The sequence below is a fragment of the Pseudomonas caricapapayae genome, from assembly GCF_001400735.1.
GTDB classification, from domain to species: Bacteria; Pseudomonadota; Gammaproteobacteria; order Pseudomonadales; family Pseudomonadaceae; genus Aquipseudomonas; species Aquipseudomonas caricapapayae.
In genome coordinates, this window is sequence record NZ_LJPW01000104.1 from 1 (window position 1) to 57,496 (window position 57,496).

The following is a 57,496-nucleotide window of genomic DNA, read 5'->3' on the forward strand; positions in this document are numbered from 1 at the left end:
CGAAGGCATCGATGCCTTCGAGTTCGACGATGAAGTTCAGGCTCTTGTTGACCAGCAACGGGAACGGGTGAGTCGGGTCGAGACCGATCGGAGTGATGATCGGCGCGATCTCATCACGGAAGTAGCGCCGTACCCAGGCCTTGAGCTTGGCCGTCCAGTGCCGACGGCGAATGAAGCGGACCTGATGCTTTTCCAGCTCCGGGAGCAGAATGTCGTTAAGGATCGCGTACTGGCGATCAACATGGCCATGCACCAGCTCGCTGATTCTGGCCAGCGCCTGATGCGGCTGCAAACCGTCGGCACCGGCCTGTTCACGGGCAAAGGTGATCTGCTTCTTCAGGCCGGCAACACGAATCTCGAAGAACTCATCGAGGTTGCTGGAGAAGATCAGCAGAAACTTCAATCGCTCCAGCAATGGGTAGGACTCATCGAGCGCCTGTTCCAGTACCCGGATATTGAACTGCAATTGCGACAGCTCACGGTGGATATACAGGCTGCTGTCGTCCAGGTTCGGAGCGACGATAGCGGGCACCGCAGCAGCGGGTGCCTCAATGGCCGGGATTACTTCGATGTCAGGTTCAACCACGGGCGTAGCCTCCGGGACATCGACTTCAACAGCGGCTTCGATGAGTGCTTCGGTATTCATGAATGTTCCTGTGAGGCTATTGCCCCTTCAACAGTTGAGCGGCGCGGACAGCAAAGTAGGTAAGAATGCCGTCGGCACCGGCGCGTTTGAAGGCAGTGAGGGATTCGAGAATCACCCCTTCACTCAGCCAACCATTCTGGATTGCTGCCATGTGCATCGCATATTCGCCACTGACCTGATAGACAAAGGTCGGCACTTTGAATTCGTCCTTGACCCTGTACAGGATGTCCAGATAAGGCATGCCAGGCTTGACCATCACCATGTCGGCGCCTTCAGCAAGATCAGCCGCCACTTCGTGCAGGGCCTCATTGCTGTTGGCCGGATCCATCTGATAGGACGCTTTGTTGGCCTTGCCCAGATTCAATGAAGAACCCACCGCATCGCGGAACGGGCCGTAGTAGGCACTGGCGTATTTGGCCGAATAGGCCATGATCCGGACATTGACATGCCCGGCCAGTTCGAGCGATTCACGGATGGCCTGAATGCGGCCGTCCATCATGTCCGATGGCGCGATCACCTGAGCACCTGCATCGGCGTGCGACAAAGCCTGTTTTACCAGTGCGTCGACAGTAATGTCGTTCTGCACGTAGCCCTCTTCGTCGAGGATGCCGTCCTGACCGTGGGTCGTGAACGGGTCCAGCGCCACATCAGTGATGACGCCCAGCTCCGGGAAGCGTTCCCGCAGGGCACGGGTTGCGCGCTGGGCAATGCCGTCCGGGTTCCAGGCTTCGGCACCGTCCAGGGATTTCTTTTCCGGTGGTGTCACCGGGAACAGCGCCAGCGCAGGAATGCCCAGCGCAACCCAGTGCGCAGCTTCTTCAAGCAACAAATCGACGCTGAGACGCTCGACGCCGGGCATCGAGGCAATGGATTCGCGACGGTTTTCACCATCGAGCACAAATACGGGAAGAATCAGATCATCGACAGTAACAACGTTTTCACGCACCAGACGACGGGAAAAGTCGTCGCGGCGATTACGGCGCAGACGAGTGAGAGGAAACAGGCGGTTAGCGGGGGTAAAGCTCACGGCGAGACTCCTGAGCCCGCTTACGCGGGCAAGCGCGACAGTTATAAGCCGCCATTATGACCAATGTGTGACAGTCATGGTTCGACCTGCGACTGCACGTCGCGGTCATGGCCCTTATGAGGATCCGACCATTGTGGTTGCAAGAATCTTTAACGTCGAGACACATATCGACACTTTCATCCTTGCCTTGGGCGAGTTAGGCTGCGCGTTCATTTCGCCAGCATCCAGACAATGCTCCAGAATTTCTTGAACGAATTCGGCTACTTTGCCCTTTTCCTCGGCACCTTTTTCGAAGGCGAGACCATTCTGGTCCTTGCCGGATTTCTGGCGTTCCGCGGATACATGGACCTCAATATCGTCATCCTCGTCGCCTTCTGCGGCAGTTATGCGGGTGACCAGTTGTGGTATTTCATGGGGCGCAAACACGGCCGCAAGCTCCTGGCGCGCAAGCCTCGCTGGCAACTCATGGGCGACAAGGCACTCCGGCTGGTGCGCAAGCACCCGGACATCTGGGTACTGAGCTTCCGCTTCGTGTACGGCCTGCGCACGGTCATGCCCGTGGCCATCGGCCTGTCGGGCTACCCACCGGGGCGTTACCTGCTGCTGAACGGTATCGGTGCAGCGGTCTGGGCTGCGGCGCTGGGTTCGGCGGCTTACCATTTCGGCGCGGTTCTCGAGGGTTTGCTGGGTAACGTCAAGAAATACGAACTCTGGGTGCTCGGCGCGCTGATACTGCTCGGCCTTGGCCTGTGGCTACGGCGGCGCATCAAGAACGCCCGCATCGCCCGTGAAGAGCGGGCGGAAAAGAGCCGCTTCTGTGCGTCGGCAGCAGCCTCCGATCTGGACACGCCTGTTACCGTGCCCGTCGATCTGAAAAAAAAATCCGACGAGTGATCATCGCTCCATTTCCTTCCCCGAGTGCAGGTTGACAGGCCTCGCTCGGTAGCAGCGTGCTGCGGCTGCCTGACCTTGTAATCCCCCTCCTTCCCCACGCAGTTGCGCAGCCGCTGAAGCGCCGAATGAACACTCGGCCCATAACGCGATCAATTAAAGGACGAATTAAAAGAAGCCCTGGGTCGCTCAAGTACAAGGAGCCGAATCGATGCAGAAAAAAGTGGCTGTAATCCTGTCCGGCTGTGGCGTCTACGACGGTGCCGAAATTCATGAAAGTGTCCTCACCCTGCTCCGCCTGGATCAACGCGGTGCGCAGGTGCAGTGCTTTGCGCCTGACATCGCCCAGCACCATGTCATCAATCACCTGACTGGCGAGGAAATGCCCGAGTCGCGCAATGTGCTGATCGAGTCCGCACGAATTGCACGGGGCGAGGTGAAGAATATCCGCGAGGCAAATGCCGAGGACTTCGATGCTCTGATCATCCCGGGCGGGTTCGGCTCGGCAAAGAACCTTTCTGACCTTGCCCTTCAAGGTCCTGCCTGCCAGATTGAGGCCGGGCTGCTGGAACTGGCCGAGGCGTTTGCCGAAGCAGGCAAACCGGTCGGGCTGATCTGTATCACTCCGGCACTGGCGGCGAAAATCTATGGCCCCGGAGTTACCTGTACGATCGGCAACGATCCCGACACGGCCGCGGCCATTACCAAAATGGGTGGTAGCCATGCGCAATGTGCCGTGGATGACATCGTCGAGGACGAAGCACGAAAACTGGTCAGCACGCCCGCCTACATGGTTGCCAAAAGCATCAGCGAGGCCGCTTCGGGCATCAACAAGCTGGTCGACCGCGTGCTGGAGCTGACTCACGTGGGCGATAGCTGAGTAACCTGTTCAAATGCCGCTCGTCAGACGAGCGGTGTTTTACCAGTCTGCGATAGTGAAACATACAGGCCCATGCCTATACTGTACATATAAACAGTATACGAGTAATGCCAGATGTCCAGCCCCTCTCCGGTCCGTGGCCGCGGTACTGCCAGCAACCCGCATAACCGTTTTGCGCCCAGCCAATCCGTGGCTGAAGATGACGGCTGGTATCAGGAGGTGCCGCTCACACAAGGCACGCAGGTGACCAGCGAGACCGCCAAAAGCATCATCACCCGTAACAGCTCGCCGGATATTCCCTTTGATCGCTCGATCAACCCTTATCGGGGCTGCGAACACGGCTGCATCTACTGTTTCGCCAGACCCAGCCATGCTTATTGGGACATGTCCCCAGGGCTGGATTTTGAAACCAGGCTGATCGCCAAGACCAATGCGGCCGCGCTGCTGGAGCAGCAGCTCTCGAAACCGGGCTACCGTTGCGCACCCATCACGCTGGGGGCCAACACCGACCCGTATCAGCCTATCGAACGCGAATACCGCATCACTCGGGCAACGCTTGAGGTATTGCTGCGCTATCGGCATCCGGTCAGCATCATTACCAAAGGCTCGCTGATCCTGCGGGACCTGGATCTGCTGGCAGAAATGGCCAGACTGCGGCTGGTATCGGTTTTCATCAGCCTGACGACACTCGACGACGAACTCAAATGCATTCTCGAACCGCGGGCCGCAGCGCCCAAGGCTCGCTTGCGGGCCATTAGGGTATTGCGGCAGGCGGGGGTTCCCGTCGGGGTGTTGTGTGCGCCCATGATTCCGATGATCAACGACAGCGAACTGGAGGCCTTACTGAGCGAGGCGAAAGCTGCGGGCGCGTTGAGCGCAAGTTACGTCATGCTGCGCTTGCCACTGGAAGTTGCCCCGCTGTTCGACGAGTGGCTGAAGACGCATTACCCGCAACGAGCAGAACATGTGATGAGCCTGATTCGCCAAAGCCGCGGCGGAGCACTCTATGACAGTCAGTTTGGCTCGCGGATGCGCGGTGAAGGGCCCTTCGCCGATCTGCTGGCGCAACGCTATGCTTTGGCAATCAAGCGCCTGGGATTGAACAAACGTGACGGCTTTGCACTCGATTGCAATGCGTTTTGTCCTCCGGGCGGGCAAATGTCGTTGCTGTGACGAACTTGGTACCATCGTGCAAACCCGCGTCCCAGAGCCATCGCATTCAGTTTCGCTTAAGCTTGGGCAATTAGTCTGTAACTCGGAGTATCACCAGCGATAGCGCTCAATGGATTTGTTCGTGACGCCCATCACAGGGATCACATCCGGCTCTGGTCAAACAGGCATGAAGAATCCACATCAATCCGTCAGAGAGGATGAAGACATGAGAGACATGGATAAACAGCATTCGGCTACGTCGCCCAGCACAACCAGCCATTCGGACAGCGCCGACGTAGCGTTGAAACACATCGTCGATGGCTTTGTACATTTTCGTAACGAGGTCTTCCCCCAGCAGGAAGAACTGTTCAAGAAGCTGGCTACGGCCCAGTCGCCTCGAGCCATGTTTATTACCTGCGCCGACTCGCGCATCGTTCCCGAACTGATTACCCAAAGCTCGCCAGGTGACCTGTTCGTGACACGTAACGTGGGCAATGTTGTACCACCCTATGGCCAGATGAACGGTGGCGTATCCACCGCGCTGGAATATGCGGTCGTCGCCCTGGGCGTGCAGCACATTATTGTATGCGGACATTCCGACTGCGGTGCCATGCGCGCAGTGCTCAATCCTGACAGCCTGGACAAGATGCCTACGGTAAAGGCCTGGCTGCGCCATGCCGAGGTTGCCCGCACCGTGGTCGAGCAGAACTGCAGCTGCAGCGGCGAGCTGGAAACCATGCAGGTCCTGACCCAGGAAAACGTGATTTCCCAGTTGCAACATTTGCGTACCCATCCTTCGGTCGCAGCGAAGATGGCCAGCGGTCAGCTGTTCATTCACGGCTGGGTCTACAGCATTGAAACCAGCGAAATTCTGGCTTATGACGCCGAGCGTGATCGTTTCATACCGCTCGACGGTTCGGGGCCGACACCAATGGCTTCCCCGAAAGCACGCTTTTCAGCCGACTGATCACCAGTCCGACTGACGGCAAGCCCTTCTTTATCAGCTGATGGCGGCTGCGCAGGATGCGCGTCGCCCGTCTTGCCTCGTCTGAAGAATCCCGGAGAAGCGTCATGGGTATTACACAATTGAAATCCGCTTTACCACGGGAGCTGCTGGCTTCCGTGGTCGTGTTTCTGGTCGCTCTGCCGCTGTGCATGGGGATTGCGATTGCATCTGGCATGCCTCCGGCCAAAGGCCTGATTACCGGCATCATCGGTGGCCTGGTGGTCGGCTGGATAGCCGGCTCGCCGTTACAGGTCAGTGGTCCGGCAGCGGGCCTGGCGGTACTGGTTTTCGAGGTGGTGCGCGAGCACGGGATGGCCATGCTGGGGCCTATTCTGCTGTTGGCGGGTCTGCTCCAGTTGCTGGCCGGTCGATTCAAGCTCGGCTGCTGGTTCCGGGTAACAGCACCGGCGGTGGTCTATGGCATGCTGGCCGGTATTGGCGTTCTGATTGTGCTGTCACAGGCACATGTCATGTTCGACAGCGGTCCCAAACCCTCCGGGCTGGATAACCTGATCGGCTTCCCTGCCACATTGATCCAGGCCATCGGGCCAGGCACCGGCATGCAGGCCGGTATGCTCGGTCTGGGCACCATGCTGATCATGTGGGGCTGGGAAAAACTTCGTCCTCAGTCGCTGCGCTTCGTCCCCGGCGCGCTGCTGGGTGTCGGTATCGCAACCGGCATCAGCCTGTTCATGGCCTTGCAGGTCAAGCGTGTCCAGGTGCCGGACAACCTGGCTGACGCCATCGACTGGCTGCGTCCGGCAGACCTTATGAACCTGGCCGACCCGGCCATTCTGGTTGCCGCGATCGTTGTGGCGTTCATTGCCAGTGCCGAAACACTGCTGTCTGCGTCGGCGGTCGATCGCATGCACAGCGGCCAGCGTTCGGACTTTGACAAAGAGCTGAGCGCTCAAGGCGTGGGCAACATGCTCTGTGGCCTGCTGGGTGCACTGCCGATGACTGGCGTTATCGTGCGCAGTTCGGCCAACGTCCAGGCCGGTGCTACAACTCGATTCTCGACGATCTTCCACGGCCTGTGGCTGCTGGCTTTCGTGTTGCTGCTGTCGAGCGTGCTGCAGAGCATTCCGGTCGCGAGTCTGGCAGGCGTGCTGGTCTATACCGGCCTGAAGCTCGTCGATCTCAAAGCCTTTCGTGGCCTGGGCCGCTATGGCCGGATGCCGATGTTCACCTACGCAGCAACGGCTGTGGCGATCATCTTCACCGACCTGCTGACCGGCGTACTGGTCGGTTTCGGCCTGACCCTGGTCAAGCTGGCTCTCAAGGCTTCGCGCCTGAAGATCAACGTGGTCGAACTGGCAGGCGAGAAAGCGTTCGAATTGCGTCTGGTCGGTGCCGCGACATTCCTCAAGGTGCCAGCGCTGACACAGGCCCTGGGCACCATTCCGCAGGGCAGCACCGTGCATGTGCCATTGGGCAACCTGTCCTACATCGATCACTCGTGTCTGGAACTGCTGGAAGAGTGGGGACGTTCCAACGCCGCTCACGGCACGCGACTGCTCATCGAGCCACGCGGCTTGAAGCGTCGTCTTGAAGGGCGGGTCTACACCACAACGGGAATCGGCTCGGGCGCAGCCTGATCGTCGCCGTGCGGGAATGAAGTGAGCCGGATGGGTCTTCGCGTAGCAGCGGAGCGATATCCGGCTCCTTCCATTGCGGGCGAAGACATTGGCTGGGCCTCTGAATCAGATGGCGGAGCGCTCCAGCTCCAGGCCGATGCCCAATTGTCGTGACAGGCTTGGCCAGCGCTTCCAGGCCGCACCGGTGTCAGGACTGGTCAGTTTCTCGCGGTAGGCCTCAACGGAGTCCAGCGCAAAACTTTCATCATCAAGCAGCGTGTCGACGGCATGATGAACCGCCTCGTCCAGCTGGTTTGCAAATTGCTCGCCGATCAACTGGTGGGCAATCACACTGGCAACCGTTGTATTTGACGGTATCAGCGGCTGACCGAAATGCTTGATGTACAGGTCATTCACTTCCTCGACCAGCCGATGAGCCAGATAAGCCTCATCCAACAGGCTTTCCAGACCTTCATGTCCATCCATGATGGAAGGTGGGGCCGCGAAAAAATGCTCGGCGATTTTCAGCACTGGCTTTATCTGCCCTTCGATCCCGGCTTCCAGCGCAACCTCATGAGCAGCGTCCAGCAGATCGGGTACCAGATCGATGTAGGCGGTGACGAAGCGCGTCAGTACGTCTTTTGCGTCGACATCCGGCAAGTGGATGGCGGGATGGAGATGTGGGAGCTTTTGTTCCAGCTGTTGCAGCAGATGGCCGGTCCGGGCCTCATGTTGATGGGCTAGTTGTATCTGCTCGCGCAATGCGGCGGTGTTCATGGCGGTGGGGACTCCTGAGGGCATCAAACCCCGTGGTTCGGTTATTGAGAGTCATACGTTAGCTCGGTTAACTAAATGCCTAAGACATTTTTGCTATAAACCCCTGGCATTTATATGCATTGGCTATATCAGAGCGTTTTTTGCCGGATTTTTGATCATACAAGCACTTTGACGCCGGAATACGGGCACTTGCCTGGCTGTATGCAGGCTACTCTGAAGACGCCCGCAGCCGTTTAGACACGCTGTCTGACATAAAAAGTGAGCCCTGCATGACCCACCCTGTTCTGTCCAGACGGCTTGCCCTGCGTTTGATGTGTGTGCTGGTCATCATGTTCGCGTGCGGACTTGCATTACCTTGGCTTTATAGAATGCTGATCGGCAATGACAATAACGGCGACCCGGACTTTTCGCGTCAGATCGAGGTGCAGTTCAGCACGGCCAACTCTGCCGGGATGGCCTGGGCGTTCTACCCGCGTGCCCGTCAGTTGCAGGTCAATCCCGGTGCGGTCAACGAGATGATTTTCGTTGCGCAGAACCCGACCGACAGACCGATGAAAGCCCAGGCCGTACCGGGTATCTCACCGGGAAAGGCGGCGGCGTGGTTTCACAAGACCGAATGCTTCTGCTTTACCCAACAGACCCTGCAGCCAGGTGAGCGTATCGAGATGCCGGTGCGGTTCATCGTTGATCGGGATTTACCTGACGATGTGAAGCATCTGACCCTGGCCTATACCTTGTTCGATGTGACCGCACCCTAGGTTCTGTCAGCGATATGAGCGATCATCATCGGCCGCACGCCGATCTTTGCCTGTGTTGATGCCATGACCCGTACTCAGAAAACCGTTTTTATTGTCGCCGCCATCGTTGCCCTCGTCCTGGGCCTGGTCCTCGGTCAGCTGCTGCCGGGCCGCGGGTCGCAGGATCAGGCCGCTTTTAACGATGCAGGTATCGTCCTGTTACCGAAAAGCCGTCCCCTGCCAGCGCTGAGCATGAACGACCAGAACGGGGCGGAAGTGGCCCTTGATGGCTTGAAAGACACATGGACGCTGATGTTCTTCGGCTACACGTTCTGCCCGGACATTTGCCCGACGACGCTGGCGCAGATAAAACAGATTCGCAGTGAATTACCCAAAGCGGCGGTCGAGCGGATGCGCGTGGTACTGGTCAGCGTCGACCCTGACCGCGACACTCCGCAGCAGCTCAAGCAATACCTGGGCTATTTCGACCCTCAGTACATCGGCCTGACCGCGCCGGTGGCCGACATCCAGAAACTGGCCAACAGCGTGAGCATTCCGTTCATACCCGCCGATACCAGCAAAGCGAATTACTTCGTCGACCACAGCGGCAACCTGGCCCTGATCGGCCCCGACGGCACCCAGCGAGGCTTTATCCGCGCGCCGCTGAATAACCAGAAACTGGTGAAGCAATTGCCGGGACTGCTAGAGAAGGATTAGGTAGGGCATTGCAAGGGGCGGCATCGGGCTCTGGTTCCGCACAGCGGTGGACTGCGAAGCGGCCCTGAGACAGGTTACCTCGGCTGTGCCTGAGGTACCGCATGCACCGGTTTTGCTGCCGGTTCCCGGCAGTTCGCGGACAAGTCCGCTCCTACGCAATACACATCACACCGGGCTTCTGCCCGGAGGGCGTGGGAGCTTTCGGAGGTTACGACGGCTGCGATGGGCTGCGAAGCGGCCCCGAACCTGGCCACCTCGGTTGTGTCTGGCACTCCGAGGCGGCCGTTTTGCAGGTATGACGCAGCGCAATCAGATCAAAACGCCGGAACCACAGCACCTTTGTACTTCTCGGCCAGGAAAGTTTTCACTTCCGGGCTTTGCAGGGCCGCTACCAGCTTTTTCATCGCGTCCGAATCCTTGTTGTCCGGGCGGGCAACCAGAATGTTTGCGTAGGGCGAATCGGCACCTTCAATGATCAGCGCGTCCTTGGTCGGGTCCAGCTTGGCGCTCAAGGCGTAGTTGGTGTTGATCAACGCCAGATCGACCTGAGTCAGTACACGGGGCAGCGTAGCCGCTTCCAGCTCACGGAATTTCAGGTCTTTCGGGTTGTTCACGACATCCGAGGGCTTGGACAGGATATTGGCCGGGTCCTTCAACGTAATCAGACCTGCCTTGGCCAGCAGCAACAAGGCCCGGCCTTCGTTGGTGGCGTCGTTTGGCAGCGCGACGTTGGCACCGTTGGGCAGTTCTGCCAGGCTCTTGAACTTGTCCGAATACGCACCGAATGGCTCTACATGAACCTTGGCCACCGCCACCAGATTGGTGCCCTTGCCCTTGTTGAACTCATCCAGATACGGCTGGTGCTGGAAGAAGTTCGCGTCCATACGGTTCTGCGACACCTGCACGTTCGGCTGGATGTAGTCGTTGAACACCTTGATGTTCAGGTCCACGCCTTCTTTGGCGAGGGTCGGTTTGACGAACTCGAGGATCTCCGCGTGCGGCACTGCGGAGGCCGCGACGGTCAGGGTTTCGTTGGCCTGCGCGGACAACGCGGTGACAGCGGCAAATATGGCCAATAGTTTCTTCATGCAACAACTCCTTTGGGCCCGCGCAAGACGGGCCAATACCAACGGTTCGATCAACGATGTGTGAAATGCGCGACCAGTCTGTCGCCGATGGTCTGCAGAATCTGCACCAGCACCAGCAACAATACGACCGTCACGAACATCACATCGTTCTGGAAGCGTTGATAACCATAACGGATGGCCAGGTCGCCCAGCCCGCCAGCGCCTACGGCACCGGCCATGGCGGTAAACGACACCAGCGCAATGGCAGTCACCGTGATGGCTGCAAGAATGCCCGGGCGGGCCTCAGGCAACAGCGCCTTGACGATGATCTGCCGAGTGGTGGCCCCCATCGCCTGCGTGGCCTCGATGATGCCGCGATCCACTTCGCGCAAGGCTGTCTCTACCAGACGGGCAAAGAACGGCGTGGCGCCTGCTATCAGCGGGGGCAAAGTGCCGAGGATGCCCAGTGACGTGCCGGTAATGATTTCCGTCAACGGCATCATCACGATCAGCAGGATAATGAACGGCAGCGCACGCAACATGTTCACGATCAACCCGACCGTAGCGTAGAGCTGCTTGTGCTCCAGCAACTGACGCGGCGAGGTGAGGAACATCAGCACGCCCAGCGGCAGGCCGAACAGGATGGTGAAACCGAGCGACACACCCAGCATGATCAGCGTGTCACCAGTGGCAACCCAGATCTCGTACCAGTCGACGTTGGAAAACAGGTTCAGAAAAGCATCCATCAGCGCAGCACCTCCATGTGAACATCGGCGGCAGTGAAGCGCGCAAAAGCGGCGTCCATGTCGCCACCGGTGATGGCCAGCGTCAGCTGACCGTACGGGGTGTCCTTGATGCGGTCGATGCGGCCGGCAAGGATGCTGTAGTCGACGCCGGTTTCCCGCGCCACGGTGCCCAGCAGCGGCGCATAGGTCGCCTCACCCTGAAAGGTCAGACGCACGATACGGCCTTGAACGTGAGCGAAGTCGTCACGCTGTTCGTTTTCGTCGATCTGATCGTCTTCCTGCACAAAGCGCCTGGTCGTCGGGTGCTGCGGGTGCAGAAACACATCAGCGACCTTGCCTTGCTCGACAATCACCCCGGCGTCCATGACCGCCACCTGATCGCAGACGCGACGAATCACGTCCATTTCATGGGTGATGAGCACGATGGTCAGTTTCAGCTCGCGATTGATCTCGGCGAGTAACTGCAGAACCGACGCAGTGGTCTGTGGATCCAGCGCGCTGGTGGCCTCATCGCACAGCAGAATTTTTGGCTTGGTGGCCAGTGCGCGGGCGATACCGACACGCTGTTTCTGGCCGCCCGACAGTTGCGCCGGGTATTTTCTGGCGTGATCGGACAACCCGACCCGCTCGAGCAGCTCGGCCACACGCCGGTCAATCTGATTGCGGGGCATATCGCCTGCCAGGGTCAGCGGCATCGCAACGTTGTCGGCCACGGTCCTGGAGGCCAGCAGATTGAAATGCTGGAAGATCATCCCGACCTGCTGACGGAAGCGGCGCAGGCCGTTGGCATCAAGCGCAGTGACGTCTTCGCCATCAACCACGATCTGTCCACCGCTCGGGGTTTCCAGACGGTTGATCAGGCGCAGCAGGGTACTTTTGCCCGCGCCGGAATGGCCGATGATGCCGAACACCTGAGCATCGTCGACGCGCAGGCTGGTAGGGTGCAGGGCCGGTATTTCCTTGCCTGCCACCCGATAGGTTTTGTGGACGTTATGAAACTCGATCACGGAGCGAACCTTGTGGGGGCGCGTTAAAAAATCAGCGCAGTGGGTCAGGATCTGTTCCCGTTTCATCGCGGGCCGCGTTGCTGAAACGGGAACAGACCCTGAAGCCACCTGCTTCGTTACCTCGGCCAGGTAAAGCCGGGCGCGCATTTTAGCCTGTCCGGCCCACTGTGCTTAGCATTTATTTGCAGGCGGCCCTGCGCAACGGGCATAACACGACCGTTGGTGATCGCAGGCCACAAATAAAAGGAACGGCTGTTTTTAGACCCGGTCACTTCTTGGATACCGTGATTTCCCGCTTACGCCAGGGAAGTCGTATTCAGCGAACCCAACTCAACGATTGGGGCGAGATAAGGAGTCTCTGATGGCTAGCAAGAAAGCACCACCTGTAACCGAAACGCTCAAGAGCGAACTGGCAGGCACCGATACGCTGGACCGTGGCAACACCAACGACAAGCTGGACAGTCTCGAGCAGTTTCGCTCGGACGCCACCCGCCAGGCGCTGCGCACTAATCACGGCGTCAAGATTTCCGATAATCAGAACACCCTGAAAGTCGGTAGCCGCGGCCCGTCGCTGCTCGAAGACTTCATCATGCGTGAAAAGATCACGCACTTTGACCATGAGCGTATCCCGGAGCGTATCGTTCACGCCCGCGGTACTGCGGCACATGGCTATTTTCAGACCTACGAAGACCACGGCACCCTGAGTAAAGCGGGATTCCTGCGTGATCCGGGCAAGAAGACCCCGGTGTTCGTGCGCTTCTCCACCGTTCAGGGCCCACGCGGCTCGGGCGACACCGTGCGCGACGTGCGTGGCTTTGCCGTCAAGCTCTACACCGACGAGGGCAACTTCGACCTGGTGGGCAACAACATGCCGGTGTTCTTCATCCAGGACGCGATCAAGTTTCCTGATTTCGTGCATGCGGTAAAACCTGAGCCGCACAACGAAATCCCGACGGGCGGCTCGGCTCATGACGCCTTCTGGGACTTCGTCTCGCTGGTGCCGGAATCCGCGCACATGGTGCTGTGGACCATGTCCGACCGTGCAATCCCGAAAAGCCTGCGCACCATGCAGGGTTTTGGTATCCACACCTTCCGCTTCATCAACACCGAGGGTAAGTCGAGCTTCGTCAAGTTCCACTGGAAGCCCAAGTTCGGCGTGTGCTCGCTGGTCTGGGACGAAGCGCAAAAGCTGGCCGGCAAGGACACCGATTTCCACCGCCGCGACCTGTGGGAGTCCATCGAGATGGGCGACTACCCGGAATGGGAACTGGGCGTGCAGATCGTAGCCGAGGAAGACGAGCACAAGTTCGACTTCGACCTGCTCGATCCGACCAAGATCATCCCGGAAGAGCTGGTGCCGGTTACTCCGCTGGGCAAGATGGTCTTGAATCGTAACCCGGACAACTATTTCGCCGAGACCGAGCAGGTTGCCTTCTGCCCGGGCCACATCGTGCCGGGTATCGATTTCTCCAACGACCCGCTGCTGCAAGGTCGCCTGTTCTCCTACACCGACACGCAGATCAGTCGCCTTGGTGGACCGAACTTCCACGAAATCCCGATCAACCGTCCAATTGCGCCAAACCATAACGGCCAGCGCGACGCGCAGCATCGCACCACTATCGACAAGGGCCGTGCTTCCTACGAACCGAACTCGATTGATGGCGGCTGGCCGAAAGAAACCCCAGCCGGCCCGGTAGATGGCGGCTTCGAGACTTACCCTGAGCGTGTTGAAGCGCACAAGGTTCGTGAGCGCAGCGAATCGTTCAGCGACCACTTCTCGCAAGCGACTCTGTTCTTCCAGAGCATGAGCCATCACGAGAAAGAGCACATCATCGCGGCCTACAGCTTCGAGTTGGGCAAGGTCGAGCGCGAGTATATTCGTGCCCGTCAGGTCAACGAGATTCTGGCCAACATCGATCTGGAGCTGGCCAAGCGTGTAGCTGCCAATCTGGGCTTGCCCGCACCGACTGCCGGCACCGTACCTGCGCGCCAGACCTCGGTAAAAGAGTCGCCGGCGCTGAGCCAGGTCAACCTGCTGTCTGGCGATATCGTTTCGCGCAAGGTAGCGATTCTCGTGGCTGACGGCGTCGACAGCAAAGCGGTCGAAGCGATGAAAGCCGCGCTGACTGCCAAGGGCGCACATGCCAAGGTATTGGGCCCGACCTCTGCACCGGTCAAGACGGCCGACGGCAAGAGCCTGCCAGTGGACGCGTCGGCTGAGGGCCTGCCTTCGGTAGCCTTCGACGCAGTCTTCGTACCGGGCGGCAAGGCTTCGATCGAGGCGCTGAAAGGCGACGGCGTGGCTTTGCACTTCATCCTTGAAGCGTACAAGCACCTCAAGGCCATCTCCGTCGCCGGGGAAGCCAAGGAGCTGCTGACCCTGCTACGTCTGGAGGAAGATGCTGGCCTGCTGGTCGTGTCCGATAGCAAATCGTTCGAAGCGTTCTTCAAAGCGATTGCCCAGCATCGTGTATGGGATCGCGAAGTGAAGGCCAAGGCGGTTCCGGCTTGATCTAGACGCCAGTCTCGTTCCTACGCTCCCGCGCTCATCGTGATGCATAATCTCGATGAGCGTGCGAAATGGGGGCTTCTGCCCGCGGGGCGTGGGAGCGGACTTGTCCGCGAAAGCTCTATTCCGGGCGCTACATCATCAGCGGATGTAACGGCCCTTTCGCGAACAAGTTCGCTCCCACGGTCTTCGGCTAGAATCAAGAACGGACCTGTGTCTGGCGATGGGCACTGTGCATGGGCAAGCAGTTCTGGACGCTCTGCGTCCGCTTATGAAACAACAGTTCAGGACCTGGCGGGCGTCAAAACGATGTGCGCTTTTTCATTGCGCTCGATCTGGCGACGCAATTGCAGTTCAAAATCCGGATTGGCCTTTACCACCCGCTTGGTCAGCAATGTCGCCAGCCAGGGGTAATCTTCAGTGCGCGGCACCACCAGCAGCACTTCACAGTTGAACGCTACGGTATCCGCTGCGATATCGTCCAGTTGACGACGTAATGCATGCATATCACCGATTTTTAGATCAATCGTCGTACTTTCCGCTGACGGATCGATCAGCTTCGCAACCCTTCTGGCTTCTGCTGCCTTCAAGTCTGCTTCGGCTTTCTCCAGCTCGGCCTTGCGCGCGTGGGCAATAGCGCCGTTGACGCCACTGGTCAGCGCCGGTGCCTTGGGCATCAGTGCACGCGCGCGCGTCAACGCGTTGGCCGCCGCATTCATGTCACCCTTCTGCAGACTGATCTGGCTGCGGCTCAAATACGCTTCGGCCAGACGACGCTGAAAGGGCTCCAGGCGGATATCGGCAGGATTGGCGGCCTGCAAGGTTGCCAACTGATCCTCGGCCGTGGCCAGCTCATTGCTGACGATGTTCTGCTCAAGCTGAGCAAATGCATCAGGCTGGACCTCGGAGGCGGGAGACTCGACATCAGGCGCACTCTGGCAGGCACCCAACAGGATGGAAAATGCGACAAGCAGCAGATAGCGTGGGGCGAACGGCTTCATTCCTGCGATTCTCTAGTTTGCGCAAAAAACGAGCAAGTCTACACCGCTCGCCTGGGTAGAACAAAGCTGAGCAAGAACAACGCCGCAGCGGATACCACTATAGACGGTCCCGCAGGGGTGTCCTTGAACCATGACAATGATAGCCCGACACACACGGCTATCACGCCCAACAGGCTCGCACCCAACGCCATTTGCTCCGGCGAACGGGCGTGACGCTGTGCCGCAGCGGCGGGAATGATCAACAGCGACGTGATCAACAGAACGCCGACGATCTTCATCGCCACAGCGATCACCACGGCGATCAACAGCATCAGCGCCATGCGCAGCGCAGCGACGGGCAGGCCTTCGACCCGCGCCAGCTCTTCATGGACGGTCATTGCCAACAGCGGACGCCACAGAGCAACGATCAACACCAGCACGGTCGTGCTGCCACCCAGAATCCAGGCCAGATCGGTCGGGCTTATGGCCAGCAGGTCGCCGAACAGATAGGCCATCAGGTCGATTCGCACTTCATGCATGAAACTGAGCACGACCAGACCGAGCGATAGCGTGCTGGGCGCAAGGATCCCCAGCAGCGTATCGGAAGCCAGCGGCTGACGCTGCTGCAACGTGACCAGCAGTACCGCCAGCAGCAGGCAGCCGACCGTTACCGCAATCGTCGGACTGATATCCAGCAAAAAGCCCAGCGCCACACCGAGCAAGGCTGCGTGAGACAAGGTGTCACCGAAATACGCCATGCGCCGCCAGACCACAAATGATCCCAGTGGGCCAGCAACCACGGCCAGAGCAACGCCTGCGAGCAAGGCATACAGTAAAAAATCAGCCATGCTTGCAGTGGTCTCCGTGAACATGAGTGTGGGGGTGCGAAGCGCTCGCCGGGGCGTCACTCACGACAGCGCCATGCAAATCGTGGGCGTGGTCGTGATGGTGGTGGTAGATCGCCAGGCTCTGTGCGTTCTTGCCGAACAACTCGACAAACGCCGGATCATGACTGACCTGCTCGGGGTGCCCGGAGCAACAGACGTGGCGGTTCAGACATACCACCTGGTCGGTCGTACTCATGACCAGATGCAAATCATGAGACACCATCAGCACGCCGCACTGATGACGGTCACGCAAACGGGTAATGAGGCTGTATAACTCGGCCTGCCCCGCCACGTCGACACCCTGCACCGGCTCGTCGAGCACCAGCAGTTCGGGCTTGCGCAACAAGGCACGAGCCAGCAGAACACGCTGCATCTCGCCACCGGAAATACCTTGAATCGGGCTGTCGATGACCTTCTCGGCACCCACCTCCTCCAGAGCCGCCCCTGCAGCTTTGCGGTCGACACCGGGAACCAGACGCAGGAAGCGCAGCACCGACAGCGGCAGCGTCTGGTCCACATGCAGCTTTTGTGGCATATAGCCGACACGCAGCTTCGGCTTGCGCCAGACAGTTCCCGAGTCAGGCTTGAGCAGGCCCAGCACCGCACGCACCAGCGTGGTCTTGCCTGCGCCGTTAGGGCCGATCAACGTGACGATCTCGCCGGGGCTGACGCTTAGCTGGATGTTGTCCAGAACGCTTTGCCCGGACAGGGTGACGGCGACCTGCTCCAGACGTATCAATGCGTCTGTCATCAAGCGGCCTTGCAACCGGCGCAAACACCAACAATCTCGACCGTCTGGCCTTCGACCGCAAAGCCGACGCCTGCGGCGGCATCGACGACTGCGTTGCTGATAGCCGGGTGCTGAAGCTCGATTGCCGCGTGACACAGACGGCAGATCAGGAACTGCCCCTGATGCGCGTGAGTGGGATGGTTGCAACCGGTGAAAGCGTTGAGCGAGGCGATCCTGTGCACCAGACCGTTTTCCAGCAGGAAATCCAGTGCGCGGTAAACAGTCGGCGGTGCAGCACGGCGACCGTCCTCATCACTCAGCACCGCGAGGATGTCGTAGGCACCCAGCGGTTTGTGGCTTTGCCAGACCAGTTCCAGCACGCGGCGGCGTAAGGTGGTCAGGCGCAGCCCCTGTTTGGCACACAGCGCATCGGCTTCGGCGAGGGCCGAATGCACGCAGTGAGAGTGGTCGTGAGGGCGACTGGCCAGGGGAGTATTGGGCATGAGCAGCGACGATATTGGCTAGAGACGTTATTATGTTACCTGTTCCTGGCTGATATGAGTGATTCGAGTGCGCCGTCTTTTAAATCTTGTTGCTGTTTTGTGGGTCAGTCTGCTGGTCGTTTCCCCTGCTCATGCCGAGGTCAGAGTGCTGACCAGTATCAAGCCATTGCAGCTGATTGCGGCGGCTGTACAGGATGGCGTCGGTACACCGGAAGTGCTGCTGCCACCGGGTGCCTCACCGCATAACTACGCGCTGCGTCCATCCGACGTACGGCGCGTGCAGGAAGTCGAGTTGCTCTACTGGATCGGCCCGGACATGGAAACCTTCCTGCCGCGTGTCATCCAGGGCCGTAAATTGCCTGCAGTTGCCGTGCAATCGCTGCCCGGCATGCACTTACGCCACTTTGGCGAAGACAATGCCTCGCATGATGACCACGAGCATGATCACGACAACGACGCAGACGAACATGACCACGACCACCGTCCCGGCAGTCTGGACTCGCACCTGTGGCTGTCGACCGTCAACGCACGGGTGATCGCTGCAAAAATGGCCACCGACCTGAGCGCCGCCGATCCCGCCAACGCAGCCCGCTACGCCAGCAACGCCGAGGCTTTCAGCAAACGCCTCGATGCACTGGACGCCCGCATCAAGCAGCGGGTCAGCGCAGTGGCAGGCAAGCCGTACTTCGTATTCCATGAAGCCTTCGATTATTTCGAAGAGGCCTATGGGCTCAAGCATGCCGGGGTATTCGCCATCGCCGCCGAGATCCAGCCCGGCGCACAGCATGTCGCCGCCATGCGCGAGCGCCTGAAGGCGGCGGGAAAGACCTGCGTATTCAGCGAACCACCTCTGCGCCCGCGCCTGGCTGAAACCCTGAGCGCAGGCTTGCCGGTCAAGCTGGCAGAACTGGATGGACTGGGCGGCTACACCCCGGCGACCGCGCAGGGTTACGAGCAAGTCTTGCAAAAGCTCGCCGACGACCTGACCGGCTGCCTGAGCAGTCTCTGACTGCTACCCCACATAGCAGGGCTGCCGTGTGACGCAGAGCGTCACGAACTGCATTCCCACGCGGAGCGTGGGGACGATGGTCATCAGCTCACAAGCCGTGCCTTTAGCCAAATTGCTCTAAAGCGCTTTTCAACCGCGATGGCACTGACGACGTAGAGTGCGACGTCAGTGACGGCTGAGCTCTTGCGCTGATCTACCTGACATCGCAGGACCGCCGTGTGACGCAGAGCGTCACGAACTGCATTCCCACGCGAAGCGTGGGGACGATGGTCATCAGCGACTAAGCCATGCCTTTAAAGCGCGAACGGCAACGCAATGTGCGCTTCCTGGCGCTCGGCCAGACGGCGCTCGAATTCCGCAGGGTCGTGGATCAGCACGTCCTGACCGGCGAAGGTTTCGGCAGCGATCAGGCGTGACAGCCAGAAACGCACGCAGGCTATGCGCAGCATGGTCGTCCAGAGCTTCGACTCCGCCGCAGTAAACGGACGCAGCGCCGCATAAGCGCCCAGCAAAGCGCGGGCACGCACGGCGTCGAGCTGGCCGCTTTCACGCGAGCACCAGTCGTTGAGGGCAATCGCCAGGTCATACAGCATCGGGCCGGAGCAGGCGTTGTAAAAGTCGATCAGCCCGGTCAGGTGCGTGCCTTCGAACAGGACGTTGTCCCGAAACAGGTCGGCGTGCAGGTTGGCACGCGGCAGCGCCATGATCTGCGGCTTGAGGTCTTCAATCTCCTGAAGGCTCTTTTCCAACAGGGCTCGCTGAGTCTCGCCCAGGTGCGACAGAAAATTGCGCCCCTCGCTGAGCATCCAGTCCAGCCCCCGATCGGTTCTGCGCTCCAGCACCTGCTCGCGGGTCGCCAGGTGCAGGTTGGCCAACAGCTCGCCGATCTGCACGCAGTGCTGGGTATTGGGCTCGCTGATGTGTTTGCCCGGCAGGCGCGGCTGCAGCAGCGCCGGTTTTTCTGCCAGCTGGCGCAGTGCCTGGCCGTCGGTGGTGCGCAATGCGTAGGGGACCGGCAAATTGGCGTCGTGCAGTACGTCGAGCAGCTCGATGAAAAAAGGCATCTCCTGCACCGGGCCGCGCTCGACCAGCGTCAGGACAAATTCGCCCTGCTCCAGACTGATGAAGTAATTGGTGTTTTCACTGCCGGCGGCAATGCCCTGATAGTCAAGCAGACGGCCGAGCCCGTAAGGGGCGAGAAATGCTTCCAGCTCGGGCCGAGCCAGTGGAGTAAAAACGGACATGTCAGAACTGCCAACGATTAGAGTGAATGTAGGGTGCTACCAGCTGAATATTTCCCACTGAGGAATCAGCATGTCCGGTTGATCCGAACGGATAAAATTGGGACTTGTACCATCGGCGCGCACCAGAAAATAGGGCTTGCCGTGCTTAGGGGTAATCTTTACAGCATACAGAAAGCCGTTCTGGCGGTATTCCTGAATGGTTTTGTCGCCATCGGTACGGATAGTAACGTCCGGTGCCGGCGACGGTGGATCCTCTGCTGAAACTGCGAGCAAAGGACAAAGTGCCAACAGGCCGGTCAATATCAGTCGATTTACCTTGCACATGATAACCTTGTCCCTTTGTCGTCAATGGTCCGCGCATTCTAGCGCCGACCCCGCCGAAAAGGTTGATTCTGCTCATGACCCAAGCGCCGCTCGTCTTGATAGACGGTTCCTCTTACCTCTATCGAGCCTTCCATGCACTGCCACCACTGACCACGTCCAAAGGCTTGCCGACCGGTGCCGTCAAGGGCGTGCTCAACATGCTCAAAAGCCTGCGTCGCCAATACCCGGAAAGCCCGTTCGCGGTGGTCTTCGATGCCAAGGGCGGGACTTTCCGTGATGCGCTGTATACCGACTACAAGGCCAATCGGCCCAGCATGCCGGATGACCTGCGAGTGCAGGTAGATCTGCTGCATGCCTGCGTCAAGGGCATGGGCTATCCGCTGCTGTGCGTGGAAGGCGTCGAAGCGGATGACGTGATCGGCACCCTGGCGCGCAGCAGCGCGGCGGCGGACCGTCCGGTGATCATCTCGACCGGTGACAAGGACATGGCGCAACTGGTCGACGGACACATCACACTGGTCAACACCATGACCGGCAGTGTGCTGGACGTGGCTGGCGTCAAGGAGAAGTTCGGCGTCGGTCCGGAACATATCATCGACTACCTTGCCCTGATGGGTGACAAGGTCGACAACATTCCCGGCGTACCCGGCGTTGGTGAAAAGACGGCCGTTGGCCTGCTGGTTGGCGTTGGCGGAGGGCTCAAGGAGCTTTACGACAGCCTTGAAACGGTCGCGACCCTGCCGATTCGCGGGGCCAAGACCCTGGCGGCGAAGCTTGAAGAGCACCGTGCGATGGCCTTCCTGTCCTATGAACTGGCGACCATCAAGATCGACGTGCCGCTGGACATAGAGCTGGACCAGTTGCATTGCGGCGAGCCGGACCGCGACAAGCTGATGGAGCTGTACGCCGAGCTGGAATTCAAGAGCTGGATCGAAGACCTGCAACGCGACGCCAAACGCGCCGGGCAAGAACTAGCTGTCGAAGAACCGACCGTCGAGGCAAAGGAAGCCGCCTATGAAGTCATTCTCGAACAGGGCGGGTTCGATGCCTGGCTGAAAAAGCTCAAGGCCGCGCCGCTGTTCGCCTTCGTGACCCAGAGCAATGGCACCGATGCCCAGCGCGCACAGTTGGTGGGCCTGTCCTTCGCCATCCAGACCCACGAAGCAGCCTACATTCCGCTGACACACTCCTATATGGGCGTGCCGCAGCAACTGGACCGCGACACCGTGCTCAAGGCGCTCAAGCCGCTGCTTGAGGACCCGAAAAAAACCAAGGTCGGTCAGCATGCCAAGTTCGCCATCAACCTGCTCGCCAACTGCGCGATAGACGGCGATCAGGCTCAAGGCATCGACCTGCAGGGCGTCAGGTTCGACACCATTCTGGAATCCTATGTACTGGACTCCACTGCCACCCGCCACGACCGCGACAGTCTGGTGGCCAAGTACCTGACGCACACGCCGATCAACTTCCAGGACATCGCAGGCAAGGGGGCCAAACAGCTGACCTTCGACCAGATCGCCATCGAGCAGGCTGGCAATTATGCCGCTGAAGAGGCTGATCTGACGCTGCGCCTGCATGAAGTCTTCGAAGCGCGACTGGCCGCGATTCCGACCCTGCAACCGGTCTTGAACGATATCGAGATGCCGCTGGTGCCCGTCCTGGCGGGTATCGAGCGTCAGGGAGCACTGGTCGACGCCAACCTGCTGGGCATTCAAAGCGTCGAACTGGGCGACAAGATGACCGCGCTGGAGCGCGAAGCCTTCGCCATTGCCGGCGAAGAATTCAACCTGGGCTCACCCAAGCAGCTTGGCGTGATTCTCTACGAAAAACTCGGCATGCCGATCCTCAGCAAAACCGCCACCGGCCAGGCATCGACTGCCGAGGCGGTGCTTGCCGAACTCGCCGAGCAGGATTTCCCGCTGCCCAAGGTGCTGATGCAATACCGCTCGATGAGCAAGCTCAAGAGCACCTACACCGACCGCCTGCCGGAGCAGATCAACCCGCGCACCGGGCGTATTCACACCTCCTATCATCAGGCGGTGGCAGTAACCGGACGCTTGTCGTCCAGCGATCCGAACCTGCAGAACATCCCGATCCGTACCGCTGAAGGCCGACGCATCCGTCAGGCATTCGTGGCCCCCAAGGGCTACAAGCTGCTGGCGGCTGACTACTCGCAGATCGAACTACGGATCATGGCGCATCTGGCGCAGGACGAAGGCCTGCTGCATGCATTCCGCAACGACCTGGACGTTCACCGCGCAACGGCGGCGGAAGTCTTCGGCGTCGAGCTGGAGAACGTCACCACTGACATGCGGCGCAGCGCCAAGGCGATCAACTTCGGCCTGATCTACGGCATGAGCGCGTTCGGCCTCGCCAAGCAGATTGGCGTGGACCGCAAGCAGTCGCAGGCTTATGTCGACCGTTACTTCGCCCGTTACCCTGGCGTGCTGAACTACATGGAGCGCACGCGCGCGCAAGCGGCCGAGCAGGGTTTTGTCGAAACCATCTTCGGTCGCCGCCTGTACCTGCCGGACATCAACGCCAAGAACCCTTCACTGCGCAAAGGTGCCGAACGCATGGCGATCAACGCGCCGATGCAGGGCACCGCAGCGGACATCATCAAGAAGGCGATGGTGGCGGTGAATGGCTGGCTGGAAGAGTCCGGCCTGGACGCGCGGGTCATCCTGCAGGTGCACGATGAACTGGTGCTTGAGGTGCGCGAAGATCTGGTCGATCAGATCGGTGAACAGATTCGCCCACACATGAGTGGCGCAGCAGAACTGGCAGTGCCGCTGCTGGTGGAAGTCGGGGTTGGCAACAACTGGGACGAGGCGCACTGAGCCTGAAAGGGCGAACCTGTAAGCAGGTTCGTCAAACATTGTAAGAAATGTGAACTTTTCTTCATTGCTGGAACTTAACCATTTGGACAGGAGTCAGAGGTCTCGATTGGTTGAAAAATCGATCGTGCTCCTAGTTGTGTTAAGTGTTGGCAGTTATCCAGATCCCACCCTAAGGTCTGGACCTTAAGCCCCGGAACTTCCCCCTCCCCATGCGAAGTCCGGGGTCTTTTTTGCCTGCGATTTACTCCGCAGGTGCCTTGTCTTCCAGTTCCATCCAGTCGGCCAGCACGGTGTAGGCCTCTTCCAGCCCCATACGCTTGGGAGCCGAGAACAGCTGGATGCTCACTGCGTCACCCCAGCCCTTGCGAATCTCGGCCTGAACCTTGAGCAGCGTGTTCTTGGCTGCGCCGTAGGTCAGCTTGTCAGCCTTGGTCAGCAGAATGTGCATGGGCATGTTGCTGGCAATCGCCCAATCCAGCATCAACACGTCGAAATCGGTCATTGGATGACGGATATCCATCATCAGAATCAGACCTTTCAGGCTTTCGCGGCTCCCCAGATAGGCTTCCAGGTGACGCTGCCAGTGCAGCTTGAGCGGAATGGGTACTTTGGCGTAGCCGTAGCCAGGCAGGTCGACCAGACGTCGATCGTCATCCAGTCCGAAGAAGTTCAGCAGTTGAGTGCGTCCCGGCGTCTTGGACGTACGCGCCAGGCTGGCATGGGTCAGGGTGTTCAGCGCGCTCGATTTGCCCGCATTGGAGCGACCGGCAAATGCGACTTCAAACCCTTCGTCGTCGGGGCATTGGTCGACCTTGGCGGCACTGAGCATGAACGTGGCCTGTTGGCACAGACCGAGGATGGGGTTTTTGAGTTGCATGTGATTTCCGGTGAAGGCCCTGCCTGCAAGGGGAGCGGCAGGAGGTGTCGGGTTCGTTTGGATGCGTGAGTATATAATGACACACCTGCCACCCGCCCCATACTCACAGCCTGTCGGGGTGCTCTGGCCAGGAGCTGGAACATTCAGACATGACCTGCTTCACTCCTTATGCAAAAAGGCCGTCCATGGCCGCCCACTTTTACAACCTCGGCGTTACACTAACGAACTCAAGCCCTCTTGCCCGGTCGAAACCACCGTCGCCTGAAGGCGATTCAATCTGCTCAGGAGTAAAGCATGCGTAATCTGATCATCAGCGCCGCTCTGGTTGCCGCCAGTCTGTTCGGTATGTCCGCCCAGGCTGCTACGCCCATCGAGGCCGGCAAGCAATACGTAGAGCTGGCAAGCGCTGTGCCTGTTGCCGAGCCAGGCAAGATCGAAGTCGTCGAGGTGTTCTGGTATGGCTGCCCGCATTGCTATGCATTCGAGCCCACCATCAATCCATGGGTTGAAAAACTACCGTCCGACGTGAAATTCGTACGTATCCCGGCCATGTTCGGCGGCCCTTGGGACGCTCACGGCCAACTGTTTATCACGCTGGACACCATGGGCGTCGAGCACAAGGTTCACGCTGCCGTATTCGAAGCCATCCAGAAAGGCGGCAAGCGTCTGACCGACAAGAATGACATGGCTGACTTCCTGGCCACTCAAGGCATCGACAAGGATACCTTCCTCAAGACATTCGATTCCTTCGCAGTGAAAGGTAAGATTGCGCAGTACAAGGAACTGGCCAAGAAGTACGAAGTGACTGGCGTGCCGACCATGATCGTGAACGGCAAGTACCGCTTTGACCTGGGTTCTGCCGGCGGTCCGGAAAAGACCCTGGAAGTTGCCGACCAGTTGATTGCCAAAGAGCGAGCGGCTACCACAGCCGCCAAGTAAGCGCACATCATGCGCCGCTGGGGCAAAGGCAGCACCCGTATCGTTGGCCTGCATGATCCGCAGGTCAACGAACATCATCTGATGCAAAACGGTTTGCCGGAAGACGGCAGGCTGCGTTTGCTCAGTTTCAATATCCAGGTCGGTATCAGTACCCAACGCTACCATCATTACCTGACGCGCAGCTGGCAGCATCTGCTGCCGCATGGGGGACGGGCGGCCAATCTGCAGAAGATCGGCGACCTGATCCATGACTTCGATCTGGTGGCGCTACAGGAAGTCGACGGCGGCAGCATGCGCTCCGGCTTCGTCAATCAGGTCGAGCACCTTGCTCAGCTGGGTGGCTTTCCGTACTGGTACCAGCAACTCAATCGCAACCTCGGTCGACTCGCGCAGCACAGCAATGGTGTGTTGAGCCGCTTGCGCCCGGCCAAGATCGAGGATCATCCACTACCAGGCCCGGCCGGACGTGGGGCGATTCTTGTCCGTTTCGGCGAAGGCGAGGATGCGCTGGTGGTCGTCATGATGCACCTGGCTCTGGGCACCCGTACCAGAACTCGCCAATTGGCGTACATTCGCGAGCTGATCGGCGGTTATCGTCATCAGGTGCTGATGGGCGACATGAACACCCACGCCAATGATCTGCTGGAACACTCGCCGCTTCGGGATCTGGGCCTGCTGGCACCACAAATCGAAGCGACCTTTCCCAGCTGGCGACCACAACGCTGCCTCGATCATATTCTGCTCAGCCCGACCCTGACGCTCGAACGCGTACAGGTGCTGGCGCAACCCATTTCCGATCACCTGCCGGTTGCTGTCGAGATTCGCCTGCCTGACTCACTGCGTGGGGACTCGCTGCCTGTGCCCTCTGGTGGAAACCTTGCATGAGCGACGACGCGGAGCGTTGGAAAGAGAAGTACCTCAAAGGAATCGAGCAACAGGACAAGCTTGAAAAGCGCTGGGATGCGCGGCTCGACCTGCTGCGGCGCGGCCTGGTGCGCAGTAGCCTGGCAGCAGAAGGGTCTGACCGCGCCGTCGATGAGTGCATGAAGGAAATGCGGGAAATTGTCCGCAAGGACGATATGGACGCCGGTCTGGCAGCATTGATCCCGCGTCTCGAAAAAGCCGTGCTGGACTCGGAACATCGCCGTGAAGTGCGGGTTGGGCAGATTGGCTCGGCGCTGACCGCACTGGTTACGCAGCTGCAAGCGCTGCCGCTGCCAAGAGAAGTGCGCAAGCCACTCAAGCGCTTTGCCAAGGATCTTGAAGAGCGTGCGTCGCAGGCACGCGAACTGCCCTTGCTGCTCAGCGAGTTGAGTGGCTTGCAGGGTCAGGCTCTGACGCTGCTCGAAAAGCACGAAGAAGGCCCGCGTCAGGGGCTGCTGCAACGCCTGTTCGGTTCGCGGGACGAACATGGCAACGAGCACTCTTCCGAAGCTGCTCATCCCGAACATGCCCCCTCTGCCGAGGACCGGCATGAAGCACACATTGAACCTGAAGACGCGAATGCTCATGCTTCACCAGACGTCGTCGTTGCCGGGATCGAGGAGACGGCTCCTTCCCTCATTGACCGAGAGACCAGGATCGAGCCACCTCCGCCGACACCTGCCCCACAGACCGATGTCACCAGCACTGCAACATCTGAAGCGCCTGCGCCATTGCCAGCCGCAGCAGCAGCCATTGCACCAGCGCTGATCGAACCCGTCGCCGAACCTGTTGCTATTCCCGTCGAACCTCTTGATTTCACAGACATGCTGGCACCCGTTCCGTGGGTGCCTTACCAGCAGCGGCCAATCGTGTTGAGCGTGGAAGAGCCGCCAGACGATGCCGAATCAGAAACCGAAGCGACAGAAGGCGAAGAAGGTTATTCGCTACCCACCTCGCCAGAACCCAGCTACAGCTCGGTGGCTGCGCACATTGAGGAAACACTGCTCGGCCTGCTCGACGACCTGACATTGTCGGAACACTTCCGTCCGCAGGTCGAGGATATGCAGTTACGCTTGAAACATGGGCTCAACTGGTACGAACTGCTGCCGATCCTCGACGATCTGGCGGTACTGATGCTGGCAATCAATAACGGTGGCCAACAGGAATTCGGCACCTATCTCAAACAGCTCAACGAACGGCTCGAATCCTTTCAGAGCCACTTGCAGGCCGCCAGCGAAGATCATGCCGAGGATCAGTCCACCGCACGCGACCTGAACGAACAATTGCGCGAACAGGTCGGCGGCCTGCAGATAAGCGTTCAGGACGCGTCCGACCTGACCAGTTTGAAGCAGGTGCTCGACAACCGTTTCGAAGGCTTGCTCAGTACTATGGATCACTACCAGCTCAAGCGTGACGCACGCGAGCGGGAAGTCGCCTCACGGCTCCAGGGATTGGCAGCACGCGTGGCAAGCATGGAGCAGGAAGCTCTGGGTTTCAGAACCCATCTGGAAGAACAGCGCCAAAAGGCCTTGATCGACCCGCTCACCGGCTTGCCCAATCGTGCAGCCTGGGGCGAGCGCCTCGAACAGGAGATGAGCCGGTGGCAGCACGAAAAAAACAGCCTGCTGGTGTGCATCCTGGACCTGGACCACTTCAAACGCATCAATGACGGATACGGCCACCTGGCTGGCGACAAGGTGCTGAAAATTGTTGCCAACGTCTTCAGAAAGCGCCTGCGTGGCGACGATTTTCTTGCACGGTTTGGTGGCGAGGAATTTGTCATGCTGCTGCCTGCGACACCTCCCGCCATAGGGCTGACCTTGCTGGACGAGCTGCGCGCTGCAGTAGAAGCCTGCCCGTTTCACTTCAAGGGCGAGCGGGTCACGATCACTGTGTCCATCGGGGTAACGGCTTTTCGAACGACTGAACGAAGTGACACAGCGATCAAGCGCGCCGATCAGGCGCTGTACAAGGCCAAGGAAAATGGCCGGAACCGGGTCGAGCAAGGCTGAAACATTTTGATCTGAACGAATGCTTCGCCGCCAAAGCTATTTGCACACATTTTGTTATGATGTTGCATTTCCCGCTGACGCTGCCAATCCATGAAACTGTATTTTTCCGCCTTCCTGTTGCTCGTCCTCACTGCCTGCGCCAGTGGCCCCAGGCTGGACACCAGCCATCCATCGGTGAACTTCGATGGCCGTGCTCAGTACGTGGTGATGCATTACACCTCGACTTCACTGGAGCGCTCGCTGCAGTTACTGACCCATGGCGAGGTCAGCGCCCACTACCTGATCGGTGACGACAGCAAGGCGACCATCTACAAGCTGGTCGATGAAAGCGCGCGTGCCTGGCATGCCGGTGAAAGCGAGTGGGAAGGCCGTACCTGGCTCAACTCCAGTTCGATCGGCATCGAGATCGTCAATCCGGGCTTCAAGGAAACACCGACAGGTCGGCTGTGGTATCCGTACACCGAAGCACAGACCCAGTCGATCATTGTCCTGCTCAAGGACATCGTCAAGCGCAACAGGATCGACCCCAGACACATCATCGGTCATAGCGACATAGCCCCGTTGCGCAAACAGGACCCGGGGCCGCTGTTCCCGTGGAAACGCCTCGCTGCCGAAGGTCTGGGGAACTGGCCGGACGAACGCCAGGTTGCCCAGCGTCAGGCACTGTTGGCAACCAACCTGCCAAGCATCACCTGGTTCCAGCAGCAGTTGGCGCGCCTTGGCTACAGCACTCCGCAGACCGGCGAGCTGGACGTCGCGACACGTCAGGTACTGGCCGCTTTCCAGATGCACTATCGCCCGGCACGCTTCGACGGCGAGCCTGACGCACAGAGCGCGGCCATCCTGCAGGTGCTCAATCACTCGAATTGAAGCGTATGAAGGCTGGCACTCAGTCAACCGATGAGGGCCTGGTGCTCAAGCCCTCAGAGCGGCAACGCCATGTAGAACTGCGTGCCCTGTCCCGGCCTTGAATAAACGCCCATACGCCCGCCGTGCAACTGGACAATCTCCTTGCATAGCGCCAGCCCGAGCCCGGCCCCGCCTTTTTTGCGACCGACCTGCACGAAGGGTTCGAAAATTCGCCCCTGCTGCCCGTAGGCAATGCCCTCGCCGTTGTCTTCGACACTGATGATCGCCCGCTCGCCATGGCGCCTGGCCTGCAGACGAATCAGGCCGTTCTGCGGCGTATGCCGCAACGCATTGTCCAACAGGTTGTCCAGTACCCGCTCAAGTTGCGACTGGTCAGCATGCAGGCGTGGCATGGGCTCCTGCATATCCAGCATCAGTACGATGTCCTGCTCGACGGCCTTTTCCTCGAATCGCGCCCTGGCTTCTTCCAGCAGGGTTTCGATGGAGCATGGTGCCAGTTTGAGTTTCTGCAGGCCGTTCTGGTAACGCGAGAAATTCAGCAGGTCATTGATGAGCTGCATCAGGCGCTGCATTTCTTCGGTGACCGTATTGAGCAGATCGGCCTCACGGGTCTCAGGGGCGAAATGCAGACGTTCCTGAAGAAGACCGAACGCCATGTGCATGCCCGTGACCGGCGTGCGCAACTCATGCGAGGCACGCAGGACAAACTCGCTGCGCACTCGCTCGAACGCGCGCTGCTCGGTGACGTCATGCAGAACCATGACCGCACCGAGGATGTGGCCTTTGGTATGGCTGACCGGTGTCATGCTATAGGTCAGCAGTCGGGACTCGCCGTCGATGTCAATGGCCAGGTCTTCCGGAGCGCGCTCGAGCGTTCCGCCACGCAGCACCAGATGCAGCTGTTCGTCCAGCTCCGGACGGCTCAACGCCTCTCCGAGACTCTGCCCCAGGCGACTTTCGTCCCAGCCAAGCTGGCGTTGGGCCACAGGATTCAAGTGCTCCAGACGGCCCTGACGATCAATCATCAGCAAGCCATCGTCGATACTGTCGAGAACCGCTTGCAGACGCTGCTGGCCCGCCAGTAACTCATCGACATTGGTCGCCTGATGCTGACGCAGGGCTTCGGCCATGATGCCAAAGCGCCGAGTCAGAAGGTTCATCTCGGCGGCAGAGGAAATAGGCAGCGTCACCTCGTAATCGCCTTCACCAATGCGGTCCGCGGCTTTCGCCAGCGCTTCGATCGGCGCACCGAAACGACGGGCGATGCCATGCGCGGTCACAAAACCGATGCACAGCACTGCCAGCCCGACCAGCCCCAGCAGGCCCGCAATCCACAGCGCACGATCCCTGGAATTGATCTCCGCGCTGCTGATGTTCTCCAACGCCTTGCGATGCACATCCAGCAGGCCGTTGCGCAAGTTATCGAAGCTTTCGCTCAGTTGCGGGTTGCCACGTATGCCTCGCAGGTCAGTCCCGTATTGCTTCCAGGTTTCGATGAACCGCTGATAGTCGCCCCGGGTCTTCTCGAACCCGTTACGCACGTTCTGCTGGGTATCCTGCGCCGAACCCTCTTCCAGCAGCTCTTCAAATTGAGTCTGGATTCTTTCCAGTTCGGCCTGATCGCGGTTGGCACCCGTCATCAAAACCAGTTGATCGCCCAGGTTCTGGCGCAACTTCAGACCCAGATCAAGAATGGCGAAATTGTGCTGAATCAGCGATTCCTGAGTCCGGGCCATCTGCATGACGCTGACGAGCCCCAGCAGCAGCCCGAGCAAAGCGACCGTGATAAGTGCCGAAATACTCAGAAAGAGGCGAGTGCGCAGTTTCATGGCCAGCTTCATTTAAGGCCTTTCACAGGTTGTACTGTTTACGTTTTCGATACAGCGTCGACGCATCGATACCCAGCGTTTTGGCAGCCTGATCGAGGGTTTCACTGGTCGCCAGCACGGCACCGATGTGCGCTTTTTCAAGCTCGTCCAGGCTCAAGGCCGCTCCGACACGCGGTGCATTGTTCGCTGGCTGCTCGGCCATGCCCAAGTGACTGACTTCCACACGCTCCTGCGGGCAGATGATGCTGGCACGCTCGATCACGTTACGCAGTTCACGAATGTTGCCCGGCCAACGGTAGTTGAGCAGCGCTGCGCGGGCCTCCTCGCTGAACCCGCGCGCCGGTCGGGCGTACTCCTTGACGAAGCGCGCCAGAAACCGGTCTGCCAGGGTCAGAATGTCTTCGCTGCGCTCACGCAGGGCAGGCAGATTAAGGGTGATTACGTTCAGGCGATACAGCAGGTCCTCACGGAAGCGTCCGCTGCGCACCATGTCCTCCAGATTGAGGTTGGTGGCGGCCAGAATGCGCACATCGGCACGCCGGGTAACCGGGTCCCCCACACGCTCGTACTCCTTGTCCTGGATGAAGCGCAGCAACTTGGGCTGCAGCGTCAGCGGGAAGTCGCCGATCTCGTCGAGGAACAGCGTGCCGCCATCCGCCTGGTTTACCCGGCCCAGGGTACTTTCGCTGGCACCGGTGAACGCCCCTCGACTGTGGCCGAACAGTTCGCTTTCCATCAACTCTGCAGTGAGCGAGGGGCAGTTGATCGTCACACAGGACTTCTTCGCCCGTTTGCTCCAGCCGTGAATAGCCCGGGCCAGCTCGCCTTTACCTGTACCCGACTCACCGAGAATCAGGATGTTGGCATCGGTCACCGCAACCTGACGGGCCGTTTCCAGAATGGCCATCATGGAAGGGCTGTGAGAATCCAGCCCGTCCTTCGGTTTGCGGACTTCGCCTTCCAGTGCCTCAAGACGTGCAGACAGTTGTCGCACCTCAAGCTGCTTGGCGGTGGCAAGGCGCAGTTGATCCGGGCTGCACGGCTTTACCAGATAGTCGGCTGCACCCGCCTGAATGGCGTCGACAGCGGTATCGACCGCCGAGTGCGCGGTCACGATGACCACACGCATCCACGGTGCCTGAATACGCATCTGCGCCAGCACATCCAGGCCGTTGTCTTCACCCAGGCGCAAATCGAGAAAGCACAGGTCGAATACCTGGCGTTGCATGAGCGTGTCAGCCTGGGCTGCGCTGTTGGCAGTGGCGACACTGTAGCCTTCGTCTTCCAGACAGTACCGGAAAGTGCGGAGGATGGCGGACTCATCGTCCACAAGCAGAATACGGCCCTGATTCTCAGTGGCTGCTTCCATTTTTCCTACGCTCCTTAATGAATTGTCTCAGTTAGTCTCGGAATCATCGGGCAAGTTGCATGGTCAATTCTGATTGATTCTTCGGCATGCATGGTAGCTTTCTGATCGCCTAATGGCGAACAGCCTGATTAATCCGCGTTTATGTCGTTAAAACCGTCCATTCGGAGACGAAATCCCACCGCAAAAGGAACACTCATATGTTTTCACTGAAAAAGATTGCTCTGATCACGTCCGCCGCTGCGTTACTTGGCAGCGGTCCGGTACTGGCCCAGCCTGACCTGCCCACACAGCTTGCCGAGGCGCGTCAGGAAGGTTCGATCTGGACAGCTTTCGCGCTGAACAAGCATTTGAGCCCGTTCAAGATCGATGTAGACGTGCAACAAGGCACCGCGATTCTCAAGGGCAAGGTCGAAAACGAAGTGGATCGCGAGCTGGCCGAGCGCATTGCACTGGATACCAAGGGTATCGAGAAGGTTGATAACCAATTGGAAGTGGACGCTGCGGTTGCCAGCGAACCCGGTACGCGAACCCATATGGCCCAGCGATTTGAAGATGCGACGCTGGTCGCGACAGTGAAATCCAAATTGCTGTGGAGCAGCGTGACTGAAGCGCTGACCATCGATGTCGACAGCAAGGATGGGGTGGTCACCCTCAAGGGCCGGGCGCAGAGCCCGGAAGCCAAGGAGCTGGCGGGCAGCCTGGCAAGCAATACTGATGGTGTGGTGAGCGTCAACAACCTGATCAGCCTGAGCGCAGCCGATTCCATTGCAGCCAAGACACAGCCTCAATCGCTGTCCCCGACCGAAGAAATGAGCGACGCGTGGATCACCAGTAAGGTCAAGGCGAGCCTGATTTACAGCCGGACGCTGGACGGACTGAACATCAAAGTGGATACCAAAGCCGGAGTGGTAAGCCTGAATGGCGTGGTTGCCAACTTCGCGGAGAAGGAACTGGCCGTTGAGATCGCGCGAAACATTCGTGGCGTCAAGGGAGTGAATGGCGACGCCCTGAAGGTCATGGCGCGCAGCGCAGGCTGAACAGGCGCACGCAAAACGTCAAACGCTTCGTGCAGAACGCACGATTACAAAGGTGTAATCGTGCAGCTTGCTCGTAGGGCTTATCCCGCAAACGTCATAACTTATTGATTTTATTGAATTTAAAAGCCAGACAAAAACTGGCATGCAGTCTGCAATAACTCCTTCAACAAGGTCGATACACAATGACCCATCAGATTGAATGCCCACTCAGGCCAGGGGAGTTTGCAGATGAACAGCCAGCGTATTGCACAATTGCGTATCTCTCCCCTGCATATCCAGCAAGGCCTTTTCCTGCTCCTCGCCCTGCTTGTCACTCTGATCGCCATTCAGCAGTTCCAGCGTTGGAATCAAGCCAACGAGGCAACTCAAGCCAGACAGCAATTCATCCACACCAGCAGCATCTCGTATCGCGGTGTAAGCGCTCCAGCGGTCAAGGATGTTTCCTCCAGCCTCCGCCCTGTCGATGGCCTGGTGTCTGTAGATGAAGTCGCTCCACAGCAAAAATGGGTTTTTTGACCCGACCTGAAAAAAAGCAGCATTCATATTAAAACGGCACCAAAAAGGAGTATCACCATGTTGAGTTGGGCAATCACGTTTCTGATCATCGCCATTGTTGCTGCAGTACTGGGCTTCGGTGGTATCGCGGGCACGGCTACCGGTATCGCCAAGATCCTGTTTGTCGTATTCCTGGTGATGTTCGTTGTGTCGTTCTTCTTCGGTCGTCGCGGTCGAGGCTGATAATGCACACGTCATTTCGCACACTGGCCGCCGCCCTGTTGATGGGCGGCAGCGTCATGGTCATGGCAGCCAATGATGGACAGTCGCGGGTCAATGAACTCTTGAGTTCGGCACCCGAGTACCGCACAACCTGGGCGAAGGTCGTCAAGAAGGAAGAGCGGTTGCCGGATTGGGTGATCAACCTGTCCGGTGCTTCCCAGCAGCAGATGACAGCGGCCACCGAGGACGGCGACAAGTACCTCGTCGGACCGCTTTGCGAAACTGCCGATACGTGCAAAAGCAAGCGCCTGATCGTGGCCTTCAGCCTCGACAAGGAAGATGCTTACGCCATGTTGGTTGAAGTACCTGCAGGTCTTCCTGCAGATAAGTCACCCACTCGTCATGCCACTTACCGCTATCTGGGTAAGCCTGACGAGGGTATGCAAAAGCTCTTGAATGAAGAGCTGCGCAAAGACCCTGACTGGTATTGATCCAGAAGAAAGATGTCGACTGCAGAGTCGACATCTTTCTGATTTGTGCGGCCTGAGGAAGGTGCGCGCATGACCAAGGGGCCGGGATGCGTTGATCGAATGGATCGGCGTGACCTAGGGGTACAGGGAGTACCTCCGCCGAGGGCCGGGTCAGGCAAGCTGCCGTGCAAGTCCTTGAGAAAGCTTTGACCTTTCAAGCGCTCTCCGCGACCCTGCACGGCGCTTTATACCCGCTTTATCTCCCTCGCGACTCTTCCTTGTTATACCCCTCGTTTTATACCCCTCGTTGATTCCATTCCGGTCAGATAGCGTCCCTTGGCAGCATCAGCCCCAATGGCAGACGTACCCGAGCCTCCAGACCGCCGCCTGATCGGTTTCTCAACTCGACATTGCCGCCATGCATTGCTGCGATGCGCTTGACGATCGCCAGCCCCAGGCCAGTCCCTTTACCGCTGCGGGCACGATCACCGCGAATGAACGGGTTGAAGATGGTGTCCAGCTCGGACGGATCGATACCCGCGCCTCTGTCGAGTACGCTCAACACCACGTACGGCGCGTTCCTGTCGCCGGACACGTAAGCGGCCACCTCGATACCGTTACCGGCATGATGCCTGGCGTTGCCGATCAGATTGGTCAGCAGACGCTTCATCGATACGCGCCTTAGCGGAAAGGGCGGAATCGGCTCAAGACACAGACGGATGCTGTCTTCATCGTTATTGAAGGGCGCAACCACATCACGCACCAGATGCCCCAGATCGACCTCTTCGATCTCTTCGTCACGCCCATCGCGAATGAACGCCAGGAACTGATCGAGAATGGCGTCCATATCCTCGATATCCCGCACCATGCCTTCAGAGAACTCATTGTCGTTCATCAATTCCAGAGACAGGCGCAGACGCGTCAGCGGCGTGCGCAAGTCATGGGAAACGCCCGCCAGCATCAGCTCACGCTCCTGCCCGGCCTGTTCGACGTCCTCGGCCATCTGGTTGAAGGCGCGATAGACCTCGGTCATCTCGCTCGGCGTGTCACTGACCGGCAAACGCACGCTGCGGCCCTGCCCCAGTTGCCGAGCCGCAAAGACCAGTCGCTTGAGCGGCTGATTCAATTGGCGCACGAAAATCCAGGCCGATGCCGTGGAAAGCAACCCGATGGCGAGGAACCAGCCCAGCACGCTCCAGATCTTCTGGCCACGCAGCGGGTGAGGATATAGCGGCACTTTCAGCCAGCCGTCCCCCAGGCTCGGTGCCCTTACCCATAGCGCGGGCGGTGCGTGCACACGCAAACGCACTTCGGTATCTGCACCCAGCTCCGCCTGCATCTGCCGCTGATATATCTCGCTGTAAGGCCAGTGTTGTTCACCCTCCGGCACGCCACCGCCGACCACGCGAATCAGGCCAGCCGCTTCGGCAATTGCCTCGCGATCGTTTTCATCGGCCGCCCAGTAAGCGCGCAAAGTCAGCGCAACGCCGTGGCTGTATTGCCTGTCGACCAGAACGTCTTCGTTCATCAGCAGATAAACCAGCGTCAGGGCCTTGGAAAACAGCACGACGATGAGCACCAGCCAGAGCGTGCGAGAGAAAAAGCTTTGCGGGAACCAGAGCGGAGTCTTCATAACTGCAGCCATACACTTTGCAGGGCGAGCGAGGCTCGCAGGTTTGCCGAACGCGGGCCGGACCCGATGGACGAACGCAAAAAACCAGTACGTCGATAACCTTACGGAAGATTACCGACGTAACTGGCAGAAATGACGGATTTCTGTGCTGAGAACCAGGTTATCAGCGACTGCCGGCACCATCCGGAACGAATACATAGCCTACGCCCCAGACGGTCTGGATATAGCGGGGCTTGGAAGGATCCGGCTCGATCAGGCGACGCAGACGGGAAATCTGTACGTCGATGGATCGCTCCAGTGCATCCCACTCCCGGCCACGGGCCAGGTTCATCAGTTTGTCACGGGTCAGCGGCTCGCGAGCGTGCATGACCAGCGCCTTGAGTACCGCGAACTCACCCGTGGTGAGCATGTGCACTTCTTCGCCACGCTTGAGCTCGCGGGTGGCCAGAGACAGTACGTAATCGCCGAAACTGACTGACTCGTCCTCGCTACCGGGGGCACCGGGCACCGGTGCAGCCTGACGACGCAATACCGCCTTGACGCGAGCCATCAGCTCGTCCGGATTGAACGGCTTGGCCAGGTAATCGTCAGCCCCCAGTTCGAGCCCCTTGATACGGCTCAGCTCATCGCCCTTGGCGGTCAGCATGATAATCGGCACCTGATTGTTCGCGGCACGCAGACGACGGCAGGCTGAAAGGCCGTCTTCTCCGGGCAGCATCAGGTCCAGCACCACAAGGTTGAAAACCTCACGGGCCAATAGCCGGTCCATTTGCTCCACGTTTGCCACGGCGCGGGCACGGTAGCCCTTGCTGGTGAAAAAACGCTCCAGGAGACTGCTCAGCCCCGGATCGTCATCGACAATAAGGATTTTTTCGCCTTCAGCATTTTGTGCGGTGCTGCTCATCGGATGCTCCTCTGATCTCGGGGCGCATTATGGCGTAGCTGCGGTGATGCGCACCTTGTGCATTGTTAGCAGATTTTACTGGAGGCGGCACTTGTGCATGCTTTTTCGCCGAAAAAAGACCACATTTGTCGGCCGATCCCCTAATCCGCCTTCGCCGGGTATAATGCGCCGCCCTCAAAGTCAGGCAACGCTGGTCATATGGCAGTTCGCCAGCGCTGAAAATAAATCCTGGCGGACGATACTCAGGCAAGGCCATTCGTACATAGCCCAGTTTTTTGCTCACAACTCCAGGTGGTTTTATGGACAGCATCAACAGCCGCATCGCCGAAGAACTCGGCGTACGCCCACAACAGGTCGCAGCGGCCGTAGCACTACTGGATGAAGGCTCGACCGTGCCCTTCATTTCCCGCTACCGCAAGGAAGTGACCGGCAGTCTTGATGACACGCAATTGCGCCATCTGGAAGAACGCCTGCGCTATCTGCGCGAACTGGATGACCGGCGTGTCAGCATTCTTGCCAGCATCGAAGAGCAAGGCAAGCTGACCCCGGAGCTGGCTCGCGACATCAAGCTCGCCGACACCAAGACCCGTCTTGAAGATTTATATCTGCCTTATAAGCAGAAACGCCGTACCAAGGGCCAGATCGCCCTCGAAGCAGGCCTCGGCGAGCTGGCTGACGGCCTGTTCAACGACCCGAGCCTCGCCCCTGAGACCGAAGCAGCCCGCTTTGTCGACGCCGACAAAGGCGTGGCCGATGTGAAAGCCGCGCTGGAAGGTGCCAAGTACATCCTGATGGAGCGTTTTGCCGAAGACGCTTCGCTGCTGGACAAGCTGCGCAGCTTCCTCAAGCAGGAAGCAGTGATCAGCGCACGCGTTGTGCCGGGCAAGGAAGAGGAAGGTGCCAAGTTCCGCGACTATTTCGAACATGACGAGCCGCTCAAGAGCATGCCGTCGCACCGTGCGCTGGCGATTTTCCGGGGCCGAAACGAAGGTTTCCTCAGTTCCGCCTTGAAAGTCGGCGAAGAACTGCCAGGTGCCATGCACCCGTGCGAACTGATGATCGGCGAGCGCTTCGGCATCCAGAACCAGAACCGCCCTGCAGACAAGTGGCTGGCCGAAGTGGTGCGCTGGACCTGGAAGGTCAAGCTGTACAGCCACCTGGAAACCGACCTGCTGGGCGAGCTGCGCGATGGTGCAGAAACCGAGGCAATCAACGTTTTCGCCCACAACCTGCACGACCTGTTGCTGGCCGCGCCAGCCGGCCAGCGTGCCACGCTGGGCCTGGACCCGGGCTTGCGCACCGGCTGCAAGGTCGCCGTGGTAGATGCCACTGGCAAGCTGCTCGACTACGCGACCGTCTATCCACACGTGCCGAAGAACCAGTGGGATCAGACCATCGCCGTGCTGGCAGCCCTGTGCGCCAAACATTCGGTTGATCTGATCGCCATCGGCAACGGTACTGCCAGCCGCGAAACCGACAAGCTGGCGGCCGAGCTGATCAAAAAATACCCAGGCCTGAAAATGACCAAGGTCATGGTCTCCGAAGCCGGTGCTTCGGTCTATTCGGCGTCAGAACTGGCGGCGAGGGAATTCCCGGACCTGGACGTGTCGATCCGTGGCGCAGTCTCCATCGCCCGTCGCTTGCAGGATCCGCTCGCCGAACTGGTGAAAATCGATCCGAAATCCATTGGTGTCGGCCAGTATCAACACGACGTTTCACAGCTCAAGCTGGCTCGCGGCCTGGACGCGGTGGTTGAAGACTGCGTGAACGCCGTGGGCGTGGACGTGAACACCGCGTCGGTGGCACTGTTGGCGCGGATTTCCGGCCTCAATACCACACTGGCGCAGAACATCGTTGCGCATCGCGACGAAAACGGCGCGTTCAAGACTCGCGCAGCGCTGAAAAAAGTCAGTCGTCTGGGCGAAAAGACGTACGAACAGGCCGCAGGCTTCCTGCGCGTCATGACCGGCGACAACCCGCTGGACGCTTCTGCGGTTCACCCGGAAGCCTACCCGCTGGTACAGCGTATTGCGGCTGAAACCGACCGTGATATTCGCTCGTTGATCGGCGATGCCAGCTTTCTCAAGCGGCTGGACCCGAAAAAATTCACCGACGAGACCTTTGGTCTGCCAACGGTCACCGACATCCTGCAGGAACTTGAAAAACCGGGCCGCGATCCGCGTCCGGAGTTCAAGACGGCGGAGTTTCAGGACGGGGTCGAAGACCTCAAGGACCTGCAACTGGGCATGATCCTCGAAGGCGTTGTGACCAACGTCACCAACTTTGGTGCGTTCGTCGATATCGGCGTGCATCAGGACGGCCTGGTACACATCTCGGCACTTTCCGAGAAGTTCATCAAGGACCCGCGGGAAGCGGTCAAGGCCGGTGATGTGGTGAAAGTGAAGGTCATGGAAGTCGACATCCCGCGCAAACGTGTCGGTCTGTCGATGCGCATGAGCGACACGCCTGGCGAGAAGATCGACGGCGCACGCGGCGCGCGTCCAGGCTCTTCGCCTCGTCAGCAGAACAGCGCCCCGCGCAAGGAAACCACAGCACCCGCGCCAGCCAACAACGCCATGGCTTCGCTATTCGCCAACGCCAAGCAACTGAAGAAGCGCTGATGGACATTCCGGAGGATCTGACCCACAGCGCCTATTTCAAGATGCTCGGCTGCGAACTGCGGCGTCTGGACGAAGGCGTTGCCAAAGTTGCGTTGCCACTGGAGGCGCATCTGCGCAATCGCGGCAACGTGATGCACGGCGGGGCAATCTTCAGCCTGGTCGATATCGCCATGGGGCTGGCCTGTTCCAGTGTCCACGGTTTCGACCAGCGCAGTGTCACCATCGAGTGCAAGATCAACTACGTGCGCGGCGTATCCGACGGCGAAGTGCTATGCATTGCCAGGGTGCTGCACGCAGGTCGCCGGACACTTGTGGTTGAGGCCGAAGTCGTCCAGGGTGACAAGCTGGTCGCCAAGGCTCAGGGCACGTTCGCGGTCATCTAGACCGCGATAAAGGCTGATGAAAGCAATCACGGTGAACAGAACCTAGCCGTATCCACATCATTTGGGTTAATTTCGGCACCATTAGCGTGGTGCCGAGTCCATTTGGGTGGTACGACAAAGAGCAGTGATTGTGAACAGGCGCTACAGACCAACCAGGCGACTACGCCAGTTCCTTTCTTCACCCTTGTAGACCGTCAAGTCCACCCCCATATCGGGGCGACCGATGCGTGAAGGATTACACCTTGAGCGAACTTTTAAACCGTCGTCTTGCATTGCTCGGCGAGCGTGACCACCTTTCTCTGCTGGAGCAGTGCCTGCACGGTATCGAGCGCGAGTGCCTGCGCGTTACCGCAACGGCAGAACTGGCACAGACGCCTCACCCGCAAGCTCTGGGTGCCGCACTGACCAATGGCCAGGTCACGACCGACTATTCCGAATCGTTGCTGGAGTTCATTACGCCAGCGCTGAAGAACCCGGCCGAGACCATCGACAGCCTGGACAAGATCCATCGCTTCGCCTACAGCAAGCTGGGAGACGAGTTGCTCTGGAGCCCGTCGATGCCATGCCCCTTGCCCGACGAGGAGCACATACCGATCGCCTATTACGGCACGTCGAACATCGGCAAGCTCAAATACGTGTACCGCAAAGGCCTGGCGCTGCGCTATGGCAAGACCATGCAGTGTATCGCCGGCATTCACTACAATTTCTCGCTGCCGGAAGATGCCTGGGCGCTGCTCAAGCAGACCGAGGACTTTGCGGGTGACGCGCGGGATTACCAGTCGCATTCCTACATCGCGCTGATCCGTAATTTCCGCCGTTACAGCTGGCTGCTGATGTACCTGTTCGGAGCTTCACCGGCACTGGATGCGGGTTTCCTGCGTGGCCGCAAGCATCAGCTGGAACAGCACTTCGATGCCGATACGTTGTACCTGCCATACGCCACCAGCCTGCGCATGAGCGATCTGGGTTATCAGAGCGATGCCCAGGCCGATCTGACCCCTTGCTACAACGATCTGGTCAGCTACACCGACAGCCTGCGCAAGGCGGTGGCCACGCCTTACAAGCCCTACGTCGATGTCGGCACTCATGATCGTAATGGCGAGTGGGTGCAGCTCAACACCAACGTGCTGCAGATCGAAAACGAGTATTACTCTAACATCCGTCCCAAGCGCGTGACTTATAGCGGCGAACGCCCCATTCAGGCGCTGGTGGCCCGTGGCGTGCAGTACGTCGAAGTTCGTTGTCTGGACATCAACCCGTTCCTGCCTACCGGTATCAGCCTGGAGCAGTCGCGCTTTATCGATGCGTTTGTGCTGTACTGCGCACTCGAGGAAAGCCAGCAGCTGGCCAGCCACGAGTGTTCCAGCGCCAGCTCGAATTTCCTGGCGGTGGTCAAGGAAGGGCGTCGTCCGGGCCTCAACCTTCAGCGTGACAAAAGCCCTGTCGAACTGAAAACCTGGGCAACCGAACTGCTGGAAAAAATCACCCCGATAGCCCGACTGCTCGATCAGGCTCAGGGTATCGATGAGCACATCAAGTCGATTGCCGTGCAACAGGCCAAGATCGACGATGCCTCCCTGACGCCTTCTGCCCAGGTGCTGGCCAGCATGAAAGCGCATAACGAGGGCTTTACGGCCTTCTCCTTGCGTCAGAGCCAGGTCCACGCCGAATACTTCCGAACCCATCCGCTAAGTGCCGAAGAGCAGACGCACTTCGAAGCCCTGGCCAAAACCTCCATCGAGGAACAGGCCGAGCTGGAAGCGACCGAGGAAGTGGTGGATTTCGACACATTCGTGGGTTCGTATCAGGCGAGCATTCTGTCGATCAGCAACTGATGCACAGGTGACGCCGGGCGTCACGAACTGCACTCCCAGGCGAAGCGTGAAGCACGATCAATCGTGCGACGCTCCGCGTCGGCATACAGTTCTGAACGCTCTGCGCCCGCCCCCAGGCTTATATCGCCTTTTCGAAGATCTTCGAATTACGCTGGTAGTTGTACAGCGATGCGCGTGCGCTTGGCAGGCGGTCGACGCTGCTGGGCTCGAAACCCCGCTCGCGGAACCAGTGCGCAGTACGCGTAGTGAGGACGAACAAGGTCTTGATGCCCAAGGCTCTGGCGCGGTTTTCAATGCGCTCCAGCAACTCGTCGCCGCGCCCACCGTGCCGGTATTCCGGGTTGACGGCCAGACACGCCAGCTCGCCTGACTCCGAATCGGCAATCGGGTACAACGCCGCGCAGGCAATGATCAGCCCTTCCCGCTCGACCACGCTGAACTGAGTGATCTCGCGCTCCAGCACTTCGCGCGAGCGGCGCACCAGAATGCCCTGCTCTTCCAGCGGCGTGATCAGGTCCATCAAGCCGCCAACGTCCTCAATGGCCGCCTCGCGAACCAGTTCGAACTGCTCCTGTGCTACCAGCGTACCGCCACCGTCACGGGTAAACAGCTCGGTCAGCAGCGAGCCGTTCTCGGCATAGCTGACGATATGGCTGCGCGCCACACCGCCGCGACAGGCCTCGGCCGCCGCATCCAGCAGCTCCGCCTGATAATTGCCACCCAGACGCTGCAAGTGCGCCGGTACCTGTTGCGGGCGCAGCTCGCGCACCAGTCGGCCCTGTTCGTCGAGCAAACCGGTCTCGGCACCGAACAACAGCAGCTTGTCAGCAGCAAGATCGATGGCCGCACGCGTCGCGACGTCTTCGCAGGCCAGATTGAAAATCTCGCCGGTCGGTGAATAACCCAGCGGCGACAGCAACACGATATGACGCTCGTCCAGCAAGCGATTGATACCTTTGCGGTCAACCCGACGCACTTCGCCGGTGTGCTGATAATCGACGCCCTCCAACACTCCGATAGGACGGGCAGTGACCACGTTGCCGCTGGTCACCCGCAACCGCGAGCCCTGCATGGGCGATGCGGCCATGTCCATCGACAGGCGCGCCTCGATCGAGATGCGCAGTTGGCCAACGGCGTCGATCACGCACTCCAGGGTCTCGGTATCGGTGATACGCATGTCGCGATGAAAGCGCGGCGTGATACCCCGCTGAGCCAGACGATTTTCGATCTGCGGGCGGGAGCCGTGAACCAGCACCAGACGTACGCCCAGACTGTGCAGCAGCACCAGGTCATGGACGATATTGCCGAAGTTGGGGTGCGCAACGCCGTCGCCGGGCAGCATGACGACGAAGGTGCAATCGCGGTGAGCATTGATGTACGGAGACGCGTGGCGAAGCCAGTTGACGTATTCGGGCATGACAACAAGAGCCTGTAGAGAAAATGGACGAAGAAAAGAAGCACGCACAACGGTGTGGTGGTTATCGTCGGAACAGGCTTGGCAACACGCGCAATCTCCTTGTATTTACAGCTTGTAGAACCCGACTCATTGAGGCGTCAGGCAATAATGTTCGATCAGTTGGCGTAACAGACGCACTGTAGGGTCCAGACGTGACATTTCGAGGTATTCCCCCGGCTGATGCGCGCAGGCGATATCGCCCGGGCCGAGCACCAGCGTTTCACAGCCAAGGCGCTGAAGATAAGGCGCTTCGGTGCCGAATGCTACTGCTGCGGCCGTATGACCGGTCAGACGTTCAGCAACGCGCACAAGTTCAGCGTCGGCGACCTGTTCGAAGGGCGCGCACTCCGGGAACAGCGGTGCGTAGTCGATCTGTACCTGATGCAGCTCGGCCAGCGGCTGCAGCTTCTGTCGAATGGCTGCCCGCAGCACCTCAGGGTCCATACCCGGCAGCGGGCGCAGGTCGAACTCCAGCGAGCACTGGCCACAAATCCGGTTCGGGTTGTCGCCGCCGTGAATACAGCCCAGGTTCAGGGTCGGTTGCGGCACCGTGAACTGTGGATTTCGATGCTGCGCCTGCCATTGCGTACGCAGGCCCTTGAGCTCGCTGATCGCGTCATGCATGGCTTCGAGTGCGCTGTGGCCAAGGCTCGGGTCGGAGGAATGACCGCTGCGCCCGAGAATATCGATGCGTTCCATCATAACGCCCTTGTGCAGGCGGATGGGCTTGAGTCCGGTCGGCTCGCCGATCACCGCCGCACGACCCAGCGGACGTCCGGCCTCTGCCAACGCACGGGCACCGGCCATCGAGCTTTCCTCGTCACAGGTGGCGAGGATCAGCAGCGGTTGCCTGAACGGCTGGTCCAGCAGGCCACGCACCGCTTCGATGATCAGGGCAAAAAAGCCTTTCATGTCGCAGCTGCCCAGGCCGACCCAGCGGCCATCGACTTCGGTCAGCTTCAAGGGATCGGTTTTCCACAACGCCTCGTCGAACGGCACGGTGTCGCTGTGACCCGCCAACACCAGACCGCCAGGGCCTGTGCCGTACGTTGCCAGCAGATTGAACTTGCCGGGGGAAACCTGCTGGATGTCGCAGGCAAAACCCAGGTCGCCGAGCCATCCGGCCAGCAGGTCGATGACAGGTCGGTTGGTCTGGTCCAGAGAAGGCTGAGTGCAGCTCACCGATGGCGCAGCGATCAAGGCGGCAAACTGGTCTTTCATGGACGGCAACGGCATGGACGCTTCCTGTAATCAAGACTAAACACGGCCCATCATAGGGCCATAGCAACCCAGGAATAAACCGTTTCGGGCCATGTCCTGTACACTGACGCCCTCAGCAGCCGTTCAGTCATGGGCTGCGCTCCCGTTTATCAGTATCAGCGTTTGGATTCCCCCGGCCATGCAAAAAGAAACAGAAATCAAACTCCGCGTCAGCCGCGAGACCCTCGCTGCACTGCGCGAACACCCGTTGCTCAAGAAGCGCAACAAGAGTGGCTGGGAGCGCCTTGAACTGTCGAACCAGTATTTCGATACCCCCGAGGGTGAGCTGGCACAGGCCAAAGTCGCCCTGCGCATCCGTCGCGACGGTGATCAGATTATCCAGACCATGAAGACGCGCGGACAGAGCGTTGCCGGTCTGTCCGAGCGTAATGAATACAACTGGGACCTCACCAAGGCCAAACTGGACCTCAAGAAGCTTGAAGGCGATTGCTGGCCCGAACAACTGGCCGGGCTGGACAAAAAAACCATCAAACCGCTGTTTACCACCGATTTCATCCGTGAAAAAGCCGAAATTGCCTGGGGCCGTGGCAAAGCCAAAGTGGTGATCGAGGCCGCACTGGACCTGGGCCAGGTGGTGGCCGGCAAGCAGAAGGAAGAAATCTGCGAGCTGGAACTCGAGCTGCGCGAAGGCGATCCTGCCGCGCTGCTGGAACTGGCCGCCGAGCTGGCTGCGACCCTGCCGTTGATGCCATGCGATATCAGCAAGGCTGAGCGTGGCTATCGCCTGCTCGACGCCAACAGTTATTCACTGAGCCTGGCGGCACCCGCCCTGAGTGCAGAAACTCCGCTGGATGACGCCTACTCCGCGCTGGCCTGGCACCTGCTGGGCAGCAGCCAGCGTCTGGCCGAACAATACCGTTTCAACGGCCACTGGCGTTTGCTGCAGGACTGGGTCGAGATGCTCGCCGAACTGCGCGCACTGACCAGCAGCCTTGGTCAGGCCGCGCCACGCGCCTCGACCGCACAGCTGCGCGCGTCACTGGATGCCCTGCTGGAAGACTGGCGTCCGCTGGTTCAAGCCGGCCTGGACGATGCCGATGTGCGCGGTGCCGCCCACGAGCAGTTTCTGGAAGAACTGCAGGACCCGCGCTGGGGCGAGTTCTCGTTGAACACCTCGCGCTGGTTGCTGGCGCGCAGCTGGACTGTCGAACGCAACACGCGCGGCAATCGCCAGGGCGCTGCGCTGTTGAGCAGCTGGCTGCCACGCCTGCTGGGCGAAGAGGCAACATCCCTGCAACTGAGCCGCTATCAGCAGCAGCCGGAAGATCTGGCCGAGCAACTGCCCCGTATCGAACGCATCCAGGCCTGGCTGCACTGGGCACGCGGCGCGCTGGACCTGCCAGAGCTGGACCGCCTGTACGGGGAGCTGCGCAAGCTGGAAGAACTGGCGCATCTGGACATCAGCGACGAAGTCCTTGATGCCCGCGTGCAGCAGGCAATCACCGTCTTCCAGAGCCGCGCCTGGAAAACCCTGTTGCGCCTGTAAGGCCGGGTTCCTGACCCTACGCACGGCTCATCTCAAGGCGTAAGTTATAGAAGCCGACCTGGCTGACCGCGACTCTCGTTCCCACGCTCCAGCGTGGGAATGCCGCTCTGGACGCTCTGCGTCCGATCTTGAACATGCGGTGCGGCGCAGATTTGTGACGCAGAGCGTCACGAAAGGCATGCCAACGCGGAGCATGGGCACGATAGTCCATTGGCTGGCCGCGACGTCTGCTCAGTGGAAGTCGAACAGACCGACGCGCTGAATACCGCACAACAGACACCTGTCGCCCTGGCCAACGGCTGAAGCATTTTGTCTGCTCCGGCAATTCCCGGTCGCATAGAACGAGCAACGCTGTCACGCTTGGCGTCTACTCTTGTTCATCGCCCAATGACGAATTGCCTCAAGGAGCGCACATGGCAGCCCTGGCCCCCTCTTCACAGGACCGCTGGCTTGATCTGAATGATGTGTTGCGTGATCTGGTTGCCGAAGGCTATCTCGGCCAGGACGACGCAGAAACGGCACTCACTCAACGTCGCAGTGCGGTGAACATCCAGTTGCACCCCCTCGAGTTTCTCGCTTCGCTGCAGTTCGACGATTTGAAGCGACCCGGCAAGAAGCTGGATCTGGAGACCCTGACGGCCTGGCTGGCAAAAGCCTCCGGCCAGCCCTATATGCGCGTCGACCCTCTGAAGATCAACGTGGCAGCCGTTACGCCACTGATGTCTTATGCCTTTGCCCAGCGGCACAAGATTCTGGCTGTGGCGGTTGATCGCGAGTCGGTGACCATCGCCAGTGCCCAGCCGTATGTCCGCTCCTGGGAGGCCGACCTTGCGCATGTGCTCAAGCTGCAGATCAAACGCGTGGTCGCCAACCCGACAGACATCCAGCGCATGGCGATGGAGTTTTTCAGGCTGGCCAAGTCGGTCAGTGGTGCCAGCGCCTCTGAACAGAAAATGAGCAACATGGGCAACTTCGAACAGTTGCTCAAGCTGGGGGCCAGCGATCAGGAGCCCGACGCCAACGACGCGCATATCGTCAACATCGTCGACTGGCTGTTTCAATACGCGTTCCAGCAACGCGCCAGCGATATTCATATCGAGCCGCGCCGCGAACAGGGCACCGTACGCTTCCGTATAGACGGGGTACTGCACAACGTTTATCAGTTTCCGGCGCAGGTCATCATGGCCATCGTCAGCCGCCTGAAAAGCCTGGGGCGGATGAACGTCGCCGAAAAACGCAAACCACAGGACGGACGGGTCAAGACCACCACACCCGAGAATCGCGAAGTGGAGTTGCGCCTGTCGACCCTGCCAACGGCTTTCGGTGAGAAGATGGTGATGCGGATCTTCGACCCTGAGGTGCTGCTAAAGGATTTCGACCAGTTGGGCTTTTCCAGCGATGACCTGCGTCGCTGGCAGGAAATGACCCGTCAGCCCAATGGCATCATTCTGGTAACCGGGCCGACCGGCTCGGGCAAGACCACCACGCTGTACACCACCCTCAAGAAGCTGGCGACCTCGGAGGTCAATCTCTGCACGATCGAAGACCCCATCGAGATGGTCGAGCCCGCCTTCAACCAGATGCAGGTCCAGCACAACATCGAACTGAGCTTTGCCGCTGGCGTCCGCGCCTTGATGCGACAAGACCCGGATATCATCATGATCGGCGAAATTCGCGACCTGGAGACGGCAGAAATGGCGATTCAGGCGGCACTCACCGGTCACCTGGTGCTGTCAACGCTGCACACCAACGATGCGCCCAGCGCTATCAGCCGCCTGCTCGAACTGGGTGTGCCACATTACCTGCTCAAGGCGACCATCCTTGGCGTCATGGCCCAGCGTCTGGTGCGGACCCTCTGTCCGCACTGCAAGGCACCGATCAACCTGAACGAAACCGACTGGCAGACACTGACCCGCCCCTGGCAGGCACCCGTGCCACCCGGCGCGCATCAGGCAGTCGGCTGTGTGGAGTGTCGCGACACCGGCTATCGGGGCAGGGCCGGGGTCTACGAGATCATGGTCATGTCAGACAACATCAAGGCCCTGATTTCTGCGGACCTGGACCTGACCGCCATGCGACGCCAGGCCTTCAAGGAGGGGACGCGCAGCTTGCGCCTGTCCGGTGCGCAGAAAGTCTCGGCAGGGCTGACTACACTTGAGGAAGTGCTGCGAGTGACACCGCAGAGCGAGCAACGCTGATCAGGGTTGAAAGGGCTGATCCAGCCGCCTGCACATTATGGTGCTCGATCTAAACTGAACTACTTGGTACACCTTGATTGAACTAGTTCGTGGCTTTGGCTATCCAACCCCTCAGAACAACCACAGTTGGAGTAACTCATCATGCGTCTCAAGTTTGCTGTCGCCACCGTAGCCTTGCTTTCCATCCCAATGGGTTCAGCGATGGCTGACACCTTCTGGCGTAATGTGTTGTCCTCGGGTGCCACTACCGGTTCGACGTACCTCACCTTCAAGGATCACAAGCTGATCGTCGCGGCACAGGACGATGCAGGCAGCTACGTCGCCAGCAACGGCGACATCCGTGGCCCGTTTCTGGAAGCCGCCATCGCACAGGTACGCAAAGACAATCCTGGCCTGAAAGCCACGGACATGGAGCTGGCCAACGCGATTCTGGATAAAAACCTGGTCGCTGAAAACCAGTAAGTCTTGCTGGCAAATTGCGCATAAAAAATGCCGCTCGATGAGCGGCATTTTTTTGTCCAGCGATTGGTTATTCGCCGATCGCGCTCTTGTAACCTGCAGCGTCCAGCAATTTGGCCAGATCGGCTTCAGCGGCGCTTGGCTTCAGCTTGAAGATCCAGGCGCTGTACGGCTCGCTGTTGAGCAACTCGGGCGAACCGCTCAGGTCTTCATTGACCTCGATCACCTCGCCCGCCACTGGCGAGTAGATGTCCGAGGCGGCCTTGACCGACTCGACAACACCGGCGGTATAAGCGGCAGCGAACACTTTGCCGACTTCCGGCAGTTCTACGAACACCACATCACCCAGCGCTTCCTGTGCGTGGTCCGAGATGCCGACGGTCACGGTGCCATCTGCTTCAAGGCGTGCCCATTCATGACTTTCGGCGAAACGCAGCTCGGCGGGAATATTGCTCATTTAGTCATCCTCAACATCGGGTCAGCGGAAAACCCGCCATAGGTTAGATCAAGGTTTTGCCGTAGCGCACGAACGCTGGCTGTACCACCCGCACCGGATACCATTTACCGCGGATTTCGACCTCGGCCCGGTCAGCGGTAGCCATCGGAACGCGAGCCAGCGCAATGGATTTGCTCAGCGTAGGAGAGAAACTACCACTGGTGATCTCTCCTTCGCCAATTTCTGCGATGCGTACCACCTGATGTGCGCGTAAAACACCGCGCTCTTCAAGCACCAAACCGACGAGTTTGAAGGCACTTCCATCAGATCGCTCGCGCTCCAGCGCCTTGCGGCCGATGAAATCACGTTCGGCAGGCTCCCAGGCAATGCTCCAGGCCATATTCGAGGCCAGCGGCGACACGTGTTCACCGATGTCCTGGCCATACAGGTTCATGCCCGCTTCCAGACGCAACGTGTCACGAGCGCCCAGGCCGATCGGCGAAATACCCGCGCCGACCAGCTCATTGAAAAAGCCCTGTGCCTCTTCGGCCGGCAGCATGATCTCCAGGCCGTCTTCGCCGGTATAGCCGGTCCGCGCAATAAACCAGTCGCCGTCATCAAGCCCTTCGAACGGCTTGAGCTGGTGGATCAGTTCAGCGCGGGCACTTGAAACCAGCTCGGCAATACGGGCTCTGGCCTTTGGTCCTTGAATCGCGAGCATCGCCATTTCGCTACGCTCGACCAGCTGTACATCGAAGTCGCCCAGTTGTGCCTGCATCCAGGCAAGGTCCTTGACGCCGGTCGCGGCGTTGACAACCAGCCGATAACCTTCGGGCGTGAGGTAGACGATCATGTCATCGATCACCCCGCCGCTCTCGTCCAGCATCGCGCTGTACAACGCCCGGCCCGGGGTTTTCAACTTGTCCACATCATTGGCCAGCAGGTAGCGCAGCCAGGCTTTGGCTTGCTGGCCAACGACATCGATCACATTCATGTGAGAGACATCGAAGACCCCACAGTCGCGACGCACCTGATGGTGCTCCTCGACCTGCGATCCGTAATGCAACGGCATGTCCCAGCCACCAAAATCGACCATTTTCGCGCCAAGAGCGAGGTGCAGGTCGAACAGGGGGGTACGCTGTCCCATGGGTTTCTCCTTCCGGGCGTGGCGAAGGTGCGGGCAGAAAAAATCGGCAAGCCCCCAATAAACCGGAGTTTGCAGCACGTTACAGCTGACCGAATAATCTGACAGACCGCACCAATTGCGGCGCATTGTAGCCGCAAGGTGAAGGACCCGCACCTAACCAATCTGACGGGCAGAGCGACGAATCAACCCAATGACGGGTAATAATCCTACAAGCACCAGCGACAAAGCTGGCAATGCCGCTCGTGCCCACTCGCCCTCGCTGGTCATTTCGAAGACGCGCACCGCCAGCGTATCCCAGCCAAACGGGCGCATCAGCAAGGTCGCCGGCATCTCTTTGAGTACATCGACGAACACCAGCAGCGCCGCGCTCAGGGCTCCCGGAATCAGCAGCGGCAGATACACGTTGAGAAACAACTTTGGCCCGCTGACGCCCAGACTGCGCGCAGCTTCAGGCAGTGATGGACGGATGCGCGACAGGCTATGCTCCAGCGGCCCGAAGGCGACGGCGATGAAACGTACGAGATAGGCCAGCAGCAGCGCCGAGAGGCTGCCCAGCAGCAACGGTTTGCCTGCACCACCCAGCCAGCCGGAAAGCGGAACCACCAGCTCACGGTCCAGATAACTGAACGCCAGCATGATCGAAACGGCCAGTACCGACCCCGGTAATGCATAGCCGAGGTTGGCGAGACTGACGCCGGAGCGGATTACAGGCGTGGGAGCCATGCGTCGGGCGAAAGCCAGAACCAGCGCCACGCTGACAGTGATCAACGCCGCCATGCCGCCCAGGTAGAGCGTGTGCAGAACCAGGCCGGTGTAGCGCTCATCAAGATCGAACCGGCCGCGCTGCCAGACCCAGACAATCAATTGCAGCACCGGCACCACGAAGGCACAGAGAAACACCAGCCCACACCACAGGCTGGCACCCCAGGCCTTGACGCCGCGCAGCGGGTAAAGCGCAGCGCCGCGCGGGCGCTCATTGGTCGGGCGGCTTGCACCCCGGGCACGACGTTCGCCATACAGCAGCACCAGCACGGCCAACAGCAGCAGGCTCGCCAGTTGCGCAGCGCTGGACAGGCTGAAGAAGCCGTACCAGGTCTTGTAGATTGCCGTGGTGAAGGTGTCGAAGTTGAACACTGACACTGCACCGAAATCGGCCAGGGTTTCCATCAACGCCAGCGCCACGCCCGCTCCGATGGCAGGACGCGCCATGGGCAGCGCCACGCGCCAGAACGCCTGCAAGGGCGTGTTGCCCAGCACTCGCGCAGCTTCCATCAAGCCCTTGCCCTGCGCCAGAAACGCCGTGCGCGCCAACAGGTAGACGTAGGGATAGAAGACCAGCACCAGCACGATGATCACCCCACCGGTGGAGCGTACCCGAGGCAGGCGAAGACCGGAACCGAACCATTCGCGCATCAGGGTTTGTACCGGGCCGGAAAAATCCAGCAGCCCGACAAACACAAATGCCAGTACGTAGGCAGGGATCGCGAACGGCAGCATCAGCGCCCAGTCCAGCCAGCGACGCCCTGGAAACTCACACAGGCTGGTCAGCCAGGCCAGACTCACCCCCAGCAGCGTCACACCCACGCCGACACCCAGCACCAGAATCAACGTGTTACCCAGCAGACGGGACATCTGGGTTTCCAGCAGGTGTGCCCATATCTGTTGGTCAATGGTCTCCCACGACAGCAGCAGCACGCTTAGCGGCAACAACACCAGCGCAGCGATGGCGAAGACCAGCGGATACCAGCGACGTTGGACAGGATGGGCCAAGGGGGTTCTCGAAATGAGGGGGTTTAGGAGCGTGCGCACAGGTCTGCTTCTGATTCTGGCTGAAAGCCGTAGGAGCGGACTTGTCCGCGAAAAGGCCGGTACATTCTCAGAAAATGCACTATCTGAACTGACGGCTTCGCGGACAAGTCCGCTCCCACGCCCTTCGGGCAGAAGCCAGAAAGCCCTGTATTCCGGGCTCGTCAGGGCTTGTGTATACCGCTGAGCGTGGCGCGATAAAGCGGTGCGTATTAAATCAATTCCAGCCCGCGCGATCCATCATGCGGATCGCTTCTGCCTGACGCTTGCCTGCCACTTCGACCGGGATGGTGTCGGCCCTGAACTGCCCCCAGCTGGCCACTTCTTCTGACGGTGCCACTTTCGGGTTGGCCGGGAACTCCTGATTGACGCTGGAGAAGATTTTCTGCGCTTCGGGGCCGGTCATCCACTCAACCAGCGCCTTGGCCGCTTCAGGGTGCGGAGCATGCTTTGTCAGGCCGATACCCGACAGGTTTACATGGACGCCCCGATCCGCCTGATTGGGCCAGAACAGCTTCACCGCCAGATCCGGCTTCTCCTTGTGCAGACGACCGTAGTAGTAGGAATTGACGATCCCCACATCGCACTGCCCGGAATTGATTGCCTCAAGCACGGCGATGTCGTCGGAAAACACATCGGTGGACAGGTTGTTCACCCAGCCTTTCAGAATTTTCTCGGATGCATCGGCACCGTGGGTTTCGATCAGCGTGGCGGTCAGCGACTGGTTGTAGACCTTTTTCGCTGTACGCAGGCACAGGCGCCCTTCCCAGTTCTTGTCGGCCAGCGCCTCATACGTGGTCAGCTCGACGGGTTTTACCCGGTCAGTCGAATAGGCAATGGTTCGCGCACGAAGGCTCAGGCCGGTCCAGCCGTGAGTGGACGAGCGATACTGCGGGGGAATGTTGGCTTCGATCACCGGCGAGGTGAATGGCTGCAGGATGCCCATCTGTTCGGCTTGCCAGAGGTTGCCGGCGTCGACAGTCAGCAACAGGTCGGCGGTGGCATTCTCGCCTTCGGCCTTGATGCGTTGCATCAATGGCGCTTCCTTGTCGGTGATGAACTTGATCTTTACCCCGGTGCTGGCCGTGTACGCATCGAACACCGGTTTGATCAGCTCGTCGATCCGGGACGAATACACCACCACTTCGTCAGCGGCCTGAGCAGCGCTGCCCAGTAAAGTCAGCGTCATAGCCGCCAGAAGTCGCTTGCTTGCCTGCATCGGGGTATCTCGCGTTCGCAAATGAGGCGAAATGGTAGTGAATCCCATTTGCTATCTCAATCGAAGAGGCAGCAGAGCCGTTACCGGATGTTTCTGGACTTAATACATGCAGCTCATCAGCAAACCGCTCGGGCTCTGGAAAAGTTCGCAACCCTGCGCAACCGTTCCACATCAAACACTTCAAGCTGCAATTCCCCCAGGCGCACGATCTTGCGCTCATGCAGGTCCTGAAGCACTTCCAGCAAGGCCGGAGGCGACAGCGCCAGACGCTCCACGGCCTGAATGTCCTCCAGCACAATCAGACGACGCGCCTGACTCAGCGTGCCGTAACCCTCACTCAGCATCAATAGACGCCACGCGACTCTCGCCCTGGGCGGCAGTCGGCGCATTTTCTCGGGGTTCTGCAAGGGCAAGCCGATTTTCTGGCTGAGTAATGCGGCAAACCAGCGCCAGTATTCCGGGTGCCTGTCGAGCAACCGGACAAGGAATTGCTGAGGGATCTGCAGAAAAATGCTTTGCTCCAGCGAACGGACCTCAAAACGGCGAGCCAGCCCGTCAAACAGCGAGACTTCGCCAAACCAGCAAGGCAATCGCGCTGGCTCCATAGACGAAAGCAGCCGCTGCTCCCGAGCACCACCGATACGCACGCTGCCCTCAAGCAACACATAAAGACCGCAAGGTAGATCACCCTTCTCGAACAGCGGCCTGCCGGGCGTCTTGCGCCTCTGGCGCGCGGCGTCCAGCAAGCTATCCTGCAAACCGGCCGGTAAATGGGAGAACCAGTGATCGGATAGCAATCGTGACCGCCACGCCGCTCCATTTGTCATTTTTGCTCCCTTTTATTCCAGGCACACGTGCTATACAACGATCTTAGCTCAAGCCGATCATCGTCTCAGGCAGGAATAATAATGAAAACCCTTGTCGATCATCTCAGCCAATATGCGGCCTATCACCGTGATTCGCGCAATATCGTGACGCACTTCGTGGGCATTCCCCTGATTGTGCTGGCTGTGGCGGTACTTCTGTCGCGTCCGGGCTGGACCATGGCCGGATTGTGGATTTCGCCTGCTGCATTGCTGGCCCTGGGCTCGACGATTTTCTACCTGCGTCTGGATCGCCCGCTGGGCGTGGTCATGGCAGTGCTGCTGGCACTGTGCATCTGGGCCGGGGCCAACCTTGCGCAACAGCCAACCATGGTCTGGCTGAGTGCCGGCGTCGGGCTTTTTGTGGTGGGCTGGATCATCCAGTTCGTGGGCCATTACTACGAAGGGCGCAAACCGGCATTTATCGATGACGTGACCGGCCTGATCATCGGCCCGCTGTTCGTGGTTGCCGAACTGGCGTTTCTGACAGGCCTGCGCAAACCGCTGCAACACGCTATCGAAGAGCGCTCCGGCCCGGTGGGGCGCAATACCCGCAAGGCTGCGCTCTAGGCGCGGAAGACCGATCGCCGGCAACGGATCGTCGTTGCCCGCGACCATTCGTTTCCGGGTTCTAGCCCGTGAGGCCGCTGGTGTTCTGCAGCCCGGCCAGCAACAGCCGTTGATACAACTCTTCACGCAAGCCCTGAGGCTGATCGAGCTGCATGCGTTGCAAATGCTCCGGGAAAGCGTCAGGGTCCGGCGCGTCGAGGGTGGCTTTACCCAATTCGAGAATTTCGGTGAGTTTCAGTTTGCTTTTCAGCCAGTTCAACGCTCGCAACAAGTCGCGCTCTTCGGCTGTAAAGTCGCAACCCAGCGGGTATTCGGTAAACAGTGACGGATAGCGCGCTGCCGTGTCCTTGAGGCGTTCCGGAGTGTTTTCTGTGAAGCGTGGATCAAGGCTGAAATCCCTGGGCAACTTTCCGGCCTTTTGTGCCTGCTCGATCAAGCCGGACTGGAACCGCGAGTCGGTGATGTTCAGGATGCGCTCAATTACCGTGGCGTCGGTCTGACCGCGCAGATCGGCGATGCCGTATTCGGTCACGACAATATCGCGAAGGTGCCGGGGGATCGTTGTGTGGCCATACTGCCAGACAATGTTGGAGCTGACCTCACCGCCCGATTCACGCCAGCTGCGCAGCATCAGGATCGAGCGAGCGCCCTCCAGCGCGTGGGCCTGCGCGACAAAGTTGTACTGGCCGCCCACACCGCTGAGCACTCGGCCATCTTCCAGTTGATCAGCCACTGCTGCGCCCATCAGGGTGACAGTGAAAGCACTGTTGATGAAGCGTGCATCGCGACGTTGCAGGCGCTTGAGTTCTTCCTGACCGTAAAGCTCGTTGATGTAGCTGATCGCAGTCATGTTGAACTGCGCCAGCCGCTCGCGGGGCAGCTCGCGCAATCGCTCATAGAAACTGCGCGGGCCAAGGAAGAATCCGCCGTGCACGACCACGCCATCGGGGTGGGCGTCTTCATCCAGCGTGCCCATGTTGGCCAGACGTTGCAGCTCTGCGTCGGCATACACTTTGCGCCGCACGATCCCGGCATCGGCGAGTACCAGCAGGCCGTTGACGAACATCTCGCTGCAACCGTAAAGGCCCGTGGCGAACGGCTGAACACCGCCTTCCCGATCGATCAGGGTCTGCCAGTTACTCATGTTCAACTCGGCCAGCAGGCCGCGCCAGGTTTCGTTATCGGCCTGCCGGGCCAGCAGTGCGCCGGTCAGTGCATCCCCCATCGAGCCGATGCCTATCTGTAAGGTCCCGCCGTCACGCACCAGTGTGCTGGCGTGCAGACCGATCAAGTGGTCCTGATAGCCTACCGGCATGTTCGGGGTGGAAAACAATGTGCTGCACTCATCTGCGTCGATCAGCAGGTCAAAGGCCTCGACGTCCAGCTCAGAGTCACCCGGCATGTAAGGCAGGTCGGCATGAACCTGGCCAAGCATCAGAATGGTTTCTCCGGCAGCGCGGCGCCTGGCGATCATGGGCAGCAGGTCGAGGGTCACGTCGGGGTTGCAACTCAGGCTCAACGTGCCCGGCCGCTGATCATCGCGGGCCACCAGTTGCGCAACCAGATTCAGACCGTTGGCGTTGATGTCGCGGGCGGCATGGCTGTAATTGCTGCTGACATAGTCTTGCTGGGCGGACTCACTGTTCAGCAGGCTGCCCGGCTGCATGAAGAATTGCTGCACGCGAACGTTGGGCGCAAGTTTGTCGCGCCGCAGCGCGGCCAGAAACTCCAGCTCGGGGTAATCGCCGAACACCCGCTCCAGAAACGGTTCCAGAAACCGCGCCTGCAAACCCTCTCCCGGTGTTGGCCGCCCCAGTGTCAGCGCGGTGTAGATCGTCAGCCGTCGCTCAGGCATCCGGCTGATGCGCTGGTACAGCGCGTTGACGAACCTGTTGGGCTTGCCAAGCCCGAGCGGCATGCCAAGGTGGATATGCTCGGGCAGTTGCGCCAGAACGTGATCGACAGCGTGCTCGATAGAACAGGAATACGGCATCCCAGCGCTCCTGAATTGTTATATAAGTGCAGGTTGGACCGATGACGGAGCGAAAGCGTTGCATGCTCGCCACGCCCATCGTTCAGGACCCTCTGCGTCCAGCATGAGTTAACGCGGAGCGTCACGAAATGCATTACCACGCGAGTATGCACTTCACTTCAGCCCGGACATGCTCCGGATGGCGCTCTTCAATTCGTCGTCGGTGCAATCGCCGCAGGTGCCCTTGGGCGGCATGATGCCGAGGCCCTTGATGGTGCTGGCCAGCAATCCATCAAGACCGCCTTTTTGACGGACCCGTTCTTCCCAGGCCGCTGTATCACCGATCTTCGGTGCGTTGAGCAGGCCGACGCTATGGCAGGCGACGCAATGGGCAGCAATGATGTCGTCGGAAGATCGCGCGGTGTCGGCTGCCTGAGCATCGAGCGCGCAGAACGTCAGAGCGCCCGCAAAGGTCAGAATCCTGCTGGTCAGTTTCACACGTCACTCTGCATGGGGGCGGGTCAGAAGTTGGCAGGCGTTGCTGCACTGATCAATCGTGCAGCAACGTCGAACGGGTTGCGAAAGCGATGCGGCCGGGTGCTTTCGAAATAATAGCTGTCACCTGCTTCCAGCACGTACGTGTCGAGCCCGACCACCAGCTCAAGGCGCCCTTCAACGAGAATGCCGGTTTCTTCGCCTTCATGGACGAGCATTTCTTCACCGGTGTCGGCACCCGGCGGATAGGTTTCGGTAAGAAAGGCGATGGCGCGGCCCTGATGCGATTTGCCGACCAGCTTCATGGTCACTGCGCCGTCCGAGATATCTATCAGCTCGCTGGCCTTGTACACCACTTGGGCGGCGTTTTCCGGCACGGTTTCTTCCGAAAAGAACTCGACCATGGACATGGGAATACCGCCGAGCACCTTG

Annotated in this window: 50 protein-coding genes and 3 pseudogenes (1 of these 53 cut by a window edge); 26 read left to right on the forward strand and 27 right to left on the reverse strand. The window is 59.4% G+C overall.

Annotated features, from left to right (window positions below; all coding sequences use genetic code 11):
• A pseudogene (locus ALO80_RS14610) lies at positions 1-646 on the reverse strand (polyphosphate kinase 1); the annotation flags it as partial.
• Between the two features lie 16 nt (positions 647-662).
• Positions 663-1,673, reverse strand: a complete 1,011-nt coding sequence (gene hemB / locus ALO80_RS14615; protein ID WP_054988096.1) for a porphobilinogen synthase — start codon at positions 1,671-1,673, stop codon at positions 663-665.
• A gap of 231 nt (positions 1,674-1,904) precedes the next feature.
• Here hemB and ALO80_RS14620 point away from each other — a divergent pair, with 231 nt between their 5' ends.
• From ALO80_RS14620 to ALO80_RS14640, 5 genes are all read left to right on the forward strand, one after another.
• Positions 1,905-2,567: a DedA family protein gene (locus tag ALO80_RS14620; RefSeq protein WP_055009510.1), complete on the forward strand. Its 663-nt coding sequence runs from the start codon at positions 1,905-1,907 to the stop codon at positions 2,565-2,567.
• A gap of 208 nt (positions 2,568-2,775) precedes the next feature.
• Positions 2,776-3,444: an isoprenoid biosynthesis glyoxalase ElbB gene (gene elbB / locus ALO80_RS14625; RefSeq protein WP_055009511.1), complete on the forward strand. Its 669-nt coding sequence runs from the start codon at positions 2,776-2,778 to the stop codon at positions 3,442-3,444.
• Positions 3,445-3,558: 114 nt separating this feature from the next.
• Complete coding sequence (locus tag ALO80_RS14630; protein WP_055009512.1) at positions 3,559-4,617, forward strand: PA0069 family radical SAM protein; 1,059 nt, start codon at positions 3,559-3,561, stop codon at positions 4,615-4,617.
• Positions 4,618-4,822: 205 nt separating this feature from the next.
• Entirely contained in the window at positions 4,823-5,563 is a 741-nt protein-coding gene (locus ALO80_RS14635) for a carbonic anhydrase (protein WP_054988100.1), read from the forward strand.
• 104 nt (positions 5,564-5,667) lie between these two features.
• Positions 5,668-7,200, forward strand: coding sequence for a SulP family inorganic anion transporter (locus ALO80_RS14640; RefSeq protein WP_055009513.1), 1,533 nt, complete (start codon positions 5,668-5,670; stop codon positions 7,198-7,200).
• 105 nt (positions 7,201-7,305) lie between these two features.
• Here ALO80_RS14640 and ALO80_RS14645 read toward each other — a convergent pair whose 3' ends face one another.
• Positions 7,306-7,956, reverse strand: coding sequence for a hypothetical protein (locus tag ALO80_RS14645; protein ID WP_055009514.1), 651 nt, complete (start codon positions 7,954-7,956; stop codon positions 7,306-7,308).
• A gap of 269 nt (positions 7,957-8,225) precedes the next feature.
• On the opposite strand from ALO80_RS14645, the gene ALO80_RS14650 reads away from it, so the two are divergent.
• Both ALO80_RS14650 and ALO80_RS14655 read left to right on the forward strand, forming a co-directional pair.
• Complete coding sequence (locus ALO80_RS14650) at positions 8,226-8,714, forward strand: cytochrome c oxidase assembly protein (RefSeq protein WP_055009515.1); 489 nt, start codon at positions 8,226-8,228, stop codon at positions 8,712-8,714.
• A 63-nt stretch (positions 8,715-8,777) separates the two neighbouring features.
• Complete coding sequence (locus ALO80_RS14655; RefSeq protein WP_055009516.1) at positions 8,778-9,410, forward strand: SCO family protein; 633 nt, start codon at positions 8,778-8,780, stop codon at positions 9,408-9,410.
• Positions 9,411-9,724: 314 nt separating this feature from the next.
• Here the strand turns inward: ALO80_RS14655 and ALO80_RS14660 are convergent, their stop codons facing one another.
• The 3 genes from ALO80_RS14660 to ALO80_RS14670 are packed head-to-tail and all read right to left on the reverse strand — an operon-like array spanning position 9,725 to position 12,230.
• Entirely contained in the window at positions 9,725-10,498 is a 774-nt protein-coding gene (locus ALO80_RS14660; RefSeq protein WP_055009517.1) for a MetQ/NlpA family ABC transporter substrate-binding protein, read from the reverse strand.
• 50 nt (positions 10,499-10,548) lie between these two features.
• A complete protein-coding gene (locus ALO80_RS14665) occupies positions 10,549-11,223 on the reverse strand; it encodes a methionine ABC transporter permease (protein WP_054988105.1) in 675 nt (224 codons plus the stop codon).
• The gene (locus ALO80_RS14670; RefSeq protein WP_055009569.1) at positions 11,223-12,230 is read right to left on the reverse strand and encodes a methionine ABC transporter ATP-binding protein; all 1,008 of its coding nucleotides are present in this window, start codon (positions 12,228-12,230) and stop codon (positions 11,223-11,225) included. Before ALO80_RS14670 ends, ALO80_RS14665 begins: the two co-directional genes overlap by 1 nt.
• A gap of 361 nt (positions 12,231-12,591) precedes the next feature.
• On the opposite strand from ALO80_RS14670, the gene katE reads away from it, so the two are divergent.
• Positions 12,592-14,742, forward strand: a complete 2,151-nt coding sequence (gene katE, locus ALO80_RS14675) for a catalase HPII (protein ID WP_055009518.1) — start codon at positions 12,592-12,594, stop codon at positions 14,740-14,742.
• Between the two features lie 281 nt (positions 14,743-15,023).
• Here the strand turns inward: katE and ALO80_RS14680 are convergent, their stop codons facing one another.
• Genes ALO80_RS14680 through ALO80_RS14695 form a run of 4 tightly spaced genes read right to left on the reverse strand, consistent with a single transcriptional unit; the run spans position 15,024 to position 17,839 of the window.
• Positions 15,024-15,740, reverse strand: coding sequence for a PA5502 family lipoprotein (locus ALO80_RS14680; RefSeq protein WP_055009519.1), 717 nt, complete (start codon positions 15,738-15,740; stop codon positions 15,024-15,026).
• A gap of 38 nt (positions 15,741-15,778) precedes the next feature.
• On the reverse strand, positions 15,779-16,567 hold the full coding sequence (gene znuB, locus ALO80_RS14685; protein ID WP_054988653.1) for a zinc ABC transporter permease subunit ZnuB: 789 nt from the start codon (positions 16,565-16,567) through the stop codon (positions 15,779-15,781).
• Positions 16,560-17,357 (reverse strand): zinc ABC transporter ATP-binding protein ZnuC, encoded by a 798-nt coding sequence (gene znuC / locus ALO80_RS14690; RefSeq protein ID WP_054988652.1) that lies wholly within the window; start codon positions 17,355-17,357, stop codon positions 16,560-16,562. Before znuC ends, znuB begins: the two co-directional genes overlap by 8 nt.
• Positions 17,357-17,839, reverse strand: coding sequence for a Fur family transcriptional regulator (locus tag ALO80_RS14695; RefSeq protein ID WP_003425978.1), 483 nt, complete (start codon positions 17,837-17,839; stop codon positions 17,357-17,359). The genes znuC and ALO80_RS14695 overlap by 1 nt, the downstream gene beginning before the upstream one ends.
• Positions 17,840-17,906: 67 nt before the next feature.
• Here ALO80_RS14695 and znuA point away from each other — a divergent pair, with 67 nt between their 5' ends.
• Entirely contained in the window at positions 17,907-18,848 is a 942-nt protein-coding gene (znuA, locus tag ALO80_RS14700) for a zinc ABC transporter substrate-binding protein ZnuA (RefSeq protein ID WP_083493276.1), read from the forward strand.
• 293 nt (positions 18,849-19,141) lie between these two features.
• On the opposite strand, the gene ALO80_RS14705 is transcribed toward znuA, so the two are convergent.
• Entirely contained in the window at positions 19,142-20,092 is a 951-nt protein-coding gene (locus tag ALO80_RS14705) for a homoserine kinase (RefSeq protein WP_055009521.1), read from the reverse strand.
• A gap of 36 nt (positions 20,093-20,128) precedes the next feature.
• A complete protein-coding gene (locus tag ALO80_RS14710; protein WP_054984732.1) occupies positions 20,129-20,416 on the reverse strand; it encodes a DUF2782 domain-containing protein in 288 nt (95 codons plus the stop codon).
• Positions 20,417-20,490: 74 nt separating this feature from the next.
• Here ALO80_RS14710 and polA point away from each other — a divergent pair, with 74 nt between their 5' ends.
• Positions 20,491-23,256, forward strand: a complete 2,766-nt coding sequence (polA, locus tag ALO80_RS14715) for a DNA polymerase I (protein ID WP_055009522.1) — start codon at positions 20,491-20,493, stop codon at positions 23,254-23,256.
• A 241-nt stretch (positions 23,257-23,497) separates the two neighbouring features.
• Here the strand turns inward: polA and yihA are convergent, their stop codons facing one another.
• Entirely contained in the window at positions 23,498-24,133 is a 636-nt protein-coding gene (gene yihA, locus ALO80_RS14720; RefSeq protein WP_054984730.1) for a ribosome biogenesis GTP-binding protein YihA/YsxC, read from the reverse strand.
• A 294-nt stretch (positions 24,134-24,427) separates the two neighbouring features.
• Between yihA and ALO80_RS14725 the strand changes: the two genes are divergently transcribed.
• From ALO80_RS14725 to ALO80_RS14740, 5 genes and pseudogenes are all read left to right on the forward strand, one after another.
• A complete protein-coding gene (locus ALO80_RS14725) occupies positions 24,428-25,072 on the forward strand; it encodes a thiol:disulfide interchange protein DsbA/DsbL (RefSeq protein WP_055009523.1) in 645 nt (214 codons plus the stop codon).
• Positions 25,073-25,081: 9 nt separating this feature from the next.
• Positions 25,082-25,957, forward strand: coding sequence for an endonuclease/exonuclease/phosphatase family protein (locus ALO80_RS14730; protein WP_054984728.1), 876 nt, complete (start codon positions 25,082-25,084; stop codon positions 25,955-25,957).
• Positions 25,954-26,592 (forward strand): annotated as a pseudogene (locus ALO80_RS32560) (hypothetical protein); the annotation flags it as partial. The gene ALO80_RS14730 and the pseudogene ALO80_RS32560, both read left to right, overlap by 4 nt.
• A gap of 123 nt (positions 26,593-26,715) precedes the next feature.
• Positions 26,716-28,008: pseudogene (locus ALO80_RS32565) on the forward strand (GGDEF domain-containing protein); the annotation flags it as partial.
• 90 nt (positions 28,009-28,098) lie between these two features.
• Positions 28,099-28,878, forward strand: coding sequence for an N-acetylmuramoyl-L-alanine amidase (locus ALO80_RS14740; RefSeq protein WP_055009525.1), 780 nt, complete (start codon positions 28,099-28,101; stop codon positions 28,876-28,878).
• A 53-nt stretch (positions 28,879-28,931) separates the two neighbouring features.
• Here ALO80_RS14740 and ALO80_RS14745 read toward each other — a convergent pair whose 3' ends face one another.
• Together ALO80_RS14745 and algB are read right to left on the reverse strand one after the other, a co-directional pair.
• Positions 28,932-30,719, reverse strand: a complete 1,788-nt coding sequence (locus ALO80_RS14745; RefSeq protein WP_055009526.1) for a KinB sensor domain-containing domain — start codon at positions 30,717-30,719, stop codon at positions 28,932-28,934.
• A 10-nt stretch (positions 30,720-30,729) separates the two neighbouring features.
• The gene (gene algB, locus ALO80_RS14750) at positions 30,730-32,076 is read right to left on the reverse strand and encodes a sigma-54-dependent response regulator transcription factor AlgB (RefSeq protein ID WP_055009527.1); all 1,347 of its coding nucleotides are present in this window, start codon (positions 32,074-32,076) and stop codon (positions 30,730-30,732) included.
• Positions 32,077-32,273: 197 nt separating this feature from the next.
• On the opposite strand from algB, the gene ALO80_RS14755 reads away from it, so the two are divergent.
• From ALO80_RS14755 to ALO80_RS14765, 4 genes are all read left to right on the forward strand, one after another.
• Positions 32,274-33,113 (forward strand): BON domain-containing protein, encoded by an 840-nt coding sequence (locus tag ALO80_RS14755; protein WP_055009528.1) that lies wholly within the window; start codon positions 32,274-32,276, stop codon positions 33,111-33,113.
• Between the two features lie 228 nt (positions 33,114-33,341).
• Positions 33,342-33,629, forward strand: coding sequence for a hypothetical protein (locus ALO80_RS29580; RefSeq protein WP_083493277.1), 288 nt, complete (start codon positions 33,342-33,344; stop codon positions 33,627-33,629).
• 57 nt (positions 33,630-33,686) lie between these two features.
• Positions 33,687-33,851, forward strand: coding sequence for a DUF1328 domain-containing protein (locus ALO80_RS29585; protein WP_002555679.1), 165 nt, complete (start codon positions 33,687-33,689; stop codon positions 33,849-33,851).
• A gap of 2 nt (positions 33,852-33,853) precedes the next feature.
• Positions 33,854-34,321, forward strand: coding sequence for an inhibitor of vertebrate lysozyme family protein (locus ALO80_RS14765; protein ID WP_055009530.1), 468 nt, complete (start codon positions 33,854-33,856; stop codon positions 34,319-34,321).
• Positions 34,322-34,622: 301 nt separating this feature from the next.
• Here ALO80_RS14765 and ALO80_RS14770 read toward each other — a convergent pair whose 3' ends face one another.
• Entirely contained in the window at positions 34,623-35,933 is a 1,311-nt protein-coding gene (locus tag ALO80_RS14770; RefSeq protein ID WP_004655259.1) for an ATP-binding protein, read from the reverse strand.
• Positions 35,934-36,096: 163 nt separating this feature from the next.
• On the reverse strand, positions 36,097-36,837 hold the full coding sequence (ompR, locus tag ALO80_RS14775; RefSeq protein WP_003318889.1) for an osmolarity response regulator transcription factor OmpR: 741 nt from the start codon (positions 36,835-36,837) through the stop codon (positions 36,097-36,099).
• A 299-nt stretch (positions 36,838-37,136) separates the two neighbouring features.
• On the opposite strand from ompR, the gene ALO80_RS14780 reads away from it, so the two are divergent.
• The 3 genes from ALO80_RS14780 (at position 37,137) to gshA (ending at position 41,676) form a co-directional block, all read left to right on the forward strand.
• Complete coding sequence (locus ALO80_RS14780; RefSeq protein ID WP_055009531.1) at positions 37,137-39,458, forward strand: Tex family protein; 2,322 nt, start codon at positions 37,137-37,139, stop codon at positions 39,456-39,458.
• Positions 39,458-39,841: a PaaI family thioesterase gene (locus tag ALO80_RS14785; protein ID WP_055009532.1), complete on the forward strand. Its 384-nt coding sequence runs from the start codon at positions 39,458-39,460 to the stop codon at positions 39,839-39,841. Before ALO80_RS14780 ends, ALO80_RS14785 begins: the two co-directional genes overlap by 1 nt.
• Before the next feature lie 242 nt (positions 39,842-40,083).
• On the forward strand, positions 40,084-41,676 hold the full coding sequence (gshA, locus tag ALO80_RS14790; RefSeq protein ID WP_055009533.1) for a glutamate--cysteine ligase: 1,593 nt from the start codon (positions 40,084-40,086) through the stop codon (positions 41,674-41,676).
• Between the two features lie 118 nt (positions 41,677-41,794).
• Here gshA and argA read toward each other — a convergent pair whose 3' ends face one another.
• Together argA and argE are read right to left on the reverse strand one after the other, a co-directional pair.
• Positions 41,795-43,093, reverse strand: coding sequence for an amino-acid N-acetyltransferase (gene argA, locus ALO80_RS14795; RefSeq protein ID WP_055009534.1), 1,299 nt, complete (start codon positions 43,091-43,093; stop codon positions 41,795-41,797).
• A gap of 126 nt (positions 43,094-43,219) precedes the next feature.
• Positions 43,220-44,368: an acetylornithine deacetylase gene (argE, locus tag ALO80_RS14800; RefSeq protein ID WP_055009535.1), complete on the reverse strand. Its 1,149-nt coding sequence runs from the start codon at positions 44,366-44,368 to the stop codon at positions 43,220-43,222.
• A 163-nt stretch (positions 44,369-44,531) separates the two neighbouring features.
• Between argE and ALO80_RS14805 the strand changes: the two genes are divergently transcribed.
• The 3 genes from ALO80_RS14805 (at position 44,532) to ALO80_RS14815 (ending at position 48,559) form a co-directional block, all read left to right on the forward strand.
• Positions 44,532-45,899 carry a CYTH domain-containing protein gene (locus ALO80_RS14805; protein ID WP_055009570.1) on the forward strand — a complete coding sequence of 456 codons (1,368 nt, stop codon included), beginning with the start codon at positions 44,532-44,534 and terminating at the stop codon, positions 45,897-45,899.
• A gap of 413 nt (positions 45,900-46,312) precedes the next feature.
• A complete protein-coding gene (locus tag ALO80_RS14810) occupies positions 46,313-48,097 on the forward strand; it encodes a GspE/PulE family protein (RefSeq protein WP_055009536.1) in 1,785 nt (594 codons plus the stop codon).
• A gap of 141 nt (positions 48,098-48,238) precedes the next feature.
• A complete protein-coding gene (locus ALO80_RS14815) occupies positions 48,239-48,559 on the forward strand; it encodes a DUF2388 domain-containing protein (protein ID WP_055009537.1) in 321 nt (106 codons plus the stop codon).
• Between the two features lie 67 nt (positions 48,560-48,626).
• Here the strand turns inward: ALO80_RS14815 and gcvH are convergent, their stop codons facing one another.
• The 5 genes from gcvH to ALO80_RS14840 all read right to left on the reverse strand — a co-directional run bounded on the left by gcvH (position 48,627) and on the right by ALO80_RS14840 (position 53,991).
• Positions 48,627-49,013, reverse strand: a complete 387-nt coding sequence (gcvH, locus tag ALO80_RS14820) for a glycine cleavage system protein GcvH (RefSeq protein WP_055009538.1) — start codon at positions 49,011-49,013, stop codon at positions 48,627-48,629.
• Positions 49,014-49,056: 43 nt separating this feature from the next.
• A complete protein-coding gene (gcvT, locus tag ALO80_RS14825) occupies positions 49,057-50,139 on the reverse strand; it encodes a glycine cleavage system aminomethyltransferase GcvT (protein WP_055009539.1) in 1,083 nt (360 codons plus the stop codon).
• 153 nt (positions 50,140-50,292) lie between these two features.
• Positions 50,293-51,909: an ABC transporter permease gene (locus ALO80_RS14830; protein ID WP_055005614.1), complete on the reverse strand. Its 1,617-nt coding sequence runs from the start codon at positions 51,907-51,909 to the stop codon at positions 50,293-50,295.
• 253 nt (positions 51,910-52,162) lie between these two features.
• Complete coding sequence (locus ALO80_RS14835; protein ID WP_055009571.1) at positions 52,163-53,164, reverse strand: extracellular solute-binding protein; 1,002 nt, start codon at positions 53,162-53,164, stop codon at positions 52,163-52,165.
• A 116-nt stretch (positions 53,165-53,280) separates the two neighbouring features.
• Entirely contained in the window at positions 53,281-53,991 is a 711-nt protein-coding gene (locus ALO80_RS14840) for a Crp/Fnr family transcriptional regulator (protein ID WP_055009540.1), read from the reverse strand.
• Between the two features lie 81 nt (positions 53,992-54,072).
• Between ALO80_RS14840 and ALO80_RS14845 the strand changes: the two genes are divergently transcribed.
• A complete protein-coding gene (locus ALO80_RS14845) occupies positions 54,073-54,597 on the forward strand; it encodes an Mpo1 family 2-hydroxy fatty acid dioxygenase (RefSeq protein WP_055009541.1) in 525 nt (174 codons plus the stop codon).
• Positions 54,598-54,658: 61 nt separating this feature from the next.
• Here ALO80_RS14845 and ALO80_RS14850 read toward each other — a convergent pair whose 3' ends face one another.
• The 3 genes from ALO80_RS14850 to ALO80_RS14860 all read right to left on the reverse strand — a co-directional run.
• Complete coding sequence (locus ALO80_RS14850) at positions 54,659-56,590, reverse strand: acetyl-CoA hydrolase/transferase C-terminal domain-containing protein (protein WP_055009542.1); 1,932 nt, start codon at positions 56,588-56,590, stop codon at positions 54,659-54,661.
• A gap of 153 nt (positions 56,591-56,743) precedes the next feature.
• Complete coding sequence (locus ALO80_RS14855) at positions 56,744-57,067, reverse strand: c-type cytochrome (RefSeq protein WP_055009543.1); 324 nt, start codon at positions 57,065-57,067, stop codon at positions 56,744-56,746.
• 23 nt (positions 57,068-57,090) lie between these two features.
• Positions 57,091-57,496 carry the 3' portion of a cupin domain-containing protein gene (locus tag ALO80_RS14860; protein ID WP_054984706.1) on the reverse strand. It continues 143 nt past the right edge of the window, so only the last 406 of its 549 coding nucleotides appear in the window; its start codon lies off the right edge, out of view; it ends in the stop codon at positions 57,091-57,093.

Excerpts from the sequence above, each read along its gene's own strand:
- ALO80_RS29585 (WP_002555679.1), top strand. The coding sequence starts at position 33,687 with ATGTTGAGTTGGGCAATCACGTTTCTGATCATCGCCATTGTTGCTGCA.
- argA (WP_055009534.1), bottom strand. The coding sequence starts at position 43,093 with ATGCCCGAATACGTCAACTGGCTTCGCCACGCGTCTCCGTACATCAAT.
- elbB (WP_055009511.1), top strand. The coding sequence starts at position 2,776 with ATGCAGAAAAAAGTGGCTGTAATCCTGTCCGGCTGTGGCGTCTACGAC.
- ALO80_RS14665 (WP_054988105.1), bottom strand. The coding sequence starts at position 11,223 with ATGGATGCTTTTCTGAACCTGTTTTCCAACGTCGACTGGTACGAGATC.
- ALO80_RS14725 (WP_055009523.1), top strand. The coding sequence starts at position 24,428 with ATGCGTAATCTGATCATCAGCGCCGCTCTGGTTGCCGCCAGTCTGTTC.
- ALO80_RS14745 (WP_055009526.1), bottom strand. The coding sequence starts at position 30,719 with ATGAAGCTGGCCATGAAACTGCGCACTCGCCTCTTTCTGAGTATTTCG.
- ALO80_RS14655 (WP_055009516.1), top strand. The coding sequence starts at position 8,778 with ATGACCCGTACTCAGAAAACCGTTTTTATTGTCGCCGCCATCGTTGCC.
- ompR (WP_003318889.1), bottom strand. The coding sequence starts at position 36,837 with ATGAGCAGCACCGCACAAAATGCTGAAGGCGAAAAAATCCTTATTGTC.
- ALO80_RS14835 (WP_055009571.1), bottom strand. The coding sequence starts at position 53,164 with ATGCAGGCAAGCAAGCGACTTCTGGCGGCTATGACGCTGACTTTACTG.
- ALO80_RS14765 (WP_055009530.1), top strand. The coding sequence starts at position 33,854 with ATGCACACGTCATTTCGCACACTGGCCGCCGCCCTGTTGATGGGCGGC.
- ALO80_RS14620 (WP_055009510.1), top strand. The coding sequence starts at position 1,905 with ATGCTCCAGAATTTCTTGAACGAATTCGGCTACTTTGCCCTTTTCCTC.
- znuB (WP_054988653.1), bottom strand. The coding sequence starts at position 16,567 with ATGGCTGATTTTTTACTGTATGCCTTGCTCGCAGGCGTTGCTCTGGCC.
- ALO80_RS14705 (WP_055009521.1), bottom strand. The coding sequence starts at position 20,092 with ATGTCCGTTTTTACTCCACTGGCTCGGCCCGAGCTGGAAGCATTTCTC.
- argE (WP_055009535.1), bottom strand. The coding sequence starts at position 44,368 with ATGCCGTTGCCGTCCATGAAAGACCAGTTTGCCGCCTTGATCGCTGCG.
- ALO80_RS14810 (WP_055009536.1), top strand. The coding sequence starts at position 46,313 with ATGGCAGCCCTGGCCCCCTCTTCACAGGACCGCTGGCTTGATCTGAAT.
- ALO80_RS14845 (WP_055009541.1), top strand. The coding sequence starts at position 54,073 with ATGAAAACCCTTGTCGATCATCTCAGCCAATATGCGGCCTATCACCGT.
- katE (WP_055009518.1), top strand. The coding sequence starts at position 12,592 with ATGGCTAGCAAGAAAGCACCACCTGTAACCGAAACGCTCAAGAGCGAA.
- ALO80_RS14840 (WP_055009540.1), bottom strand. The coding sequence starts at position 53,991 with ATGACAAATGGAGCGGCGTGGCGGTCACGATTGCTATCCGATCACTGG.
- ALO80_RS14710 (WP_054984732.1), bottom strand. The coding sequence starts at position 20,416 with ATGTGCAAGGTAAATCGACTGATATTGACCGGCCTGTTGGCACTTTGT.
- ALO80_RS14780 (WP_055009531.1), top strand. The coding sequence starts at position 37,137 with ATGGACAGCATCAACAGCCGCATCGCCGAAGAACTCGGCGTACGCCCA.
- ALO80_RS14805 (WP_055009570.1), top strand. The coding sequence starts at position 44,532 with ATGCAAAAAGAAACAGAAATCAAACTCCGCGTCAGCCGCGAGACCCTC.
- ALO80_RS14680 (WP_055009519.1), bottom strand. The coding sequence starts at position 15,740 with ATGAAGCCGTTCGCCCCACGCTATCTGCTGCTTGTCGCATTTTCCATC.
- ALO80_RS14640 (WP_055009513.1), top strand. The coding sequence starts at position 5,668 with ATGGGTATTACACAATTGAAATCCGCTTTACCACGGGAGCTGCTGGCT.
- ALO80_RS14635 (WP_054988100.1), top strand. The coding sequence starts at position 4,823 with ATGAGAGACATGGATAAACAGCATTCGGCTACGTCGCCCAGCACAACC.
- ALO80_RS14730 (WP_054984728.1), top strand. The coding sequence starts at position 25,082 with ATGCGCCGCTGGGGCAAAGGCAGCACCCGTATCGTTGGCCTGCATGAT.
- ALO80_RS29580 (WP_083493277.1), top strand. The coding sequence starts at position 33,342 with ATGAACAGCCAGCGTATTGCACAATTGCGTATCTCTCCCCTGCATATC.
- ALO80_RS14785 (WP_055009532.1), top strand. The coding sequence starts at position 39,458 with ATGGACATTCCGGAGGATCTGACCCACAGCGCCTATTTCAAGATGCTC.
- gcvT (WP_055009539.1), bottom strand. The coding sequence starts at position 50,139 with ATGGGACAGCGTACCCCCCTGTTCGACCTGCACCTCGCTCTTGGCGCG.
- ALO80_RS14645 (WP_055009514.1), bottom strand. The coding sequence starts at position 7,956 with ATGAACACCGCCGCATTGCGCGAGCAGATACAACTAGCCCATCAACAT.
- algB (WP_055009527.1), bottom strand. The coding sequence starts at position 32,076 with ATGGAAGCAGCCACTGAGAATCAGGGCCGTATTCTGCTTGTGGACGAT.
- ALO80_RS14770 (WP_004655259.1), bottom strand. The coding sequence starts at position 35,933 with ATGAAGACTCCGCTCTGGTTCCCGCAAAGCTTTTTCTCTCGCACGCTC.
- ALO80_RS14660 (WP_055009517.1), bottom strand. The coding sequence starts at position 10,498 with ATGAAGAAACTATTGGCCATATTTGCCGCTGTCACCGCGTTGTCCGCG.
- ALO80_RS14630 (WP_055009512.1), top strand. The coding sequence starts at position 3,559 with ATGTCCAGCCCCTCTCCGGTCCGTGGCCGCGGTACTGCCAGCAACCCG.
- ALO80_RS14850 (WP_055009542.1), bottom strand. The coding sequence starts at position 56,590 with ATGCCGTATTCCTGTTCTATCGAGCACGCTGTCGATCACGTTCTGGCG.
- gcvH (WP_055009538.1), bottom strand. The coding sequence starts at position 49,013 with ATGAGCAATATTCCCGCCGAGCTGCGTTTCGCCGAAAGTCATGAATGG.
- znuC (WP_054988652.1), bottom strand. The coding sequence starts at position 17,357 with ATGACAGACGCATTGATACGTCTGGAGCAGGTCGCCGTCACCCTGTCC.
- yihA (WP_054984730.1), bottom strand. The coding sequence starts at position 24,133 with ATGCAACTCAAAAACCCCATCCTCGGTCTGTGCCAACAGGCCACGTTC.
- ALO80_RS14740 (WP_055009525.1), top strand. The coding sequence starts at position 28,099 with ATGAAACTGTATTTTTCCGCCTTCCTGTTGCTCGTCCTCACTGCCTGC.
- ALO80_RS14695 (WP_003425978.1), bottom strand. The coding sequence starts at position 17,839 with ATGCCCAATACTCCCCTGGCCAGTCGCCCTCACGACCACTCTCACTGC.
- ALO80_RS14815 (WP_055009537.1), top strand. The coding sequence starts at position 48,239 with ATGCGTCTCAAGTTTGCTGTCGCCACCGTAGCCTTGCTTTCCATCCCA.
- ALO80_RS14755 (WP_055009528.1), top strand. The coding sequence starts at position 32,274 with ATGTTTTCACTGAAAAAGATTGCTCTGATCACGTCCGCCGCTGCGTTA.
- ALO80_RS14650 (WP_055009515.1), top strand. The coding sequence starts at position 8,226 with ATGACCCACCCTGTTCTGTCCAGACGGCTTGCCCTGCGTTTGATGTGT.
- polA (WP_055009522.1), top strand. The coding sequence starts at position 20,491 with ATGACCCAAGCGCCGCTCGTCTTGATAGACGGTTCCTCTTACCTCTAT.